General features: G+C 65.6%; 49 protein-coding genes and 4 pseudogenes. 35 read left to right on the top strand and 18 right to left on the bottom strand.

From position 1 onward, the window contains the following. Positions 1 to 243: 243 nt before the first annotated feature. On the bottom strand, positions 244 to 1,551 hold the full coding sequence (locus K9U41_RS05590; protein WP_282639863.1) for a sensor histidine kinase: 1,308 nt from the start codon (positions 1,549 to 1,551) through the stop codon (positions 244 to 246). Further along, positions 1,548 to 2,210: a response regulator transcription factor gene (locus K9U41_RS05585; RefSeq protein ID WP_282639862.1), complete on the bottom strand. Its 663-nt coding sequence runs from the start codon at positions 2,208 to 2,210 to the stop codon at positions 1,548 to 1,550. The genes K9U41_RS05590 and K9U41_RS05585 overlap by 4 nt, the downstream gene beginning before the upstream one ends. A 79-nt stretch (positions 2,211 to 2,289) precedes the next feature. Between K9U41_RS05585 and dsbD the strand changes: the two genes are divergently transcribed. The 10 genes and pseudogenes from dsbD (at position 2,290) to K9U41_RS05535 (ending at position 11,567) form a co-directional block, all read left to right on the top strand. Further along, positions 2,290 to 4,104, top strand: coding sequence for a protein-disulfide reductase DsbD (gene dsbD, locus K9U41_RS05580; protein WP_282639861.1), 1,815 nt, complete (start codon positions 2,290 to 2,292; stop codon positions 4,102 to 4,104). Positions 4,105 to 4,130: 26 nt separating this feature from the next. Continuing rightward, a complete protein-coding gene (locus K9U41_RS05575) occupies positions 4,131 to 4,763 on the top strand; it encodes a DsbA family protein (RefSeq protein WP_282639860.1) in 633 nt (210 codons plus the stop codon). Positions 4,764 to 4,787: 24 nt separating this feature from the next. Beyond that, positions 4,788 to 5,456 (top strand): L,D-transpeptidase, encoded by a 669-nt coding sequence (locus K9U41_RS05570; protein WP_282639866.1) that lies wholly within the window; start codon positions 4,788 to 4,790, stop codon positions 5,454 to 5,456. Between the two features lie 43 nt (positions 5,457 to 5,499). Beyond that, positions 5,500 to 6,392, top strand: a pseudogene (locus tag K9U41_RS05565) (IS630 family transposase); the annotation flags it as partial. 201 nt (positions 6,393 to 6,593) lie between these two features. Next, entirely contained in the window at positions 6,594 to 7,031 is a 438-nt protein-coding gene (gene parS, locus K9U41_RS05560; protein WP_282639859.1) for a type II RES/Xre toxin-antitoxin system antitoxin, read from the top strand. Further along, positions 7,031 to 7,492, top strand: coding sequence for an RES family NAD+ phosphorylase (locus tag K9U41_RS05555; protein WP_282639858.1), 462 nt, complete (start codon positions 7,031 to 7,033; stop codon positions 7,490 to 7,492). The genes parS (K9U41_RS05560) and K9U41_RS05555 overlap by 1 nt, the downstream gene beginning before the upstream one ends. 375 nt (positions 7,493 to 7,867) lie before the next feature. Further along, complete coding sequence (locus K9U41_RS05550) at positions 7,868 to 8,329, top strand: tyrosine-type recombinase/integrase (protein WP_282639857.1); 462 nt, start codon at positions 7,868 to 7,870, stop codon at positions 8,327 to 8,329. Next, positions 8,326 to 9,291, top strand: coding sequence for a tyrosine-type recombinase/integrase (locus tag K9U41_RS05545; protein WP_282639856.1), 966 nt, complete (start codon positions 8,326 to 8,328; stop codon positions 9,289 to 9,291). The genes K9U41_RS05550 and K9U41_RS05545 overlap by 4 nt, the downstream gene beginning before the upstream one ends. Continuing rightward, a complete protein-coding gene (locus tag K9U41_RS05540; protein WP_282639855.1) occupies positions 9,284 to 10,294 on the top strand; it encodes a tyrosine-type recombinase/integrase in 1,011 nt (336 codons plus the stop codon). Before K9U41_RS05545 ends, K9U41_RS05540 begins: the two co-directional genes overlap by 8 nt. A gap of 379 nt (positions 10,295 to 10,673) precedes the next feature. Beyond that, entirely contained in the window at positions 10,674 to 11,567 is an 894-nt protein-coding gene (locus K9U41_RS05535; protein ID WP_282639854.1) for a DUF3991 and TOPRIM domain-containing protein, read from the top strand. A 2-nt stretch (positions 11,568 to 11,569) separates the two neighbouring features. Here K9U41_RS05535 and K9U41_RS05530 read toward each other — a convergent pair whose 3' ends face one another. The 3 genes from K9U41_RS05530 to K9U41_RS05520 form a co-directional block, all read right to left on the bottom strand. Further along, positions 11,570 to 12,010, bottom strand: coding sequence for a type II toxin-antitoxin system VapC family toxin (locus K9U41_RS05530; RefSeq protein ID WP_282639853.1), 441 nt, complete (start codon positions 12,008 to 12,010; stop codon positions 11,570 to 11,572). Then, the gene (locus K9U41_RS05525) at positions 12,010 to 12,249 is read right to left on the bottom strand and encodes a FitA-like ribbon-helix-helix domain-containing protein (protein WP_282639852.1); all 240 of its coding nucleotides are present in this window, start codon (positions 12,247 to 12,249) and stop codon (positions 12,010 to 12,012) included. The genes K9U41_RS05530 and K9U41_RS05525 overlap by 1 nt, the downstream gene beginning before the upstream one ends. Before the next feature lie 172 nt (positions 12,250 to 12,421). After that, positions 12,422 to 12,595 (bottom strand): hypothetical protein, encoded by a 174-nt coding sequence (locus K9U41_RS05520; protein ID WP_349237833.1) that lies wholly within the window; start codon positions 12,593 to 12,595, stop codon positions 12,422 to 12,424. A 521-nt stretch (positions 12,596 to 13,116) separates the two neighbouring features. On the opposite strand from K9U41_RS05520, the gene K9U41_RS05515 reads away from it, so the two are divergent. After that, complete coding sequence (locus K9U41_RS05515; protein WP_282639851.1) at positions 13,117 to 13,413, top strand: hypothetical protein; 297 nt, start codon at positions 13,117 to 13,119, stop codon at positions 13,411 to 13,413. A gap of 20 nt (positions 13,414 to 13,433) precedes the next feature. Here the strand turns inward: K9U41_RS05515 and K9U41_RS05510 are convergent, their stop codons facing one another. Beyond that, positions 13,434 to 14,030, bottom strand: a complete 597-nt coding sequence (locus tag K9U41_RS05510) for a mobile mystery protein B (RefSeq protein ID WP_282639850.1) — start codon at positions 14,028 to 14,030, stop codon at positions 13,434 to 13,436. Further along, positions 14,027 to 14,488: a mobile mystery protein A gene (locus K9U41_RS05505; RefSeq protein ID WP_282639849.1), complete on the bottom strand. Its 462-nt coding sequence runs from the start codon at positions 14,486 to 14,488 to the stop codon at positions 14,027 to 14,029. Before K9U41_RS05505 ends, K9U41_RS05510 begins: the two co-directional genes overlap by 4 nt. Before the next feature lie 359 nt (positions 14,489 to 14,847). Between K9U41_RS05505 and K9U41_RS05500 the strand changes: the two genes are divergently transcribed. The 7 genes from K9U41_RS05500 to K9U41_RS05470 all read left to right on the top strand — a co-directional run bounded on the left by K9U41_RS05500 (position 14,848) and on the right by K9U41_RS05470 (position 23,968). Continuing rightward, positions 14,848 to 15,453, top strand: a complete 606-nt coding sequence (locus K9U41_RS05500) for a DUF1419 domain-containing protein (protein WP_282639848.1) — start codon at positions 14,848 to 14,850, stop codon at positions 15,451 to 15,453. Positions 15,454 to 15,463: 10 nt separating this feature from the next. Next, positions 15,464 to 15,862 carry a DUF3085 domain-containing protein gene (locus K9U41_RS05495; protein WP_282639847.1) on the top strand — a complete coding sequence of 133 codons (399 nt, stop codon included), beginning with the start codon at positions 15,464 to 15,466 and terminating at the stop codon, positions 15,860 to 15,862. Positions 15,863 to 15,970: 108 nt separating this feature from the next. Next, positions 15,971 to 21,085, top strand: coding sequence for a helicase-related protein (locus tag K9U41_RS05490; RefSeq protein ID WP_282639846.1), 5,115 nt, complete (start codon positions 15,971 to 15,973; stop codon positions 21,083 to 21,085). Positions 21,086 to 21,340: 255 nt separating this feature from the next. Continuing rightward, positions 21,341 to 21,655, top strand: coding sequence for a hypothetical protein (locus K9U41_RS05485; RefSeq protein ID WP_282639845.1), 315 nt, complete (start codon positions 21,341 to 21,343; stop codon positions 21,653 to 21,655). 33 nt (positions 21,656 to 21,688) lie between these two features. Further along, positions 21,689 to 22,564, top strand: a complete 876-nt coding sequence (locus K9U41_RS05480) for an IS701 family transposase (protein ID WP_432715732.1) — start codon at positions 21,689 to 21,691, stop codon at positions 22,562 to 22,564. Positions 22,565 to 22,827: 263 nt separating this feature from the next. Further along, a complete protein-coding gene (locus K9U41_RS05475; protein WP_282639844.1) occupies positions 22,828 to 23,232 on the top strand; it encodes a hypothetical protein in 405 nt (134 codons plus the stop codon). A 349-nt stretch (positions 23,233 to 23,581) separates the two neighbouring features. After that, a complete protein-coding gene (locus tag K9U41_RS05470) occupies positions 23,582 to 23,968 on the top strand; it encodes a DUF302 domain-containing protein (protein WP_282639843.1) in 387 nt (128 codons plus the stop codon). Positions 23,969 to 24,275: 307 nt separating this feature from the next. Here the strand turns inward: K9U41_RS05470 and K9U41_RS05465 are convergent. The 3 genes and pseudogenes from K9U41_RS05465 to K9U41_RS05455 form a co-directional block, all read right to left on the bottom strand. Continuing rightward, positions 24,276 to 24,926: pseudogene (locus K9U41_RS05465) on the bottom strand (IS110 family transposase); the annotation flags it as partial. A gap of 75 nt (positions 24,927 to 25,001) precedes the next feature. Continuing rightward, positions 25,002 to 25,508 carry an RES family NAD+ phosphorylase gene (locus tag K9U41_RS05460; protein ID WP_282639864.1) on the bottom strand — a complete coding sequence of 169 codons (507 nt, stop codon included), beginning with the start codon at positions 25,506 to 25,508 and terminating at the stop codon, positions 25,002 to 25,004. A 4-nt stretch (positions 25,509 to 25,512) separates the two neighbouring features. Then, positions 25,513 to 25,863, bottom strand: coding sequence for an antitoxin Xre/MbcA/ParS toxin-binding domain-containing protein (locus K9U41_RS05455; RefSeq protein WP_282639842.1), 351 nt, complete (start codon positions 25,861 to 25,863; stop codon positions 25,513 to 25,515). Positions 25,864 to 26,204: 341 nt separating this feature from the next. On the opposite strand from K9U41_RS05455, the gene K9U41_RS05450 reads away from it, so the two are divergent. The 16 genes and pseudogenes from K9U41_RS05450 to K9U41_RS05375 all read left to right on the top strand — a co-directional run bounded on the left by K9U41_RS05450 (position 26,205) and on the right by K9U41_RS05375 (position 37,142). Then, complete coding sequence (locus K9U41_RS05450; protein WP_282639841.1) at positions 26,205 to 27,878, top strand: ParB/RepB/Spo0J family partition protein; 1,674 nt, start codon at positions 26,205 to 26,207, stop codon at positions 27,876 to 27,878. 93 nt (positions 27,879 to 27,971) lie between these two features. Beyond that, complete coding sequence (locus K9U41_RS05445; protein ID WP_282639840.1) at positions 27,972 to 28,448, top strand: hypothetical protein; 477 nt, start codon at positions 27,972 to 27,974, stop codon at positions 28,446 to 28,448. Next, the gene (locus K9U41_RS05440; protein ID WP_282639839.1) at positions 28,445 to 29,323 is read left to right on the top strand and encodes a DUF7007 domain-containing protein; all 879 of its coding nucleotides are present in this window, start codon (positions 28,445 to 28,447) and stop codon (positions 29,321 to 29,323) included. The genes K9U41_RS05445 and K9U41_RS05440 overlap by 4 nt, the downstream gene beginning before the upstream one ends. 9 nt (positions 29,324 to 29,332) lie before the next feature. Beyond that, the gene (locus K9U41_RS05435; protein WP_282639838.1) at positions 29,333 to 29,524 is read left to right on the top strand and encodes a hypothetical protein; all 192 of its coding nucleotides are present in this window, start codon (positions 29,333 to 29,335) and stop codon (positions 29,522 to 29,524) included. Continuing rightward, a complete protein-coding gene (locus tag K9U41_RS05430; protein WP_282639837.1) occupies positions 29,521 to 29,760 on the top strand; it encodes a hypothetical protein in 240 nt (79 codons plus the stop codon). The genes K9U41_RS05435 and K9U41_RS05430 overlap by 4 nt, the downstream gene beginning before the upstream one ends. Further along, a complete protein-coding gene (locus K9U41_RS05425; protein ID WP_282639836.1) occupies positions 29,757 to 30,044 on the top strand; it encodes a hypothetical protein in 288 nt (95 codons plus the stop codon). The genes K9U41_RS05430 and K9U41_RS05425 overlap by 4 nt, the downstream gene beginning before the upstream one ends. A gap of 53 nt (positions 30,045 to 30,097) precedes the next feature. Continuing rightward, complete coding sequence (locus K9U41_RS05420) at positions 30,098 to 30,400, top strand: DUF7673 family protein (protein WP_282639835.1); 303 nt, start codon at positions 30,098 to 30,100, stop codon at positions 30,398 to 30,400. 572 nt (positions 30,401 to 30,972) lie between these two features. Beyond that, positions 30,973 to 31,560 (top strand): hypothetical protein, encoded by a 588-nt coding sequence (locus K9U41_RS05415; protein ID WP_282639834.1) that lies wholly within the window; start codon positions 30,973 to 30,975, stop codon positions 31,558 to 31,560. 345 nt (positions 31,561 to 31,905) lie between these two features. Then, on the top strand, positions 31,906 to 32,835 hold the full coding sequence (locus tag K9U41_RS05410) for an ArdC family protein (protein ID WP_282639833.1): 930 nt from the start codon (positions 31,906 to 31,908) through the stop codon (positions 32,833 to 32,835). 120 nt (positions 32,836 to 32,955) lie between these two features. Beyond that, complete coding sequence (locus K9U41_RS05405; protein WP_282639832.1) at positions 32,956 to 33,261, top strand: type II toxin-antitoxin system RelB/DinJ family antitoxin; 306 nt, start codon at positions 32,956 to 32,958, stop codon at positions 33,259 to 33,261. Continuing rightward, positions 33,261 to 33,554 carry a type II toxin-antitoxin system RelE/ParE family toxin gene (locus K9U41_RS05400; protein ID WP_282639831.1) on the top strand — a complete coding sequence of 98 codons (294 nt, stop codon included), beginning with the start codon at positions 33,261 to 33,263 and terminating at the stop codon, positions 33,552 to 33,554. The genes K9U41_RS05405 and K9U41_RS05400 overlap by 1 nt, the downstream gene beginning before the upstream one ends. Before the next feature lie 291 nt (positions 33,555 to 33,845). Then, positions 33,846 to 34,184: pseudogene (locus K9U41_RS05395) on the top strand (zincin-like metallopeptidase domain-containing protein); the annotation flags it as partial. Positions 34,185 to 34,189: 5 nt separating this feature from the next. Beyond that, a pseudogene (locus tag K9U41_RS05390) lies at positions 34,190 to 35,057 on the top strand (hypothetical protein). Between the two features lie 708 nt (positions 35,058 to 35,765). After that, the gene (locus K9U41_RS05385; RefSeq protein ID WP_282639830.1) at positions 35,766 to 36,080 is read left to right on the top strand and encodes a DUF736 domain-containing protein; all 315 of its coding nucleotides are present in this window, start codon (positions 35,766 to 35,768) and stop codon (positions 36,078 to 36,080) included. Positions 36,081 to 36,462: 382 nt separating this feature from the next. Continuing rightward, complete coding sequence (locus K9U41_RS05380) at positions 36,463 to 36,732, top strand: type II toxin-antitoxin system prevent-host-death family antitoxin (RefSeq protein WP_282639829.1); 270 nt, start codon at positions 36,463 to 36,465, stop codon at positions 36,730 to 36,732. Continuing rightward, positions 36,729 to 37,142 (top strand): hypothetical protein, encoded by a 414-nt coding sequence (locus tag K9U41_RS05375; protein ID WP_282639828.1) that lies wholly within the window; start codon positions 36,729 to 36,731, stop codon positions 37,140 to 37,142. The genes K9U41_RS05380 and K9U41_RS05375 overlap by 4 nt, the downstream gene beginning before the upstream one ends. On the opposite strand, the gene K9U41_RS05370 is transcribed toward K9U41_RS05375, so the two are convergent. From K9U41_RS05370 to parS (K9U41_RS05355), 4 genes are all read right to left on the bottom strand, one after another. Continuing rightward, positions 37,126 to 37,389, bottom strand: a complete 264-nt coding sequence (locus K9U41_RS05370; protein WP_282639827.1) for a WGR domain-containing protein — start codon at positions 37,387 to 37,389, stop codon at positions 37,126 to 37,128. The genes K9U41_RS05375 and K9U41_RS05370 overlap by 17 nt on opposite strands. Positions 37,390 to 37,477: 88 nt before the next feature. Then, positions 37,478 to 38,671 carry a DUF1173 domain-containing protein gene (locus K9U41_RS05365; RefSeq protein ID WP_282639826.1) on the bottom strand — a complete coding sequence of 398 codons (1,194 nt, stop codon included), beginning with the start codon at positions 38,669 to 38,671 and terminating at the stop codon, positions 37,478 to 37,480. Positions 38,672 to 38,865: 194 nt separating this feature from the next. Then, positions 38,866 to 39,369, bottom strand: coding sequence for an RES family NAD+ phosphorylase (locus tag K9U41_RS05360; protein WP_282639825.1), 504 nt, complete (start codon positions 39,367 to 39,369; stop codon positions 38,866 to 38,868). After that, positions 39,366 to 39,851: a type II RES/Xre toxin-antitoxin system antitoxin gene (parS, locus tag K9U41_RS05355; protein ID WP_282639824.1), complete on the bottom strand. Its 486-nt coding sequence runs from the start codon at positions 39,849 to 39,851 to the stop codon at positions 39,366 to 39,368. Before parS (K9U41_RS05355) ends, K9U41_RS05360 begins: the two co-directional genes overlap by 4 nt. 492 nt (positions 39,852 to 40,343) lie before the next feature. Between parS (K9U41_RS05355) and K9U41_RS05350 the strand changes: the two genes are divergently transcribed. Continuing rightward, positions 40,344 to 40,532 carry a hypothetical protein gene (locus K9U41_RS05350; RefSeq protein WP_282639867.1) on the top strand — a complete coding sequence of 63 codons (189 nt, stop codon included), beginning with the start codon at positions 40,344 to 40,346 and terminating at the stop codon, positions 40,530 to 40,532. 410 nt (positions 40,533 to 40,942) lie between these two features. On the opposite strand, the gene K9U41_RS05345 is transcribed toward K9U41_RS05350, so the two are convergent. The 4 genes from K9U41_RS05345 to traG form a co-directional block, all read right to left on the bottom strand. Beyond that, complete coding sequence (locus tag K9U41_RS05345; protein ID WP_282639823.1) at positions 40,943 to 41,350, bottom strand: DUF2442 domain-containing protein; 408 nt, start codon at positions 41,348 to 41,350, stop codon at positions 40,943 to 40,945. Continuing rightward, positions 41,343 to 41,582 (bottom strand): DUF4160 domain-containing protein, encoded by a 240-nt coding sequence (locus tag K9U41_RS05340; protein ID WP_282639822.1) that lies wholly within the window; start codon positions 41,580 to 41,582, stop codon positions 41,343 to 41,345. The genes K9U41_RS05345 and K9U41_RS05340 overlap by 8 nt, the downstream gene beginning before the upstream one ends. 155 nt (positions 41,583 to 41,737) lie before the next feature. Then, positions 41,738 to 42,037: a type II toxin-antitoxin system RelB/DinJ family antitoxin gene (locus tag K9U41_RS05335; RefSeq protein WP_282639821.1), complete on the bottom strand. Its 300-nt coding sequence runs from the start codon at positions 42,035 to 42,037 to the stop codon at positions 41,738 to 41,740. 140 nt (positions 42,038 to 42,177) lie between these two features. Next, positions 42,178 to 43,477: Ti-type conjugative transfer system protein TraG (gene traG, locus K9U41_RS05330; RefSeq protein ID WP_282639820.1), on the bottom strand; the 1,300-nt coding region annotated here is incomplete at its 5' end.

Raw genomic sequence — 43,477 nt, 5'->3', positions numbered from 1 at the left:
CTCCCCAACCCTCCCCCGCGCCGAAGCCGTATGTTTCCGGCTTCGGCTCGTCGCAACCGAACTCGGCAAAAGCCGAGTTCGGGCGGGAGAGGGAGTTTCGCTGGCTTCAATTCAAACTGACCCACTACCGGCAGAAGGCCTCCGCGCGACGGCACCAGAGGGCCAGATCCAGACCGACGGCGCAACCAGAGCTGCTGATCCCGAAGGCTGGCCCGTCAAACGAGGGCTTTCTCATCGCCCTGTTCAAGGCCATGCCAGATGGGCGCGCAGCCCACTGCGCTCGGTCCTGTTCTCAAGCCGCAGCCGCGCACCGGCCCTTGACGCAGCAAGGCTGACGATGGCCAGGCCCAGCCCGCTCCCCGACGCGCTCCTGTGCCGTCCCCGAAAGAAGCGCTCGGTGACGCGCGCCAGTTCCTCGGGGGGAATGCCGGGGCCCTCGTCCTCCACGCACAGGCCGTCCGGCGTGCGGCGCCAGGCGATGCAGCCCTCGCCCGGCATATATTCAACGGCATTCTCATGCAGATTACGCAAGGCCAGATGCAGGCCCTCGCGGTCGCCCTTCAAGAGCTGCCCGTTGAGCGCCGGATCAAGCTTGACAGAGACCCCCGCTACGGTCGGCGCCTGATGGATGATCTCCCGCAGAAGCGAGCCCGCATCGACCTCGTCGTTCGCAGGGAGCTGGGCTTCGGCGTCGAGTTTAGCCAGCGCAAGCAACTGGCGCACGAGCCGCGCGGTCCGATCCACCGAGACGAGGATCTGCCGGAGGGCGCCGTCCCGTGTCGCCTTGTCATCGGCCGCAAGCGCGATCTGCGCCTGCGTCTTCAGGCCGGCGAGGGGCGTGCGCAGTTCATGCGCGGCGAAGGCGGTCACCTCCCGCTCGTGCCGACGGGCCGCCTCAACCTTGCCGAACAGGCCGTTGAGGGCTTCGAGCAGCGGGCGGATCTCGGCCGGCGCGTCGGTGGGTGAGACCGCCCGCATGTCGTCTGCATCGCGGGCGGCGATGTCTCCGGCGACAGCATTCAGCGGGCTGAGGCCGCCTCCAAGGCTCACCCAGATGAGCAGGCCGAGCAGCGGCACAATCAGCACCACCGGGCCCAGCAGCCCGGCCACCAGATCGCGCACCAGCCGGTCGCGCAGGCCGATGCGATCGCCCACCATCACGCGGACGCCCTTGTCGGCGTCGAGGATGGTGTAGACGCGCCAGGGCTCGCCGTTCACCTCGCGCTCCGAGAAGCCTTCGGCCGGACCCGCGAGCGCCTCCTCGGGCGCGCCGCCGGAGCGGGCCACGAGGTGCCCGTCCAGGGACCATATCTGGCACGAAAGCTGGCGCTCATAGCCGGTTTCCGGCAGCTGTGACGCCTGCGCCACGGCGGCGATGTTGCCGCCCGCGACGAGGGAATGGACCATCCGCGCCGCTTCCTGAAGGCGTGCGTCCAGCACGTGTTCCAGCTCGCTGCGGCTGGACAGGTAGATCCAGCCCACCGCGCACAGCCAGATGGCGCTGGTGGCGGCGAGCAGGATCAGGAACAGGCGGCGGCGCAGCGAATTCATTGCGGCCCCTTGACGCGGTAGCCCAGGCCACGCACCGTCTCGATGGCGTCGCGTCCCACCTTGGCCCGCAGATTGTGGATGTGCACTTCCACCGTGTTGCTCTCCACCTCCTCCTGCCAACCGTAGAGGCGCTCCTCGATCTCGCCCTTGGAGCGGATCACGCCCGGCCGCTCCATGAGGGTCGCGAGCACGGCGAACTCCCGCCGGGACAGGGCGACCGCCAGGCCCTCCAAGGTCGCGGAAAGGGTGGCAGGGTCGAGCACCAGCGTCCCCGCTTTCAGCGTCGGCCCGGCGCGGCCATGGCCACGGCGGGCGATGGCGCGGACGCGCGCCGCCAGTTCGTCCAGGTCGAACGGCTTGCCGAGATAGTCGTCGGCGCCGGCATCGAGCCCGCGGATGCGGTCGGTGGTCTCGTCGAGGGCGGTCAGGAGCAGCACGGGCGTGGCATCGTCGCGGGCCCGCATGCCGGCGAGGATGTCGAGGCCCGACCCATCCGGCAGCATGAGATCGAGCACCACGGCATCGAAGCGGCTTCCGGCGAGCGCGGCGCGCGCGTCGGCGCAGGTGGCCACCTCGTCCACGGTCGCGCCCGCAAGGCCGAGCCCCACCTTCAGCCCGTCCATCAGGACCGGGTCATCCTCGACCACGAGTATGCGCATGCCTTCTCCTTCCGCCGTGCCGGGATCTTCTACCGCCAGCTTAAGGCTGGCTTAAGGTGAGCATCCCAGGGAGCGCCTCATGGTCATGAGAATGCTGCCCCGCGCCACGACGAAGCCGTTTTACGCGGCGCTCTGCGTCATTGCGTTGGTGTTCACCGGGACCGGCCCCGCCGGAGCCGAACAGAAACCGCTGCAGGCGGACGAGGCCTTCCGCCTCTCCGCGACCCGCACCCCGGACGGAACGCTGGCGTTGCGCTGGCAGATCGCGCCCGGCACCTACCTCTACCGCGACAGTCTGAAGGCGAAGCGGGCCGGCGCCTCCGTCGCCCTCGCCACCGGCCCCGGCGAAGAGAAGGACGATCCGAACTTCGGACCGGTGGAGGTCTATCACCGGGCGGCGGAGGCGACCACCGCCGGCCTGCCGGGCGCGGGCGCGCTGGATGTCTCCTACCAGGGCTGCGCCGAGGCCGGCATCTGCTATCCGGTCGTGAACCGTCAGGTGGACCTCGCCTCGCTGCGGATCGAGGCGGCGCCCCCGGCGTCCTTCGCCGATACGGCGCCTGCTGCTTCCGTCCCCGTTGCGCTTGTGGCGTCCGAAGCGGCGCCGCAGGGTGCCGAGGCGCTCTTCAATGGCAATTTCGGCCTGCTGCTCGTGGCCTTTCTCGGCTTCGGTCTGCTGCTCGCTTTCACGCCCTGCGTGTTTCCCATGCTGCCCATCCTCTCCGGCATTCTCGCGGGCGGCGGCACGCGGCCGACACCCGCCCGCGGCTTCGCCCTCTCCGGCGTTTACGGCCTTGCCATGGCAACGGCGTATGGCGTGCTCGGGATTGCCGCCGGCTGGTCGGGCGCCAACCTGCAGGCCGCATTGCAGACGACGTGGGCGCTCGGCCTCATGGCCGTCCTGTTCCTGGCCCTCGCCTTGTCCATGTTCGGCCTGTTCGAAATGGCCATGCCGGCTTGGCTCGCGGCGAGACTTCCGCGCGGCGGGCTCTCACCAAAGGAAGGCGGCTCCCTCGCGGGTGCGGGCGCCCTCGGCTTCGCCTCCGCATTGGTGGTGGGGCCATGCGTGACGCCGCCTTTGGCCGCGGCCATGCTCTATGCGGCGCAGACCGGCGATGCGGTGCGCGGCGGAGCGGCGCTGTTCATGCTCGGCCTCGGCATGGCGGTGCCGCTGGTGCTGGTCGGGACCTTCGGCGCGCAGATCATGCCACGCTCGGGTGCATGGCTCTCGCGCATCAAGCAGGTCTGCGGAGTGCTCTTCCTGGGTGTCGCAGCGGTCCTCGCCGCGCGTCTCCTGCCGGCGCCGGCGGGCCTGGCGCTCTGGGGCGGGCTGGCCCTCGGGCTCGGTGTATTCCTCGGCGGGCTGGACCGGACCATCCCCGGCAGCGCCCCGCCGGCGCGGCTCGGCAAGGCGACCGGCCTCGTGGCCATTATCTACGGCGCAACGCTCATCGTGGGCGCGGCCGGTGGAGGAGACGACCCCTTGCGGCCCCTCGGCGCCCTCGCCGGGGCGCCGCGCGTCGCCTCCGCCGGCGTGCAGGACACGCGCGTGTCGTCGCCCGCCGCCCTCGATGCCGCATTCGCCGCGGCGCAGAAGGAGGGCCGGCCGGTGCTCGTTTCCTTCACCGCCGGCTGGTGCACCGTGTGCAAGTCCAACGAGGCGGTCATGGCCGAACCCGGCCTTCAGAGCCGGCTGGCGCAGATGCCGCGCATCGCCGCCGACGTGACCGCCTATGGCGAAGGCGAGCGCGCGCTCATGTCCCGCTTTTCCGTCGTCGGTCCGCCAACCCTCTTTCTGCTCGACGCGTCGGGCCGCGAGGTCCCCGGCTCCCGGCACATCGGCGCGCTCACCACCGCAGACATCGAAGGCCTCATGGCGAAGGCCGGCCTGTGACCCTCCCCAAATCCTCCGGAGACCCTATGCGACGCAGAGACTTCATCCGCCTCGCGGCTTTGTCCGTCCTCCCGCCGGCCCTGGCCCTGGCGGGAGCGAAACAGGCGCTGGCCCAGGGCATCGACGTGGACGCCATCCTCCGCGATCCGGATGCCCCCACGGGTGGCAATCCGGACGGGGACGTCACCATCGTCGCCTTCCTCGACTACAATTGTCCCTTCTGCAAGAAATCGGCGCCGGACCTTGAGCGGATCGTCAATGAGGACGGCCATATCCGCCTCATCTACAAGGACTGGCCCATCCTGACCGAGGCCTCGGTCTACGGCGCGCAACTCGCCCTGGCGGCCAAGTTCCAGGGCAAGTACGAGACCGTCCACAATGCCCTGATGCGCATTCCCGGGCGCAAGATCCCGCAGGAGCAGATGCTCAAGGTGGTCCAGGGCACGGACGTGGACATGGCCCGGCTCGACCTGGACCTCAAGCTCCATGGCGCGGAGATCTCGGCACTCCTGAAGCGCAACCTGGCGCAGGCGGACTCCCTCGGCCTCCAGGGCACGCCGACCTATCTCGTCGGCCCGCTGCTGGCGTCCACCCTCGATTATTCCAGCTTCAAGCGGGCCGTTGCCGAGGCCCGGCGCCGGCAGGCCGCGGAGAAGTAGGACCTCATGGCCCATCTGCCCGCCATGACGGGACCTCGACCGGCCGCCCGCGCTTTCCTGTGCGCGGTCCTCCTGCCGCTGGCGCTCGGTGCCTGCGTCACCGCATCGAGCGAAGTGTCCTCCGCTGCAAAACCGCGCGTCTCCCCATCGGATGCCGCGCGTTACGGCGCGGTGGAGGAGAAGGGCTTCCGCATCCCCGCCGCCGATCCCGAGGATATCAAGCCCCGCAACGTGCGCCAGCTGGTCAATGACCCTTCCGGGCAGTCGCCCGGCACCCTTGTGGTGGATCCGAAAAACCGCTTCCTCTACCTCGTGCAGGAGAACGGCAAGGCGCTGCGCTACGGCGTGGGTGTGGGACGCGCCGGCATGGAATTCTCCGGCACCGCGGCGGTCGGCTACAAGAAGGAATGGCCGAGCTGGCGGCCCACCGACGCGATGATCGCGCGCGATCCGAAGAAGTACCAGCCCTGGGCCGGCGGCATGGCCGGCGGCGAGAGCAATCCGCTCGGCGCCCGCGCGCTCTATCTGTTCAAGGACGGCAAGGACACGCTCTACCGCATCCACGGCACCAACGAGCCGTGGTCCATCGGCGAGGCCGTGTCCTCCGGCTGCATCCGCATGATGAACCAGGACGTCATCGACCTTTATCGCCGCGTGCCGGACGGGGCGAAGGTGGTTGTCCTGCCCGTCTGACAGTCCCGTGACGGGCCGGACACGCGAACGCCCGGGCCGCAAGGTCCGGGCGTTCGTTCTTCGCTTCAACGCGGAGGGCCCGGACGGGCTGAAGGACATCCGCTCGAAGGGCCATCCGCCGCGGCTGACGCCCGCGCAACTCGCCGCCTTCGCCGAGATCGTCGAGACCGGGCCGGACCGGGCGAAGGACGGGGTGGTGCGCTGGCGGCGGGTCGATCTGAAGCGGGTGGTCGAGACCCGCTTCGGCGTCGTCTACCACGAGCGCACGATCGGCAAGCTCTTGAAGCAGATCGGCTTTTCCCACATCAGCGCGCGGCCGCGTCACCCCGGCCAGAAGCCCGAAGTGATCGTGGCGTTTAAAAAAACTTCCCCACGACCCTGAAGGCGCACCTCGCTCATATTCCCAGGCGCAAGCCGGTCGAGATCTGGTTTCAGGACGAAGCCAGGATCGGTCAGAAGAACGGCATCGTCCGCCAGTGGGCTCGGCGCGGCACGCGGCCCCGCCAGCCGGCCGACCAGCGCTATGAGAGCGCCTACCTGTTCGGCGCCATCTGCCCGGCCCGCGGCGTCGGCGCGGCGCTTGCCATGCCCTTCGCCGATACCGAGGCGATGCAGGCGCATCTCGACGAGATCGGCCGAACCGTCGCCAGAGGCACCCACGCCGTGCTCATCCTCGACCGTGCCGGCTGGCACACCACAGACAAGCTCCGCGTCCCGAGGAACATCACCCTGATCTGGCTGCCGTCCCGATCGCCCGAGCTCAACCCGGTCGAGAACATCTGGCAGTACCTGCGCGGCAACTGGCTCTCCAACACCGTCTTCGAGGGCTACGACGACATCATCGACGACGCCTGCGAGGCCTGGAACAAGCTCACAGCCCTGCCGGACGTCATCACCTCGATCGGAATGCGGGAATGGGCGCACGTCGGTCAATGACAGAGGCCGTTGGTATGACATGGATCGGAAAGTCCAACGTCCCCACATCCGGCAGGCGCTCAGACCAGGCGACCTTCGCGGACATCATTAGCGATGACGGCCGACATCCCGCAATCTTGCCAGAGGAGCCCGCTCTCTTGCTATTCGGCAATGTGCTGCCTATATTCACAGCATATTGCCGTTGACCGCAAGGAGGCTTTCATGTCGATCGTCATCGTCGAGGAGGTCGTCCGCAAGCTGGGCGGCCAGAGCGTGCTCGGCACGGTCGTGCACTCGCAGGCCGATCTGGCCCTCGCCGTCCGCAACAGGCTTCCCCTGTCGGCCCTGCGTGGCCTCAGCCAGGCGGGCATGAGCGAGCAGGAGATCGAGAGGTTCGTAATCCCGCAGCGCACCCGCCGGCACCGCGCCGACAAGCAGCAGCCGCTGACGGTCGATGAATCGGATCGGGCCGTGCGTCTGCTGCGCGTCCAATCCCTCGCTGAGCAGACCTTCGGCGACCTCGACAAGGCCAATCGTTGGCTGCGCCGCCCGCTCACCGAGCTCGGCGGCGAGACGCCGCTCGTCGTGGCGCAGACCGAAGCCGGCGCTCGCGTGATCGAGACCATCCTCGGCAAGATCGCCTGGGGCGCAGCCGCCTGATGCTGCTCTGGCGCCTGTCGGGCAGGCAGCATGCGCGAGCGCTCGACGGCGGCTATGGCCTGCACTTCGACGGCCGCTGGAACACTGTGGGCCATGCCGTCACCTATTGCGTGACATCGCCCGCGCTCTGCGTCCTCGAAAAGCTCGTCCATGTGGAGGATCCCGCGCTCCTGCCCGAGCTGGTCATGGTCACCTATGAGATCCCCGACACTGTCGCGATTGAGGACGTGCCGTTGGAAGGCCTCCCGACCGATTGGCGGCGGCACGAGGCCTGGAGCCAGGAAAAGGGCGATGCCTGGCACGAGGGACGGTCGTCCTTATTGCTTCGCGTCCCCTCGGCGATCGTACCGGTCGCCGGCTCACCTGACCTGAACGTGCTGATCAACCACAGCCATCTGGCTGCGGCCGATGTCCGCATCGTCGGCGAGGCGTCCTTCTCGCTCGATCCTCGTTTGTTCTGAGGCAAGAAGCGAAGGGCTCTCGAGCCTGACGCTATGGTGTCGCCCTGCGGGCCGGGCTGTTGGCTGCGCTGAAGCCAGAAGCCGTCTTCACCCTAAGGGCTTCCGTCCCTGACGCGAAACGAGAAAATGCTGCCGGGGGCAGAACGTCATGCTGGCTGCACTGCGGCGGTGGATCCGGTGCTACTTTCGGTATCGCGAGCTGCTGGGTGACGACGTTGCCCACCTGCTATGCGTTGTACCGCGCCCGGCATGTTGGCGAGATGCCACGCTGCCGATAGGGCTCTCGCCCGACGAGTTGGAGCAGCTCTTCGGAGCGTTCGAGCTCCCTGTCCGTCTCGCCGCTGCGGCTATGCCATCGTCCGCTGCCTGACAGACTTGGGCCTGAGAAGCAGCGAGGTCGTCAAGCTGAGCCTCGACGACATCGACTGGCAGGCCGGAACGGTCACGATCGCCGCCGGTAAAGCACGACGAGCCGACGTTCTGCCGCTGCTGACTACAACCGGCGCGGCCATAGCGGACTACCTCATGCACGAGCGGCCGAAGACCACTTGCCGCGCGGTCTTCGTGCGCCATGTCGCTCCCCTCGGCGAGCCGGTCGGCCGGCGTGTTGTTCAGAAAGCCCTTCACGCCGCCTATCGGCGGCTTGGCTGGGATCGCACCCGCGTCCACGTCCTGCGACACACATTAGCGAGCCGGTTGATCAACGCCGGAACGCCGATGAAGCAGATCGCCGACGTTCTGCGCCACCGCAGCATCGTGACCTCGGCCGCGTACACGCGCGTCGACGTCACACGCCTCTCGGCGGTGGCGCTCCCTTGGCCGGGGGACGTGGCATGAGCGGCCCGCACATCATGCTGGCGTTGGCGGAAGCCTACCTCGCCGAGCGTCGTTCCCTCGGTTTCAAGTTGGACCGATCGGGCAGCCTCACGTTGGCCTTTGCCCGCTTCGCCGACGCGACCGGCCAGACGGGGCCGCTGACCGCCGCCGTCGTGCTGCGGTGGGCACGGGAGAAAGCACAGCACCCGGACCCTTTCACCTGGGCGGGGCGCATCAATGTGCTGCGGCCATTCGCGCGTTTCCTGGCGGACCGCGATCCCGTCACCGCGTTCCCGGAAGGATCCCCCTTCGGCCGCTCGCATCGCCGGATCGCCCCCCACATCTACACCCCAGCGGAGGTCGAAGCACTGATCGCCGCCGCAGGGCGGCTGTCTCGAACAGGCGGCCTGACCCCGGCGACTTTCACGACGCTTTTCGGCTTGTTGGCGACCACGGGACTGCGGATTTCCGAAGCGCTGCGCCTGTGCTGCGGCGACATCGACGACGAGCAGGAACAGATCACTGTCCGCCACTCGAAGTTCCAGCGGACCCGGCTTGTTCCTCTGCATTCAACTACGGCCGAGGCTTTGCGCGCCTATTTTCGCATACGGGCCAGATACGGCCCGACCGATACAGTCGCGCCACTTTTTCTGTCCGAGAAGACCGGCGGTGCGCTTCATTATCACAGCGTGAGGAGCATTTTCGGCGTGATCTCGGCCGAGCTTGGCATCGTCGCTCGCGGTGGCCATCGGGTAATACGTATCCACGATCTGCGTCACACCTTCATCTGCCGCCGCCTGATGCTGTGGCAGGAGAGTGGCGACAACCTCAGCAACGCCATGATGGCGCTCTCGACCTATGTGGGGCACGTCAACGTCGGTGACACCTACTGGTATCTGCAGGCAGTGCCGGAACTGATGGCGATCGCGGGCGATCGCTTCGAGGCGTTCGGCGCGAAGGTCGGGGAGGTTTGTCATGGCTGATCCGAGTCAGCACCCGTCGTTTCCGGCACTGCTACAGCACTTCTTCGTCGATTATCTGCGGCAACAACGTGCTGTTAGCCCGTGCACGGTCGCGGCCTACCGCGACACATTCCGGCTTCTGCTCGCCTTCGCCCAAAAGACAACCGGCAAAATGCCGACGGACCTCAAGCTTGGCGACCTCGACGCGGCGCTGATCCTCGAATTCCTCGATCATCTCGAGCGGGATCGCGGCAACAGCGTGCGAAGCCGCAACGCCCGCCTATCGGCGATCCGTTCGTTCCTGAAGTATGCCGCGCACCAGGATCTGACGGCGCTGGCCACCATCGAGCATAGCTTGGCCATCCCGCAAAAACGTCACGACAAGGCCGTGCTCGGATTCCTAACCAGGCCGGAGATGGAGGCGATCATTGCGGCACCGGACCGGCATAGCTGGACCGGGCGGCGCGACCAGGTGCTATTCGCCGTCCTCTATAATACGGGCGCGCGAGTGTCGGAGGTCATCAACCTGCGGGTTGGTGACGTCGTACTCGATGTGTCGCCGGTGGCGCACCTCAATGGCAAAGGGCGGAAGCGGCGAAGCGTTCCGCTCTGGAAAGCGACGGCTGCCATCGTCCGACCGTGGGTTCGCCAGCTCGCCAGGGCGAGCGAGACCGACTACCTGTTCCCGAACAGCGCGGGCGGCAGGTTGTCGCGCTCCAGCGTGACCCAGCGCCTTGCTCTGGCGGTCGAGGTAGCCACCCGACACCATCCGCAACTCGCCGAGCGCGCGATCTCACCCCACACTGTCAGGCACACGACGGCCATGCACCTCCTTCAGGCCGGCGTCGACATCACCGTGATCGCGCTCTGGCTCGGACACGAGAGCCCGACCACCACGCACGGATATCTGGAAGCCGACCTCACGATGAAGGAAGAGGCGCTCGGCCGACTACAGCCGTTGAATGGCGTTCAAACCCGGTATCGACCGCCTGATCGGCTCATGGCGTTCCTGCAGAGCATTTGATTATGCGTAGTCCCGGCCGGGTGATCCCGGCCGGGAAACTGGCAGTTCAATTCGAGCTCTCCATAATCTCGAACGGGTCATATTCGTGGTTATGCCGATATCCACATAACCACGAATTCGATCCCCACCAGTTCGGCCCGGCTCATTGAGCCGGGTTCGCCCGTCCGGGCGCGTGCCGCTCGCGAGCGGGCGGCCGCAAGGGAAGCTGCGCCGCGGCTGGTCGATGTCACGGCGCTGCGCGCCCTGCAGGATTCACCAGTTGCCAGCCGCGCCCTTGCCTCCTTCGCTCTTCGCGGCACCGGGGGATGGTCCAGCGAGGCGCGGGATAAGGATAATTCAAGCGGGAAAGGTCCGACCCGGGGCGTGTCGGAAGAGAAAGATGGAAAAGAGGGACATCGAGGAGCTGAGGGAGCGTGTGCCCTGTGCGGCCGTGCTCGAAAAGGCCGGGTTCGCGATCGATCTGAAGGAGAGTACGCGCAAGGCGGTCAAGTATCGGCGTGGTGACGACATCATCATCGTGATCCATGACGGCAAGGGCTGGTTCGATGCCCTGTCCGACGCCAAGGGAGATGTGTTTTCGCTAGTCGAACATCTCGACGATATCGGCTTTACCGAGGTTCTTCGGCAGGTCTCCTACCTGGTCGGCTTCGTGCCGAGCGAGGCCGTCTGGACGAGGCAGGTCCGCGATCGCGATCCCGACATCGGCGTTTCCGAGCGCTGGCGCGCACGGCGCAAGCCATGGCGCGGCTCCATGACCTGGCGCTATCTGCGCGACGAGCGCGCTCTTCCGGAGACGGTCATCCGCGCCGCGATCCAGCAGGATCGGCTCCGCGAAGGTCCTCGCGGCAGCATGTGGGCTGCCCATGTCGATGGGGGTGGCCTTGTCACCGGCTGGGAAGAGCGCGGCCCCGAATGGCGCGGTTTCGCCAGCGGCGGCGGAAAGGTCCTGTTCCGCCTCGGACCGATCGGCGCCCTCCGGCTCTGCGTCACCGAGGCGGCGATCGACGCGATGAGCCTCGCCGCGATCGAAGAGCTACGCTCCGATAGCCTCTATCTCAGCACGGGCGGCGGATGGGCGCCGGCGACGGTGGCCGCCATCCGGGGGCTCGCGTCGCACCCGGGCGCCCTGCTTGTCGCGGCGACCGACAACAATGAGCAGGGCGAGGTCTTTGCCGGCCGCATGGAGGCGATCGCGGCTGCCGCGACCTGTGCCTATGAGCGGCTTCGCCCACGGGCGGGCGACTGGAACGAGGAGTTATGCACGCGAGGCTGAGCCTAATGTGGATCGTTCCGCATGTCCGCGAGCGAAACACATAAGCCCACGATCTCACTCGATGCGCGCTCGGCAACGATGCGCAGCAGTCGCGCATCCGCCGTCACAAACCTTGATCCGGTCCCACGCGCGGCCGTGAGATAAGCGCAATCGTACGCCGGATGCGAAAGCTCGATCGCAAGGCTCGTTGCCTGTTCGAGCAAGCCCGTCATGGGCAGGAAGTCGATGCCGGAGCGTTCGAGCAGCCTGGCTGCCAGGACGGCCTCGTCGCGGCTGAGCTCGCTGCGGGCAACTTTCTTCCAAAGAATATTGGCGCATTCGGGAATCAAGAGCTCAGGCGCCGCGAACCGGAAACGCGATCGCAGATTGACGGCGGTCTCGGTCCCTTCCTCTTCCACGACCCATTTGATCGCGATGCTGGCGTCGACGACGAGCGTCTCCATCAACGCTCGTCTCGGCCTTTGCGCAGCAAGACTTCGGAGGGCGTCTGCTTGCGCGATGCGGTCAGCTTCCGCAGCTCGCTCGCGAGATCGTCAAAATCAGGCCCGCCCTCGCTCGCCAGCACCTGGCGCAGGATCTCGCGATGTTCGGCCTCCGCCGAGCGGCCGTGCCTCGCCGCTCGCATTTTCAGTTTCGCGATCAGATCGTCGTCCAGATTGCGGACATGCAGGTTTCCGGCCATCTCTTTGGCTCCATTGGGCTCATTGAGAGCAAAGATAGCAATTCTGGGAAGGACGAACAAGGAAGAAGGGATGAAAGAGGAGGGAAGCACGCATCCGCGCGGAAGGTTGGGGATACCGCCAGGCCGCTCTTGCCCGCCGCGAGGGCGGACTTAGCAAACCATCATTTGCTGGTCATAGGTTGGCCTGCCGTTCCGCCTTCCAGAACCAGAATGCGAGCAAGGGTGCGATCACGACCTCGAAGAGCAATGACGGGGCGATTTCGGGGCTGAACAGCAGGCTCGGTTCATATCCGCTCATTCGCGCCAGACCGCCCATGAAGATCATCGTGACGAGAGCGATCAGCACAGTGCGTAAGCGCTGGAACGCCAGGCGATCCCGACGACCCGCCGGCGGCGGCCTCCCCGACCATCGAGCCAGGGGAGATCGAACAATGAGCCCTCATTCCTGGCGCGCGCTCAAGGCGTCCGCATCCCGGCAGCTTACACAGGCCTGCCCGCTTCTCGCGGACCGGCCGACGGCAGGGGCTGTCAGAGCGCTGTTCACGATTGTCGCCCTCGCCGACGTCAGGCTCACGGCGAGGGCGATCGACGGAAGCCTCAGGGCCGATCTGCGGACGCGTCCGGCGCCACGAAACGATCCGCAGGCGGATGCGCTTCTCGACGAGATCGCCGGCGTCATAAGCGATCATGCCTGCCAGCCGCGGTCGCGCTCGGGCGCCGACTTTGCGGTTCGGCTCGGTGGGTACCACGGCTTCGCTGACCTGATGGCCGATCTGCTGTCAGCCGGTGCGTCGCAGGAGGAGCCTTCGGCCGTCGCCGCATTGGCCGGTAGTGCGATCCGGGGCCTCTCGGAACGGATAATGACACTTGCTCTCGAGCATCTCCATGCGATTTTCGCGCGGGATCTCGACCGGCCATGTCCGGGAGGCGACCGCTCGGCGCCTCGACGCTACGCCCTTCCGGCAATGGCCATGCCTCGGAGGGCGTTATGGCGAGTATGGCTGGCTCGTCTACGCCCATGACGAAAACAGCGGAATGGGTGCCGACGCCATCCCGGAGGTGCTGTTCGCGGTCATGAGCTGGTCGCAAAAGCAGGGCTGCGATCACGTACTTTTCGATCGTGATGGCAATATCGTCGACGAGTTGCCCCACTTCGACTGGTGATGCGGCGACGCCCGCGAAAGTCATCCGCGAGCAAAGGCGAGAAGCGGACCAATATCGTGATTGTCGGCGGATCGCAGCGCGGTCACATAGCGAGCGCGCAATGCGCCGACATCGGCGAGGCTGCCGCCGCCCCAGCTGAACGGTTGTCTTCCGAGCTTCTCGACGAGGAGGTCGGCTGCCAGGCGCGCATGGCGGCCGTTGCCGTTCGGGAACGGATGGATGGCGACGAGACGATGGTGGAACCTGATCGCGATCTCGTCGGGCGGAAACGTGGCATGCTCCACCCAATAGCGTACATCGCCCAGGAGGTTCGTGAGCTCCACCGCGATACGATAGGCTTGAATGCCGATGTTGCGCTCGGTGCTTCGGAAGGTTCCTGCCCACTCCCAGACCTCGCCGAACATGCGCTTGTGCAGCGTCCGCACGAAGTCGTCGGTGAGCATCCTGTCGATGGGCAATCGCCGCCTTCCGCGAGCCCAGGCCGCGCCCGCGACGATATTCTCCTGTTCGGCCTCGTTCAGATCCTTGCGATGTGTGATCCAGCTCTGGAGCAGGCCGTCGCGCTCGCCGGGCTCAAGGGGCGTCGCATCTTCCGGCTCCTGAAACAGGTCGGTCATGCTTCGCTCCAGAGGTCGCGCTCCGAAAGCCTGTCGCGGATATAGGCCTGCACGCGTGCTTCGAAGTCGCTGCCGCTGGTCTCCTGCGCTTCCAGCCGCATCGTATGGGCGACGCGCTGCAGGTCCCGCATGGCGATCTGTCGCGCGCGAGCGTCGACAGTCTCGTCCAGCGAGCTGTTCGGCACGAGCGCATAGACGAGCGTGCAGTCGAGCGCCTCGGCCGCCCGGCGCAGCGTGCTGAGCTGGATCGACCCCGCCGCCTCCGACTTCTCGATCGCCTCCACGGTCTGCGGCCGGATTCCCATGCGATGGCCGAGCTGCGCGCCGGTCATGCCGAGCGCGTCTCGAAGGGCCCGGATCCAGCCCTTCGGCGGTGGCCGGAAACGGTCGACCGGCTGCAGGACACGCAACCTTTCGTCAAGACGGACGCGGGCGCGCCTGCGTGCATCGCTTTTCATCCGCAGCCCTTTCAAATCTATCAGATTATAGTCTGATAACGTCCGGACAAATATCAATCTGTGACCTCTTTCGCAATGAAAATAGATAAGCCTATGCTCTGATAAACTCACATAATCTCACAGCCTATGAGCTGAATATGGCGCAGTCGTATAGGGAAGGAAATCAGGAAGAGGAGAGGAGAAGACTGGCTGCCGCATGCCCGCCGTCCGCGTCAAGGGTGGCGCTTCGCCCGCTGCGCGGCCCTTGACCCGTCCGGACCGAGAGGCGGCCGCAGGGAGAGGTCCTGAAGGGCTGAAGATGATGGTGATCCAGGAGGATGCACCGCGCTCCAGCCCGACGAGGCTGAAGGAGCCCCGACATGACCCTCTCCACCCCTATCCGCAAGGTGTTTCAAGGCGTCCCCGACCGGCGCCAGATGTTCCAGATGTTCGACCGTCATGCGCAGCGGCCCAATCGCTGGGAGGATCAGGCGAGCGCGCTCTATGCCGGCGAATGGTTTGAGATCGACCGGATCGACCACGACTATATGTTTGAGATCCTGCCGCCGCTGTGGATGCGCGGCGACATGTTCGCGATGCGCGAATTCCTGACCGGCAGCGTCACCAGCGTCTTCTTCGCGCTGATGATCGACGGGAACCTCCGCCACTTCCACGGCTATTGCGATCTCGCCGACAAGGGTTCTTCCGAGCGGATGCATGCCGCGATCATCGACCGGGAATCGCGGCCAGTGAAGGCGATGACGCGAACCGAGCGTCTCGAGCACATCTGGAGCTCGACGCATGACGATTATCGCGGCTATGCCGGCGATCGCTGGCCGGAGGCCGATCGCGGCAAGCGCACCGTGCTGTTCTATGGCGGACGGCAAGGCACCAGCCTGATCTTGCTCGACAGTCTGACCGAGGTACAGATCTCCGCCAAGCTGCCGGTGCATTTGCGCTACCTGCCCGACGCGATCGCGGCGTGAGGTGGCGTTCATGTTCACCTTCCCTCTGCCGGAGGTCCGCGCCGTCATTGCGCGCGGACGATCCGACGCCGCGGCCAATGGCGGCCATCGCAATCCCCATTACGGTCTCTCCCTTGGCAAGGACGAACAGCCCGGCCTGTGGCTCGTCGGCGATGAAGGGGTCTACCTCCTCTCGAATGGCAAGCTCGCCGAGGGGCAGCGCGCCCTCGTCTGCTACGCCGAGGAGTGCGATCCGAAGACCAATCCCGACTACTGGCACTACAAGCGCCAGCACTTCGGCGGGGATGACGGGATCGAATTCCTCGACGCCGTCGAGCTCGAGCGGCTGATGGCCGCCGTCCCCGCCGCCACGCACCTGACGATCGTGACGACCGACACCAGCCTGTCGCTCGGCCTGATCCGCCGCTGAACCGGCGGGCGGGCCTCGCCCACCTTTCCCGACAACCGAACGCGTCTCAGCTTCGCCGGCTTCCGGCGGGGCCGATGGCGCGCGCCCTCATCACAGGAGACCGCCACAATGGCGCAAGACGATCCCTTCACCCTAGACCTGTTCGGGAACACCGCGCTGTCGTCCGGCCTCGGCCTCGACGTCACCGCATTCGCGGCAAGCTTTACCGAGGGACCGAACGACGACGATCCTCCGCCCACGACGCCGGCGCCGGCCGCGCCGATGGCTGCGGCTGAACGGCGATCCGTCGCGCGCCCTGCCGAGAGGGGTGAGAACTTTTATCTCGCCGGCACCCGCCAGCTTGCCCGTTCGTGGAAGGATCGCGCCCGCGACAATCTCGTCGCCATACGCCTCTCGGCCGAAATCGAACAGGCGCAGCGCTCGGCCACACCGGAGGAGCAGTCGGCGCTGATCAAGTTCACCGGCTTCGGCGCGTCCGATCTCGCCAATGGTGTGTTTCGCCGACCGGGCGAGGACCGGTTCCGGAAGGGCTGGGAAGCGCTCGGCGCCGGGCTGGAGGAAGCCGTGAGCAGCGCGGACTACGCCTCGCTCGCACGCTGTACCCAGTATGCGCACTTCACGCCCGAATATGTCGTCCGCGCCATCTGGGCCGGCCTGCTGCGTCTCGGTTGGCGCGGCGGGCGGGTGCTGGAACCGGGCATCGGCCCGGGGCTATTTCCCGCGCTGATGCCGGAGGGTTTGCGGGCGACGTCCCGTGTCACGGGCGTCGAGTTCGATCCGGTCACAGCCCGGATCGTCCGTCTCCTTCAGCCGCGCGCGCGCATCGTCACAGGGGATTTCGCCCGTGTCGAGCTGCGCGCACATTTCGATCTGGCCATCGGCAATCCGCCCTTTTCCGATCGCACCGTCCGCTCGGATCGGGCTTTCCGGCCGCTCGGCCTGCGGCTGCACGACTACTTCATCGCCAAGGCGATCAGCCGGCTGAAGCCGGGAGCGCTTGCCGCCTTCGTCACCTCGCACGACACGATGGACAAGGCGGACAGCTCGGCCCGCGCGCATATCGCGACCATGGCCGATCTCGTCGGCGCGGTGCGCCTGCCCGAGGGCAGTTTCCGGGCAGACGCCGGCACCGATGTCGTCGTCGATATTCTGTTCTTCCGCCGGCGACGGGACGGCCAGCCGGGGGGCGACCTGTCCTGGCTTGACCTCGAGGAGGTCCGGCCCGCGACGGATGACGAGGCGGCGATCCGGATCAACCGCTGGTTCGCGCGCCATCCCGGCATGGTGCTGGGAGCGCATGGCCTGACCTCGGGCCCCTTCGGCGAGACCTATACATGCAGCGCACGCGACGGCGAGGATCTCGATGCCGCGCTTGCGGCCACGCTCACCTTCCTTCCGGAAGACATCTATGACGGTGACCCGGAGCCGATCTCGGCAGATATTGAGGAGCCGAGCCCGACCGCCGACCTGCCCGGCGCGTCCCGAGCGCGGGAGGGCAGCTACTTCGTCGACAGCCGGCATGGCCTCATGCAGGTCGTCGACGGCGCGCCGGTCGCGATCCATGTGCGCAAGGGGCGCAGCGGCAACGGGATTCCGGAAAAGCACGTCCGCATCCTCCGCAGGCTGATCCCGATCCGCGACGCGGTCCGCGAGGTGCTGAAGGCGCAGGAGTTCGACAAGCCGTGGAAGCCGGCACAGGTGAAGCTGCGCATCGCCTGGTCGAACTTCGTGCGCGACTTCGGCCCGATCAACACCACCGTCGTCTCGACCAGCGAGGATGAGGAGACCGGCGACGTGCGCGAGACGCACCGCCGCCCGAACATCCAGCCTTTCCTCGACGATCCCGATTGCTGGCTGGTCGCTTCGATCGAGGACTACGACCTTGAGAGCAATACGGCCAAGCCCGGCCCCATCTTCACCGAGCGGGTCATCGCGCCGCCACCGGCGCCGATCATCACGTCGTCGGCCGATGCGCTCGCGGTCGTTCTCAATGAGCGCGGTCATGTCGATCCCGACCACATCGCCGAGCTGCTGCACCGTGATGTCGACGACGTCATCACTGAACTCGGCAACGCCATCTTCCGCGATCCCGCCGACGGCTCCTGGCAGACCGCCGACGCCTATCTCTCAGGTGCCGTCCGCTCGAAGCTCGTCGCCGCGCAGGCCGCGGTCGCGCTCGATCCGGCGTACCAGCGCAATGTCAGCGCATTGCAGACCGTTCAGCCGGCCGACCTTCGGCCCTCCGACATCACCGCGCGTCTCGGCGCGCCGTGGATCCCGGCCGCCGATATCGTCGCCTTCGTCAGGGAAACGATGGGCGTCGAGATCAAGATCCACCACATGCCGGAGCTGGCATCCTGGACCGTCGAGGCGCGGCAGCTCGGATATATGGCGGCCGGCACGTCGGAGTGGGGCACGGACCGGCGTCACGCCGGCCAGCTCCTATCGGATGCGCTGAACTCCTCGGTGCCGCAGATCTTCGACACCGTGAAGGACGGCGACAGCGAGCGCCGCGTGCTCAATGTCGTCGACACAGAAGCAGCCAAAGAGAAGCTCACCAAGATCAAGACCGCGTTCCAGAACTGGATCTGGAGCGATCCCGATCGGACCGACCGCCTGGCGCGGGTCTATAATGACCGCTTCAACAACATCGCGCCGCGATCCTTCAACGGCGATCATCTCCAGCTTCCGGGCGCCTCTGGCGCCTTTTCGCTTTATGGCCACCAGAAGCGGGTCATCTGGCGCATCATTGCCTCCGGCAGCACCTATGTCGCCCACGCCGTTGGTGCCGGCAAGACGATGTCGATCGCCGCTGCGATCATGGAGCAACGCCGGCTCGGTCTGATCGCCAAGGCCATGCTCGTCGTTCCCGGCCATTGCCTGGCGCAGGCCGCGAGGGAGTTTCTCGCCCTCTATCCGAACGCCCGCATCCTCGTCGCTGACGAGACCAATTTCACCAAGGACAAGCGGCACCGCTTCCTGTCGCGCGCGGCGACGGCGACCTGGGACGCGATCATCATCACCCACAGTGCTTTCCGTTTCATCGGCGTGCCGTCGGCGTTCGAGGAGCAGATGATCCAGGACGAGCTGGAGCTTTACGAGGAGCTGCTGACCAAGGTCGAGAGCGACGACCGCGTCTCCCGCAAGCGCCTCGAGCGATTGAAGGAAGGGCTAAAGGAACGGCTGGAGGCGCTCTCGACGCGCAAGGATGACCTTCTCACCATCTCCGAGATCGGCGTCGACCAGATCATCGTCGATGAGGCCCAGGAGTTCCGCAAGCTCAGCTTCGCGACGAACATGAGCACGCTGAAGGGCATCGATCCGAACGGCTCGCAGCGGGCCTGGGACCTGTTCGTCAAAGCCCGCTTCATCGAGACGAAGAACCCCGGCCGGCCGTTGGTGCTCGCCTCCGGCACGCCGATCACCAACACGCTCGGCGAGATGTTCACCGTGCAGAGGCTGCTCGGCCACGCGGCGCTGCGTGAGCGCGGGCTGCACGAGTTCGACGCCTGGGCGTCGACCTTCGGCGATGCCTCGACCGAACTCGAGCTTCAGCCGTCGGGCAAATACAAGCCGGTCACGCGCTTTGCCCAGTTCGTCAATGTCGCCGAGCTGATCGCCATGTTCCGCTCCTTCGCCGACGTGGTGATGCCGGCGGACCTACGCGACTATGTGAAAGTGCCGGAGATCTCCGGCGGCAAGCGCCAGATTATCACCGCGCCGCCGAGCGCGGCGTTCAAGGCCTATCAGCGCCAGCTCGAGGTCCGCATCACCGCCATCGAGCAACGCGACCGTCCGCCCGAGCCCGGTGACGACATCCTGCTCTCCGTCATCACTGACGGGCGCCATGCCGCGATCGATCTGCGGCTGATCGATCCCGACAATGACAATGAGGCCGGCAACAAGCTCAATCGGCTCGTTGTGAACGCCTTCCGCATCTGGCAGGAAACGACGGCAAACATCTATGTCCGCGGCGATGGGAAGCCTTACGAGCTGACTGGCGCCGCACAGATGATCTTTTCCGATCTGGGCACGCTCAGTGTCGAGAAGACCCGCGGCTTCTCGGCCTATCGCTGGATCCGCGACGAACTTGTCCGCATGGGCGTGCCCGCTTCCGAGATCGCCTTCATCCAGGATTTCAAACGATCCGATGCGAAGCAGCGATTGTTTGGCGATGTCCGGGCCGGCAAGGTCCGCTTCCTTCTCGGCAGCTCCGACACCATGGGAACAGGCGTCAACGCGCAGTTGAGGCTGAAGGCGTTGCACCACCTCGATGTGCCGTGGCTGCCGTCGCAGATCGAGCAGCGCGAGGGGAGGATCGCCCGGCAGGGCAACCAGCACGATGTCATCGACATTTTCGCCTATGCGACGCTTGGCTCGCTCGACGCCACCATGTGGCAGAACAACGAGCGCAAGGCCCGCTTCATCGCCGCTGCGCTCTCCGGCGACACCTCGATCCGCAGGCTGGAAGACATGGGCGAGGGCCAGGCCTCGCAGTTCGCCATGGCGAAGGCCATCGCCAGTGGTGACCAGCGTCTGATGCAGAAGGCCGGACTGGAGGCTGAGATCGCGCGGCTCGACCGTCTTCGCGCCGCCCATGTCGATGACCAGCATGCGATCCGCCGTCAGATCCGCGATGTCGAACGCGAGACCGAGGTCTCGACGCGCCGCATCGGTGAAGTCGGGCAGGACATCGAGCGCCTGAAGCCCACGACCGATGACAGCTTTGTCATGACCGTGACGGGCAACACCTATGACGAGCGCAAGCTCGCCGGCCGGGCGCTGCTGAAGGAGATCCTCACCCTTGTGCAACTCCAGCATGACGGCGACGTCGTCATCGCCGCGATCGGCGATTTCGACCTCGAATTTTCCGGAGAGCGCTTCGGTAAGGACGGCTTCCGCTACACCACGATGTTGCTGCGCACGGGCGCCGAACATGAGATCGAGCTTCCAGTCACCGTCACGCCGATCGGCGCCGTCGCCCGGCTCGAGCATGCCCTCTCCGGTTTCAAGAGCGAGCGGGAGAATTATCGCTTGCGGCTGGAAACCGCCCGCAAGCGCCTCGCCTCGTATCAGGCGCGTGTTGGCGAAGCTTTCGCCTTCGAAGCGGATCTCGACATGAAGCGCGAGCAATTGGCCGAGGTCGTGGCGCAGCTTGCGTCCAACGCTGCCGAAGCCGGTGCTGAGGGGGAGAACGCCGGAAGCAGCCGGATTGCGGCGTAGTGGCGTCGCCTCGCGATCGCGCCATGTCGCACTGTGGAGTAGAGGGAGGGTGTCGACCGTTGGGCGTGATATCTATGTGCGATGGTCCGATGAGGACTCGTCGTCGGGAGCGGTGCCGGTCCTAAAGCCGGCGCCCATGCCGCCCATTCCCATGCCGCCGCCCATTCCGCCGCCACCGCCGGTGCCTTTCCCCGAGCCCTCTCGGCTGCTCTCGCCTTCGCCTCGTCCTCCCGAGCTCGAGGGCCGCGTCGGGCCTTGCTGCGGGACGGCAAGATCCGCCGGGATCGGCCCGATGTCGAGCGCCTCGCGGATGAAATTGCGCAGCGACATCACAAGCTCATCCGTGTGGACGGAGCGTCCGGTAGTCAGCTCGCGCACGGCGCGTTCCGCGAGGCGAACCTGCTCTTCGGTTCCGAGCAGGATGATGTCCGAAAGCGCTGCCTCCACCGCGTCGCGGATACGGCGCCTGCGGTCCGAGCCCGCATTGCGTTCGGCCCTCGGATCCTCATGCTCATCGTCCGGCTCGCCGCCCGCCTCAGCGCCTCCATCTTGTCGATGCAGATCGCGTAGATGCGTCGGATCGACACGTGAGGTTGCCGGTGAATGAGCCTCCCAGCGTCTTGTAGGCCGCGATCAGCGTGCGCAGCCAAAGCGGCCGGCGTTGCGCCCAACATTGTGCTGGCCGACGCGGCTATGGTGCGGATGGCGCGTTCCGCGCCGGCCTTTCGGCGCTCGGTCTTGAATATGCCGTGGGCGTGCAGCCTAAGCTCAGCGTCTGGCGCGCCGGAGAGGGTCCATTGCCGGCCCGTGCCGCGCCGCAGCACAGGCCGGCCGCTGTCGCTCATGCGTCGCAGCGCCGATCACAAGCCGGTCTCGGTGAAGGCGCTGGCGCAGGAACTGCCGCAAGAGGCGTGGCGGACGGTCTGCTGGCGTGAAGGAACCAACGCCGACCTCAACTCCCGCTTCGCCGCCGTGCGATCGCGCCCCGCGTCCAGAGATTACAATCTGACCGAGCCCCGCGCCGAGGAACGGCTGCTGATCGAATGGCCCGAGGGCGATGCCGAGCCGCTCAAATACTGGCTGTCAACTCTTGCCGCCGACACCCTGCTCGAGCATCTCGTCAACGCGGCGAAGCTGCGCTGGCGCATCGAGCGCGACTATCAGGAACTCAAGCAGGAACTCGAGCTTGGCCATTATGAGGGACGTGGCTGGCGAGGCTTTCATCATCATGCGAGCCTCTGCATCGCCGCCTACGGATTCCTCATCTCGCAGCGGGAGACGATTCCCCCCTCAGCGCCGGACAAAACCCAAAGCCGCCCGAAATCTGCCGTTCCTGAAGGTTACCGACTCCGCGGCCCCGCCGATCCGACCAGAGCGCCACGTCGCAAATTCTATCGCGACCATCCGAAGACGCTTGACTGTCGCGCTCTGTCGCAGCCTTCAGCGATGTCCATGCTGCACCAGGACCATGCCCTCTAATCCTCCCATTTTTGTGACGCAGTAAAACTAGTGGCGGACAGGCAATCGGGCGTCACTTCATCGTGAAATCATTCGGAACGTAAAGGGAACGTCATTGTGTTGTGACGTTGCTGGATTAGATCCATAATAGCCCTGTTGCGAGGGACGCGAGCGAATTCATTGAGTTCCACGCTTCTTGCTCATCACGCTCCGATTGCGCTTTGATCGGGAGCCAATGGGGTCCATGGCTTGACGCCACCGCAGTCAACAAAGGAAGATCGATCATGAAACGCTGCCGTCTTCTTGCAGCCGCCGCATTCATGGTGCTCGCCATTCCTGCGGCGTCCGTCGCTCAACAGGCCACCCCGGAACAAATGCAGCAGCGTTTCGAGCAGATGCAAGTGATGATGGGCCAGGCGCAGCAGGCGAAGATGCCCGCTGAGCGGCAGAAGCTCATGGCTGAGCATATGAAAATGATGCAAGAGCAAATGGTCGCCATGGGCGGCATGATGAGTCAGGGCGGCATGATGGGACAGAACCAAGGAGGCGCCACCACAGATCCCAATATCGCCTCGCAGATGCAGTTGATGCAGCAGCGCATGAATATGATGCAGCAGATGATGCAGCAGATGATTCTAGAGCAGCAGCTCATGATGAGCGCCGCGCCAAGCGGCCGCATTCAGATATGATACTTTGTTTCCGTCGGACGTCGCGAACGGAGCAAACACGGCGACTTGGAACCCCTTCCGGATCCGGCGGCGCGGCTGAGGTGAGGCGCGGGCTGCCGATGTCCCGCACGCAGTTCTCCATCGGGCGAGCCATTTTAATCGCTCGGAAAAACGCGATGGAGTGAGCGAGCGGGCGACTATGCCTTCGGATACGTCAGGAGATGATGATGAATGGAATAGTAGATGGCAGCAGTTCGATGATGTGGGGCATGGGATGGGGCGGGCTGCTGGTCGCTATGCTTGTCGTTCTCGGCATCGCCGCGCTCACCAAATACCTCTTTTTCAACAATAGACGATAAGGGGCAATGTCATGTCCTACTATCTCAGTAAAATACTTTCCATCACTTTCGATGAGGCCGTGACCCGCACGATGGATGCCCTGAAGAAGGAGGGTTTCGGGGTCATCACCGAGATCGACGTCAAGGAGACGTTGAAGAAGAAGATCGGGATCGATTTCCCCAGCTACAGGATTTTAGGGGCATGCAATCCGACACTGGCATATGAGGCCCTCAAGCTGGAAGACAAGGTCGGCACGATGCTGCCCTGCAACGTCGTGGTCCGTGATGCCGGCGGCGAGCAAACGGAAGTAGCCGCTATCGATCCAGTCGCATCCATGCAGGCGATCGATAATCCGGAACTGAAACGGGCTGCCCAGCAAGTTCGCGTGCAGCTCGAGAAAGTAATAGAACAGCTGTGACCGGCCAATGCTCTCAGAACCATCTCTGATTGGGGTCGTTGATGTCAAGCTGCTCCTTTCAGCATTTCCGGACCATATCGCCCCGCGGGTCACGCGCTTCTCTCCGCAGTCAGCGTATAGCCGCCGCATGTTGGGGTCAGGAGGGCCAAGCGTCTCAATCTGTTTCACGACCTTGCTGGTTTTCGCCGGCAGGTTCAGGACTCTCAACGATATCGCCTTGCCCATCGTCCCCACGGGAACGATCCGGGTCTGCCCTTTCAGGCAGGTCTGTGCTGGCGGTCCACCTTTCCTTTACGGTTGCCGATCGTCAGGCGGCAGCGGAGCCGGCCTTGGCGGAGGCTTCCTTTCCAAAGCGGAAGTCTTCGCCATCGTTCCACATGCGGTGCAGGACGACGGCGAGCTTGCGGGCCACAGCGACCCTGGCCCGTGCCATCCTACGCCGCTTGGCGATGCCCTGGCCCCAGGCCTTCAGGCTCGACCATTTCTTCGAGCGCGTCAGCAGCGAATGGGCGGCTTCATAAAGGGCGGTTCGGGCGAGTTCGTCGCCGCAGCGGCTGATCCGGCTCTGGATGTCGGTCTCGCCCGACTGATAGCGCGACGGCGTCAAGCCGAGATGGGCGCTGACAGCCCTCGATTTGCCGAAGCGCTCCGGTCTGTCGATCGTGGCGCGGAAGGCCAGCGCGGTGATCGGTTCGACGCCCGGAATGCTCGTGAGGTGTCGGCAGACCGGCTCGCCCTTGATGATGTCGAGGATCCGCTTGGTTAGCCGGGCGAACTCTCCCAGCATTGTCGCAAGCACCGCCAGCAACGGCTCAGCGATCGCCATCACCAGAGGATCGCCTGCCGCCATCTCGCGCACCTTGGCGGCGAACGCGGCGCGGCTTGGTGTCCCGAGCTTGATGCCGCCCTCGCGCAGAATCGCCCGCACCACGTTCTCGATCGCCCGCATCTCGTTGAGGAAGCGCACGCAGCTTGCCGAGATCGAGGCCGATCTCGCGAACGACGTCGAGAGTTCCCGCGATCGGGTCGCTGCTTAGGAGCGCTCTCGCGACAAGCGGTTCTCATCGTCGATCAGAACGAGACGAGGTGGGGCCCCGGCGCCCCACCTCCAGAGTACGAGGTCCAAATCTTCGACCGCCGCGCCGGCTGCGAAGCTCCTGACGAGCAAGCCGTTATAGCCGCCGGCAATGAGCTGCCGGGCAAAGGCCTGCGTCCGCGCTTCCCCGCTCGCCTTCATCTGGTCGCGCCATGTGCTGTCGGCGAGTGCCGCGGGGTCCATTCCCTTTGCCGCGAGCGCTTCATCATCCCGGCAATCGAATATGCCATCGATCTTCGCGTCGTAGCAGACGAGAGTGGTCGGCTGGAGGTTGCCGACCTGATTGGCTTCGCGCAGCGCGGTCATCACCGACAATGACCCATAGAGTGCGGGCAGGCCCTTCGGGTTGAACCGTCCACCGTAGAGTTCGGCACCCCGCCCGGACAGTGGCTCGCGCGCATAGACCGGATTCAGCGCTCGATAGAGCTTTCCCCGATATTGCACGTCGTCAGGCATGCACGCCGGCGTCGACAGCGTCGACATAGTCGAGCACGTCATCCACGCGACCGTTGCGCACGAGCTGCATGGCCGTCTGGCCGGAGAAGCCGGGCAGGGGCTCCGACCGGTACCAGGCATAGGCCATCAAGGTGGAACCGAAGCGAGGCTCGACCTTGTTGATCACCTCGACCATCTCGCGCAGCCGGCGTTGGGTCTTGTCCGACCTGACGCGGTCCTTGCGCTGGACGGCATCCTTGCCGAGCCCGGCCGTGCGGGCGACTTCCTCGCTAGTGGTCCGGAACGCAACCGCGATCTTCCGGGGCGCGAGGAAGCCGTTATCCGCATATTGCGCCAACCCCATGCGAGCCTCCTGTTGTCCGAATGACGCTAGTTCTGACGTGATATAACGTCACTATGGCCGGCATTCAAGGGGCGATATGGGGAGGAAAGGAGGGGCATTCAGGAAAAATCCGGTTCGCCGATCGGCCGAGCCGGCGACGCTGAAGCTCAACCGCGGTTTGCGCAGTCCCGGCCGCGTCGTCCTGTGCAGGGCTTATAGCCCCGCTTGGCCGGCCGGGCAGGGATGCTCAGCCGCAGTTGCACCGGCCCGTCCGCTCCGCGGGCCGGGGGAGGTCTTCAAAAAGAAGACGAAGGAAGGACCCGCGAAGGGCGGCGTCCAACATCCCCACAAGGAGCTTCCCCATGCATCTCATGAAAGTCGATCCGCGCGCGCTGAAGGAAAACCCCGACCGCATGCGCCTGACGAAGTCCACGCCACAGGCCGACGCCCTATTGCTCGCCACCATAAAGGCGGTCGGCATCGTCCAGCCGCCTGTCATCGCCCCCGAGACCAGCGGAGGCAACGGCTACATCATCACTGCCGGCCACCGTCGCGTGCGCCAGGCGATCGCCGCCGGCCTCGAAGAGATCGACGTCCTCGTCGACGACGCCGCCAACGACAATGGCGCGATGCGGTCCATGGTGGAGAACATCGCCCGCGAGGCGCTGAACCCCGTCGACCAGTGGCGCGCCATCGAGCGCCTCGTCGCGCTCGGCTGGACCGAGGAGACGATCGGCGTCGCGCTTGCCTTGCCGGTTCGCCAGATCAAGAAGCTGCGCCTCCTCGCCAATGTCCTGCCGGCCATGCTCGACCACATGGCGAAGGGCGACATGCCGAACGAGAAGCAGTTGCGCACCATTGCGGCAGCCTCGCCCGACGAGCAGCGCGAGGTCTGGAAGAAGCACAAGCCGTCCAAGGCCGACCCGCAGGTCGCCTGGTACAGCGTGGCGAACGGCCTGGAAAAGACCCGGATGTACGCGAAGGATGCGAGCTTCGACGACGATCTCGCCAAGGCCTACGGCATCGCCTGGGTCGAGGACCTGTTCGCCTCGGCCGACGAGGACAGCCGCTACACGACGGACGTCGAGGCCTTCCTCGGCGCCCAGCAGGAATGGATGGCGAACCACCTGCCCAAGCGCGGTGTCATCGTCGAGGCCGACACCTGGGGCCGCGCGAAGTTGCCCCCCAAAGCCGAGCAGGTCTACGGCCGGCCCGGCAAGTCGGACCACGCTGCCATGTATCTTGATCGCGAGGGCAAGGTGCAGACCGTGCACTATCGTCTCCCCGAGCTGAAAAAGGCCAAGGGCGAGGCGGCCGGCGGCGCGGCTGGCGAAGATGGCGTTGCCCTGTCCAGGCCGCGACCGGACGTGACCCGCAAGGGCATCGAAATGGTTGGAGATTACCGGACCGATGCGCTGCATGAAGCGCTCGCCCGCGCCCCGATCGAGGACGACACGCTGCTGGCGCTGCTCGTCCTGGCGTTCGCTGGCCGAAACATCTCCATCGCGTCCGGCGCGTCGGGCGACGTCTATGGCTACGCTCGCATGGATCGCCATGCCGCACGGCTGGTCGGCAGTGAGGGCAAGCTCGCATTCGACCGCGAGACGCTGCAGCAGGCGGCCCGTGGCGTCCTCATCGACGTGCTGTCCTGCCGGGAGAACCGCACCGACTCCGGCATCGTCGCACGGCTCGCCGGCAACGCCATCGGCGCCGACGGCTTCCTTCCGAACATGGGCACGGACGAATTCCTCTCGTGCCTGTCCCGCGCCGCGCTCGAAGGCTCGTGCAAGGACACCCCGGTCCTGCCGCGCCAGAAGGTGAAGGACACCCGCGCCGCTCTCGTCGAGCACTTCAAGGAGGAGCGGTTCGTTCATCCGTTGGCGCTGTTCGCGCCCGACGCGATGAAGCTCGCGAGCTGGCTGGTGAAGCACGAGGCGAGCGAGGACGACGATCTCGACGAGGGGTCGGCCGAGCCGGACGCCGCGGAGCCGGCCGACGCGCTCGACGGCGAGGCCTACGGCGTCGCGGCCGAATAGCCGGCGCACATTTTCGCACTGCGAATCCCATCCCGCCGCCGGCTCTGCCGGCGGCGCTTTCGTTTCCACTCCTGCGCAATCACGGAGGACATGATGTCCGCGCACACGATCTACGACAACGCGCCGATCGGCTCCCTCGTCGCCTGGTCCGATGGAACGCCGCGGCCGCCCGAGCGCTTCACCAGGAAGCTGTCCGCCTGGCAGACCCACAACAGCAAGGGCCGCCTGATCCAGAAGCAGGGGGAACGCGGGATCGGCAGCGTCGGCCTGTCCGCCAGCTTCACCCTGCACGAGGCGGACTATGGCGCTGGCGGCGTCATCGCGATTCGCGTCCACCGGACGTTCTCGCTCGACTCGAAGCTGCACTTCACGATCCTCGAGCGCCCGGCCATCGGCTCGGTGCGAATCTTCGACCGCGCCGGCCGCGGCGCTGTGCTCGTCCATCTCGCTGCGCATCGGCAGGCTGCCGAAGAATGGCTCTCGCGTCATGGTTATCCGCGCGCCGTGTTCGAGGAGGTCACCGCCGACGAGGTCGGCGCCGACGTCGTCGAGGGGAGGATCGTCGCATGACCATGCTGGCATCTCCGAACGAAGCTGCCGACCCCGCCAGCGGATTTCCGGAGGTGGCGTTCGGCCACAGCGCGGACGGCTTTGCCGTCGCCCGGGTCGCGGACACCGCGTTCGCCATGCTGCCCTCGCGCGACGGGCGTTTCTATCTCGCGAGTGGCTGGCGCATCGGCCGTCCCATGGAGCAATGGACGCGCGCCGATTTCCACAGTCATTCCGGCGAGCTCGCCAATGAGGTGGCCTTCCGCGCCAAGGTCATGGAAAACGCCGAGCATCAGCGCGAGAAGCGCGCGCTCCGCCGCTGCGAGATCCGCGCGACCGCCAGCACGCCCTGGGGACGGTCGCAGGGCGCGACCCTCTATGCCGAGGATGTCGTCTTCCATTCCACGGCCGGCCATGGAGGCATTCACCTCTCGGCAACGCGCAACCGCATGGTCCATCCCATGCTTCGCGCCGAGGGCGGCTGGTACGAGGAAGATGAAGCCTGGGCGATCGTCGCCATCACCTTCCCGCACCTGTTCACCGCCTTCGAGCGGCGCTGCGCCGAGCAGACGGTCAAGGACAGCTGGCCGGAGGCATGGGAGACGATCTTCGGGATCATCCTCGCCCCAGGAGAGTCCCGCGAGAAGGATCGCCGGTCCTTCGAACAACAGCACGCCGGCGACTGGATCGTGGTGTCGGCGATCACCTCGAACCGCGAGAAAGGCATGGTCGAAGTCGTCGCCACGATGGGCGGCCGACGTGGCCCCGGCACCGAGGAGCGCCGCTTCCTCATCCCGTCATCACAGTACCGAAGTGGCCCGTTCGGCTTCGTCATCGATAAGAATCGCCATCGGATTTATTCCGGCCCGTCGAGCTTCCTCGGCTGGACGCGATAGGAGGCAGCGATGCCCTGGAAAATCATCGCTTCCGCCTTCGGCTGGAAGGCCGCCCATGATGACGAGGCAAGTCTCCTCGTCGTCTGGCACCCCAAACGGCGCCGGCACTATTCCGGCACTGACGCCTGGAAGCAGGCTGTCCTGCTGTCGATCCGCTCGCCGTCGGCACACCCGCTGCTCCGCAGGGAGGGCCGGCCATGACGACTTATATGGTGGCCGTTCATCTGCTGGTCGAGGCAGGGCCGGAGCCGCGCGCCGAAATCTGCGCGGCACTCCATGGCATCCTGAGCGATGCCATGCAGCAGGATGCCGGCGAGGATCTCGCATCCTCGATCGCTTCGGTCGCGTTGCCCGCCTCCTATGCGCCAGACACCACCCCGCTTCCGGCGTGGCCGGCGGCGTATTCGCGGCGCCGCGCCCGGGAGAGTTCGTCATGAATACCTCGGGCAGACCGGCGCCGCTCGCACGAACACGAGCCGCCTGCTCCGAGGCCCGTCGCCAGCTTGCTCGCATCGAACGCCAGATCAAGCACCGCGCCGAACGGAAAACCAACACCGCAAAGGCAAAAGCCCGACCGTCGAGCCGTCGTCGGGCCGGATGGACGCCGGCGGATGGGCGGCTCTTCCGCGAGCATGTCGATCAACTGGCCTTTGAGCGCCGCGGCGAGATCGAGGCGCTCTCGTGGAAGCTCGCCAGCGGAAGGTCGCGGGGGCGGCGTTGAGGTGCAAGTGGATCGCGCTTGCGCTAACCTTGGCTCGTCATAGGAGTACCATCATGGACGAGACGACGCGCGCCGGGTTCGAGCGGCTCTTCACCATCGCCCGCAGCGACACCGGGCAGTCGCGCCGTGTCGCCGGCTTCGTCCTCGCCTGGTGGAATGCAATCGACCTCGGCGGGTTCGACATCGCCGACCTCTTCGCCGTCGATAATGCCATCGCCCATGACATGGCGACCGTCTTCGCCTATGTCGCCGGCCGACCTGTGGCGGAGTATCCCGAAGCCTATCGGACCGAAATCGAGGACGTCATCCGGCAGTGGCGGCCAGACGTGTGGGCGAGGGCAACCGACGCCGCCTAGGCCAAGCTGCTGGCTATCTCCCGCCGACAATTCCTCGGCAGCAAGCGGATCCTCGCGTTTTCTCGCATTCGCCATTTGTCGTCCGCCTCGACGATAGCGGCGTGGCTCTCTCCAAATCGCTGCTGTGAACCGCCGTGACATTCGGGATGTGAGGCGCTGCGCGCGGGCCCGCCGGTCGATCTCTCCGCCTGCGCCTTGTCGTGGCCGACGGGGAAAGCAGGTCCGCGGCGGCAGGTCATGTCGGCCTTCCCATGTCACTTTCGAAGCCTGGGCACAGGTCCCTTGCCGGTCATCCCCTCGGGTTTTGCTGCGGTCGTAAACCGGCGGCCGGCCGCTTCAAGGCCGCGTTCCGCGCCGCGTGGCGGCCGGACCCCGTCAGGCTCGGCAAAGCGGGCCCGCGTCCCGCGCGAGGGCTGAAAGCCCCGCTTATCCGCAGGCCCGCTTCGCTCGCCTCGCCGTCTCCGGACCCTGAAACGTCCACCTATCGCCGATTTCTCTCGACCGCACCCGAAGGAAAGACCGGCAAGGGCCGATCCTAGCCCGAGGGAGAAACCGCAGGAAAGGAAGTTCACATGACCAAGACCGCTCGCGCTCCCCGCCAGTCCGCCCGCGTTGTCCAACTCCGCAAGGGCACCACGCTCGAGATGGTTCGGCTGGCTTGCCCCGACGCCCACCAGACCTTCCTCATCTGCGAAAGCTTCGGGCTTCCGGTCCCCGACAGCGACGGAATCCGGGAGCTCCACCTGCGACTGATCATGGAGACGGCCGAGAGCCTTGGCGAAGGGCTTAGCGAACGGGCGATGCAGATCCATCTCCAGCGTATCGTCGGTGCCTATGTCGGATCGGCCCACGGAGCCGGCCAGTTCTATTCCCGCGCCGTTACCGAAGCCCGCGACGCCACCGCCAAGCTCGCCAATGACGCCCGCGACGAGGATCTCGACGGCCCGGTCGGCTTCTCGAGCGCTGCACAGCGCAAGCGCGAATTCGCGGCCGACATGGGGCTCCAGGCCCACGTGCTCCGCATGGCGGCGGAGGGCGCCGTCGCGGCCTATGAGCAGGTCGTCGGCGAGCGCTGGAAGCCCTTCGAGCGGCCGCTCGAGAATGCCGGCCAGAGCGTCGACCGCAAGGCGGCCGAGCTCCAGATGGCGGCTCTCGGTTGAGCCGCCCGGGCGGAGCCTTGGCTCCGCCCTTCTCATCGCTCGCACGAGACCAAGCCGGCCTCTCCAGGCGCCGGCCTTTTCGCATGTCGAAACCAAACCTCAGTCGATCGCGGAAGGAAAAGGAATGGGAGGAGAGCGCGCCGTGCGCGTCCCGTCCCGGAAGAAGGTCCTGCCGGGGCCGGCGGTCAGCGCAACGGCTTCGCCGTCCTCCACTTCGTTGCGGCCCGTCGCGCCTCGCCCCGCGGTCGGGCGCCTCCGGGTGCGCGGTCTCGCCTGTTCCCCCGGCTGCCGGACCCCGTGACGGGGCCGCGATCGGCGCGGCCTCCAGTACGGAGGTTCAGGAACATGAGCAGGAAAGAGATTGGCGAGCGCGGTGACATCTACGCGCGGATCACTGAGCGGATCGTCGCTGACCTCGAAAAAGGCGTGCGACCGTGGATCCAGCCATGGAGCGCGGCGAATGCGACCGGCCGCATCACCCGCCCGTTGTGTCATACCGGAGAGCCATATTCCGGCATGAACGTGCTGCTGCTGTGGTCGGAGGCCATGGCGCGGGGCTTCGCCTCGCCGACCTGGATGACCTTCAAGCAGGCGAACGAACTCGGTGGCCATGTTCGCAAGGGCGAATCCGGCTCGATCGTCATCTACGCCAGTCGTTTCACGAAGACCGAAACGGACGCGCACGGCGGGGAGGTGGAGCGGGACATCCCGTTCCTGAAGAGCTACAGCGTCTTCAACGTCGACCAGATCGAGGGTCTGCCGGCAAATTTCTATCTCCCGCCGCCGCCCGTTCTCGATCCGATGGCGCGGATCGAGCATGCCGATTGGTTCTTTGCGCATACCGGCGCCGTGATCCGCCACGGTGGCTCGGCGGCATTCTATTCGCCGTCGACCGACCACATCCAGATGCCGCTGTTCGAGACGTTTCGCGATGCGGCTTCGTACGTGGCGGTCCTCAGCCATGAATCGGTGCACTGGACGGCTGACCCGCGCCGCGTCGGCCGCGATCTCAGCCGCTACGCGAAGGATCGCAGCGAGAGGGCGCGCGAAGAGCTGGTGGCCGAAATCGGCTCGGCGTTTCTCTGTGCCGATCTCGGCATCGTTCCGGAGCTGGAGCCCAGGCCCGACCACGCCACCTATCTCGGAAGCTGGCTGACGGTCCTTGCCAACGACAAGCGGGCGATCTTCTCGGCCGCCGCCCATGCGCAGCGTGCCGTCACCTTTCTGCATGGCCTGCAGCTACAGGCCGAGACGGTGCAGGAGGCAGCGGCATAGTGCTCACTGGCTGGCGAGGAGTTCGGCGAGTGCTCCTCGGGGAGCGTATGATATTCGACGTCGCGCTGGTCATCGTCATGCAAATGCATTACACTACAGGTGTCAGACAGGGAGATCGACATGACTGCCAATGCACTGGTCCAGACCCGCATCGATGCCGATGTCAGGGACCGGGCGTCTGCAGTGCTCGAGAGCATGGGCCTGACCGTCTCAGACGCAGTTCGCATCCTGCTGACCCGAACGGCCAATGAAGGTACCCTTCCGCTTGAGCTGGTCACCAACAGCGAAGCGCATGATGCATGGTTCCGGGCCAAGGTCCTGCAGGCGATCGAGGATACCCGGCCCGATGTTCCGGATGAAGAAGCGGAGGCGCATTTCGCGGCCCGACGCGCCACGGCCCGGCGTAAGGCCGGGTCCGCAGGCTGATGAGGCTCGTCTGGTCCGCCGTTGCCCTCACCGATCGCGACGGCATCTTCACCCATATCGAAGCTGATAGTCCGAAGGCCGCCATCGCCGTCGACGAGCGGATTTCGGCCGCGGCCCATCGCCTCTTGGAGTTTCCTGAAAGCGGGAGGCCCGGCCGTGTCCCGGGAACGCGGGAGCTCGTTATTCCCGGCACGCCCTATATCGCTGCCTATACCGTGACGACGACATTCGTGCGCATTCTGTGCGTCCTTCATGGTGCACAGATCTGGCCGGGCGACTTCCCCGAGAGCTGAGCAGTCGCGGGTTACACGGCGCTTTCGCGGCGCGAAATGGACGCAGCCGCAATGTTGTACCAGGCCATCTTTCTCTCATCGCCATCCATCATACCGGCAGTCAGGCCGCGTCAAGGACGCGCGGTGCCCCCAATTTTGCCACCGCCGCGCGACAACGAAATCGGCTCCCCACGCGCTGACCCCGCCGGTCGCTTCACGATCCTGACCCGTCCCTCCAACGCTCGGTGATCCGCCTTCGTCAACGAGACGAAGGAGCTTCACATGACGATGGTTCTCGACATTCACACCGAAATCGCTGAACTGCGCGCCGAGCTTGCGCATTGCATCCTCACCCGCAAGGAACGCGCCGACCCTCGCCGCGTCGACCGAGATCTCAGCCGCTACGCAAAGGATCATTCCGAGAGGGCGCGCGAGGAACTCGTGGCGGAGATTGGTTCGACGCTCCTCTGCGCCGATCTCGGTATCGTCCCGGAGCTCGAGCCCAGGCTCGACCACGCCGCCTATCTCGGAAGCTGGCTGACGGTCCTTGCCAACGGCAAGCGGGCGATCTTCTCGGCCGCCGCCCATGCGCAGCGTGCCGTCACCTATCTGCACGGACTGCAGCCGCAAGCCGAGACAGTGCAGGAGGCGGCCTCATGTTCCGCGCACCAACCGTCGAAGGGGATGGCTATGCGCCATCCCCCATCCGGCTCCGTGTGCTCAGCCTCGGCGCCGGTGTACAATCCACGACCTTGACGCTTATGGCGGCGCACGGCATCGTCGGGCCGATGCCGGATCTTGCCATATTCGCCGATACCGGCTGGGAGCCGGCATCGGTCTACGAGCATCTGCGCTGGCTGATGTCGCCGAACGTCCTGCCCTTCCCGGTTCACATCGTCTCCGCCGGAAACATCCGCGAAAAATCTCCTCGATGCATCGCGGGGCGAGCGTTGGGCCTCGATCCCAGCATTCACCCGCGTGATCCGGCGCGGCGGCCGGGTGAAGATCGGGATGATCCGCCATCAATGCACCGGCGACTACAAGATCGCGCCGATCCGCAGGAAGGTCCGTGAACTGCTCGGCCTGACCCAAAAAAGGTCGCCCCCGTTTGCCGTCGCCGAGCAATGGATCGGCATTTCGACCGATGAGGCCGTGCGCATCAAGCCGAGCTTTGAGCCGTGGCAGGTCAACCGCGGACCTCTGATCGAGCGGCGCATGGGCCGGCAGGATTGCCTCGCTTGGCTCAGGCGGCACGACTATCCGATGCTGCCGAAGAGCTCGTGCATCGGCTGCCCGTTGCACCGCAACGCCGCGTGGAGGCGTATCCGCGACCATGATCCCGACGCCTGGGACGACGCCGTCGCGATCGACCGTGCCATCCGCAGCGGACTGCGCGGGATTCGCGGGGAGGTCTATCTCCATCGCTCCGCAGTTCCGCTTGATGAGGCCGATCTGTCGATTGAAGCCGATCATGGCCAGCTCGATCTTTGGCCCAATGAGTGCGAAGGCATGTGTGGTGTCTGACGCTGGCGCGGCCGTCCGGGGTGAGAGGCTGAAGGCCCGCCTTGTGGCCCGCCCTCGACGGGGCTCGCGGCCGACGGCGCCGGATCGCTGGTCCTGCTGCCCCCACCTTCGAGCTGTGACGATGGTCGCTCCGTGGGGTCGGGCGTTGTGCTTGACAAGGATGCCGCGCAAGCTCCTGGAGCGGACTTCCCCGGCGCTTTCCTGCCGCATTGGTTGCAAGCGGACGGGTGGATGTCGGGTTGCTGTCTTGGCGAGGTCGATCGCCCTGGCGTGACGGGCCTTGTCGTAGGCGAGGTCGTGAGCGGGCCCGCGCCGTCGCCTGAGCTGAACGGCCAAGGCAAACGCCTGTCTTCATTCCGATTGTCTTCGCGACGGGCACACCCACCTGCGTCCTCGATGTAGCTGGTCTGACCGAAGGCCGATCTCGCTACGCTCGTCTCGCTCTTATCCCCGCAACGGCCGTCGCGACTTTCTTCCCCTGGCGGGCCCACCCCGTTGAGCACGCGCAGCGGGGACCCCGGATCACCGCCATTCCTCGCGCGGCAAGAAAGCCGCTCCCGGCCGCCCTCCATTTCATTCCGGCCAACGAGCCACCCCTTTGCGCGAGCGCAATGGGGACCCCGGGGGTGCGGGTCGATCGCCTCCGGTCTGTCGTCCGCCATCGAGGTCGCGGTGGGCGCGGCCCGAGAAAACCAAAGGAATGAGACGATGGCTTCCATCGGCACCTTCACCTCGACCGACAACGGCTTCACCGGCGTCATCAAGACCCTCAACCTCAACGTCAAGGCCAAGATCGTTCGCGCCGAGCGCACCTCCGACAAGGGCCCCGACTTCCGCATCCTCGACAGCCGCAACGTGGAATTCGGCGCCGCCTGGCAGAAGACCGCGAAGGAGACGGAGCGCGACTACCTCTCCGTCAAGCTCGACGACCCTTCGTTCCCCGCTCCGATCTACGCCACCTTGATCGAGGTGGAAGGCGAGGAAGGCCTCCAGCTGATCTGGTCCCGCCCGAACCGGGACTGAGCCTCCGACCAGAGGGCTCCGCCGCAAGGCGGGGCCTTCAGCCCTTTCGGTGACGAGCGGCCACAGCCAGGAGGAAACACATGACCACCACCACAATCTCACAGGTGCAAAGGTCCACCACAGTGGCGACATCGCGGTTTGGCCCGACGGAACGTCGAGGAACTGCGCGCCGAGCTGCGGAACGCCGCGAGATCGAGGCCCATCTGGAGACGGTTCTCGCGGAGCGCGAGCTCATCTGGGCCGAGCTGGAGGGCCTGCTTTCACCGTGTCGCGCCGTCCGAAGCGCTGCCGGCCCGGCGGCGGCGCTTCGGACGGCGCTTCGTTGCGCAAATGCGGTCAATGCTGTATATATCACCAAAGGCAGCAATTACAGGAGATCGCCATGCCGCGTTCAGGTGGGTCCTATTCCACGAGCGAGCTTTCCCGCAAGTCCGGCGATATCATCGCTGAGGCGCTGCGCCGGCCGGTAACGATCACCCAGCGCAACAAGCCGCGCCTCGTGCTCCTCAACATTGAGGACTATCAGCGCCTGATGCGCCAGTCGGACGCACGCTCGGCGGGGACCATCGAGACGATGCCCGACAGCCTTCTCGCAGAGTTCGAGAACGCCGTCGACGCCTATGCGCGGGAGGACGAGGCCGGAAAGCCATGAGCTTCGACGACATCCAGACCGCGACCGTCATCCGCTATCCGTATCTCTGGGCGCGGCAGGCGCGTGCCGGCGAAACCGAGGGCCGCAAGGATCGGCCCGTCGCCGTCGGCGCGCGTATCGTCCGGCCGGACGATGATCTCGTGCTCTTCTTTCCGATTACCACCAAGGAACCGGAAGCATCGCGATTCTTTGCCGAGATCCCGGCCATCGAAAAGCGCCGTGCCGGGCTGGACACCGATCTGCGCCTCTGGATCATCCTCGATGAATTCAACACCGACCTTGTCGGCCGGTCCTTCTATCTCGAACCGAAGCGGCCCATCGGCCGCTTCAGCAAGGCCTTCTTCCTGCCGCTGCTGCGCGAGTTCATCGCCCGCCGGAAAGCCTTCACCGAGGTCAGCCGTTTCCGCTGACGCCGGCGTCGCCATAGCCGCGGCGTCGTTTCGTCCGGGCAAGGCGCGAGAACGCGCCCACAGCCTCCTCAGGCTGATCGAAGGTCTCCATCATCGACTGGCCGTTCGTGCCGATCCGGCCCCAGTTGCGGATGACCGTCGCCCCGCCGAACAGCGTGGGCTGGAGCGAGAGCGTGTAGTACCGCCGCATGTTCTGCGCGGGATCGATGCGGCGGAGGTGCAGCGGGCCCGGTGCCGTTCTTTCCATGGGGCGAGTCTCGCGTCCCAGGAAAGGCGCGTCCAACGACTTCCATGAATCGATCCTGCGGGATCGATTCATGCCCGTGATGAACGCCTCAGGGCATGAGCGGCATGCCGCCGTCAGCCGTGCGCCAGACCCAGGGCGTCATCTCAGGCCGAGCGTCGATCATCTCCGCCAGCATGCGATCATAGTCTTCGACGGCGCCCGCAGGGACGATGTACATTGCGACAGGAGACGGGCGCCTCTCAGGGAGCGTCACGCAAACGACCGGCTGATCCCGGCTGAGATTGAACCGCAATCCCTTCACGCTCTTGCGCCGCATGCCTGCTAGGCGAGAGAGCAACTGCAGTTCGTGGGCGCTCTCGAAGGGAATCCAGTTCTCCGTCACCACCATCAGGGCGATCTCGTTGATGGCCGGAACGCCGGCGTTTGAAATCCCGAATGTCGCGATGGCGACGACGTGCGTCTCCTCGTTCGCATCCCAGAGTTCCAGCTCGGCGTCATACCGCTTGTTCAGCCGGCGCCAGGCCGCCTCCTCCAGCATCAGAGGGAAATCCGGCAGGTGCTTGATGACAACCTTCCGGCCGCTGCGAGCCTCAGGGAATTCCTTCACCTCGCCGACCAGCAGCATCAACTTCTGCGGGCCGTTGCCCGGCGCCTGGGCGCCGGATAGAGCCCTGGATCGCCGCACCGCGATCGCAGCCTTGTCGTCGGCGTGGAACACCTCCGGCACGAACAGAATGTCGCTGAGCGGACCGCCGCGCACGGTCATTTCCCTAGCGGCATTCATCACGCTCGCCCGCACCTTGCCCCAGCCGCGCTTGCCGGCCCAAAGCGATGTCCATTCGGTCAGCTCGGCGGCATCCCAGAGATAGTGCAGAACGGCGCGCAGCGAGAGCTTCTTGGTCTCGTTCCGCACCGTGTCGGAAGTCTCCGATGGGGATGCCGGCGCGGACCGGCTGCCACGCTTCGTCAGCGAGAAATCGAGCTTGAGAATGGCGGTCCCGGTCGCATCGTCAATCTGGATCGCATTGCCGATGAGGGGACCGAGCCCCGAAAGCTCGTAGGGCGGTTCGTAGGACGGGCAGGAGGGGTCGTGATCGCGGCCAGTCAGCGGCATGCGCTTGACCAGGAACTGTCCGTCGTTCCGCGCGATATACATCGTGGTGGGCGGCTCGCGGCACAGGCAGAGCGGCCGCTGCTTGCGCTCAAAGGCCTGCTCGAGCGCGGATTGAAGCTCCGGCGCGCCTTCATCGCAGGTCCGCTCACCAATCCTGAACTGCCGCATGGGTGGATGCACCTTCATTTAACCGCAAAGGACAAGGCAGTAAAAATGCTGATCGGACAGCCACAAACCTCCCAACGTCGGAAGGACGTGGTCGTGGAGATCTCATTCTGCCACGGCCACACTCGCGCCACCTCGGCCTAGGCTCGCCGGTCCGTTCGACCGGGAGAAGAGAGCACACTGCGCGGCCTCGGCGCCTACGCGGGCGGATGCAGGCGTGTGTCCAATGCAAAAGGTTCCTGACGCTTCACGGCATAGGCGCCTGCAGCGCTGCTCGCCATGAAGATCAGGTTCCAGCTGTGCGTGGAGACGGCGCTCGGAATGACCACGAAGCGATGGCGGTGCAGGAGATCGTCGCCGAACGCCTGCTGGCCTGCGCTCGGGATGCCGGGCCTCAGCCAGTTCAGGTTGGGAACGTCGGCGGGCTCGACGACATGCACGTCGGTGAGGTCCGTCACCATTGTCGCCGTCATTACATGAGGGATCGTGTCGAGCGCTCTGAACCCCTTGTGGACCGCCACCTCCAGGATCGCGGTGGAGGGATCGATAGAGCAGTACACGGCGCGAACGCCCTTGCTGTTCCATCGACCGCCAACCCGGTAGGAGCCCTCACCGCTGTCCCAGCTGGAAGCAAAACTCACCTGGTCGAGCCGCCATGCCACAAGCTCACCGCCGCCAAGCGCTCCCGGCAGCGGCGTCATGCATAGACGCCGTATTCAAGCCGCACGAGATAGTCCTCGACGAGCTCGATGCCGGCGGGCGTGGAGAGCAGGTCGATGGGACGGCGCTGGTCGAGCCCGATCGCTGGACGCTCCAGCCACTGCTCGGCCTCCTCCTGTGAGCCGAAGACGTCGGTCGCCTTGGCAAGGATCTCCGCAAATTTCCATGCCCTGCCGCTCTGCTCCTGGCTCAGCGGTTTGGAGGGCGCATCCTTCCGGCGCTGATAGGTTCGCACGCTCATGCCGACCGCCTTCTCGAGCGAATCCGCCTTGTGCAGAACGCGCAGATGCCCCACGAGGTGATCCAGCGCAGAGGCGGGCAGGCCGCGCAGCAGCAACTCATGGGCGTCAAGGGCACTGTTGACGTGCCCCGACAACACCCGGGAGCCGCCGAGCAACTCGGCGATCTTCTGCAGATCGCGCGGGGCCACCTCGGGAACGGTCTGTTTCGCCGCGATCGCCATTGCAAGCTCCGTGTGTCAACTGTCGCTTCTATATATGACAGGTGACGCATCTGGTTCAAGCGTCGGAGCGATCGGCAGGGCATGAATCTGCATCCTGCAAAGGAGTATTCGGGCGCATCCGGCGTGCCGGACCGGGCTCTACTCCGCCGGATCCCGGCTCCACGAAGCCTGCGCGCAGTCTTCGCGCCTCGCGGCGTGACGATCCCTTGCGCATGCAGCCTCGCTGTCTGGGGCGAACCCGCGAGACCGGCATCGACGCCCGGTCACTGCATCGACCCCGCCTGAGGGGGGATGAGGGCAGGCTTCGCCTGCTGCTGCCGCGTGCCTGGATAACCCACCCTGTCTGCTCAGAATGTCCAAGCCTGCCATGGCGGGTGGGCACGCCCCAAAACCGCGCGGCCCCTCCAATTTTCCCGCTGCGCAGGAAAATCGGTTCCTCCGCGCGCCAGCAAGCTGGCCGCTGTCGCGGGTTTTGACCCGTGCCCACCCGCCATGACCGCCGTCGTCATCTTTCACAAGAACGTCGAGGAGATGACGATGACCCTGGAACAGCACATCGAGGAACTGCGCGCCGAGCTGCGGAACGCCGTCAATGCCGGTGAGCGCCGCGAGATCGCGGCCGAGCTTGAGACGGCCCGCGCCGAACTCGCCCGCAAGATCGCCGAGGAGGAGCTGCCGTGAAGCAGCTCTTTTCGCCGCGGCTCGGTGACGGTCCCGGCGTGTCATGGAACGACGGCAGCATGCCTGGTTAAGGCCGCCGCGGCCGACAGTCCATCGTCTTTGGACGAAGGGCGGCTTCCATGGTGGCGAGCAAACCTCGCAATCTGGCGCCACGAAATGGCCTTTTGCGGCGCAATGGCAGACGGTTGGTGAGCAACAGGGTGCCTTGAAGGCGCAGTCAATCCCTCGATAAAGCGGGCCTCGCCCGCCATCCTGAACGTGGCTACGAAATATTCCGCGCGCTGAGCGGATGCCAAACGACGGCACGCTGCGATCGGGCGACCGGCGACGACAGCGATGACCAAAGATCCACTCCCGACAACAAAGACGCCAGCCCCCCAACCAGGCGCGGCGTAGGGCGACGCGCCAAGCTACTGGCCGCTCGCTTTTCGCGGACGACCGCCTTTAGCGCCATTGGCGCGGGCAGCGGCCGCCTTGGCTGCGGACGTCGCCTGGCCGGCTCGGCGAGCCATATAAGCTTTGGTGCCGAAGATGCCGGCCATCAGGCCAGGCAGGGACAGGTCGACGTCGAGCGCCTCCCAATGCAGGCCATAGCCGTGACCAAGGATCTCGACAGCGGCAAGCTGGTCATCGGTTGCCTCTTCCAGCCCCTGCGCCAGACGCGGCGGAAAGGCGAAAGTGCAGCCGTTGGTGAGGTCGACGATGACCCGGCCAGTCTGCCGGTTAAAGCGCGCGGTAGCTGCTCGCGGCTCGCTTTCATGGGCCCGGCGGCCGCGTTCCAGGGCGGCCTCGATGGCGGCATCGGTAAGGTCAGCCATGAATCTCTCTCCATCGGGTCAGGAACGCAGTCTGCTGCTCGGTCACCAATTGCATCGCGCGGCGCACCTCGCCCCGCTTCATGCCCTCGGCCCAGACCAGTTCCGGTGCTCCTTCCGAGCCGATCAAATTGATCTTTGCCTGTCCGTCGCCGAATACATGGACATGGGCCGGCTCATGGTCATCAACGAAGATGACGACGCGCAGGCCATATGCGCGGTAGATCGTGACCATAGAGTTAAGTAACCTAACATGATGGGTTTTGCAAGAATGATCGGCTGAAGGCATCGGGGGAGTCCTTCCGAAATCAGGACACGGACGGTTCGATGCCCCTGCTTGCCGGAGTCTATGATCGCCTGCAGATCGGTGCGCGTGCGTTCTCGCGCCGCTCAAGCCTTCGCACGGCGCTTCCTGTCGATCAGCGACTGTGCCTCTTCCATCACCTGCTGGTGCGGCACCGCCGACCGGGTATCGACCAGGGCCGCGCGTACCTTGGCCCGAAACCATGCGTCATGGGAGTCCGGGTCCGCAGTCAGGCCCGCCGGCAACACGCCCTCTTTTACGACGCGCGTGAGGAGAATCCGGACGGCATCGGAAACCGTCAGACCGAAGCTGGCCAGCGTCTCGGTCGCGTCGGCCTTCAGCTTGTCGTCTATGCGGATGTGCAGCATTGAGGTGTGAGCGGCCATGTTCCGACCTCCTGACTTGGCGGCATTGTGTCTCTCTTTTGAGAGACATTCGAGGAGGGGCGACGATGGGGGCGGCTCGCCATTGCCCCGTGTCACTGGCGCGAAGCGCGTTGTCTGCGGAAACTGCTCGCGAAGGCGGCTCACACCTTGACGAAGCGATTGGCCTTGGCTTGCTCGTTCATGTCCCTGCGCCGGAAATAAATCGCCCGCCCGCAGCGGATCGGGCTGTGGCCCTGGACGATGATGATCTGCTCGTCCTTGCGCATCGACTGGGTGATCTCGTGGGGCATGATGAGCGGCCGGCGCTGGAAGCTGAGGCTCTCCGAGCGCCGATCGCCAGTGCTCGACATGCTCCATCCCACGTTCCGCGACCGGCCCTGGACCTCGACCGTCATCTCGCCGCACTGGGCCGAGACGTTGCGCGCGGTTTCGAGCGCCTTGATCGCGGCGTATGAGGCGAACGCACATCCGTCGATCCACGACGTCGCGCCGGCCTTGCCGAAATGCTGCTCCAGCTGACCGACCGATTGGTACATCATCATCAGCGTGATGCCGTACTTGCGGCCGCGATCGCGGGCCTCTTCCAGGACCCGCATGTAGCCGAGCAGGTCCACCTCGTCGAGCATGAAGAGGGCCCGGCGCGCGAACGCGCCATCCGCTTCCACCATGGCATTGATGAGCGAGCCGATGATCACCCGGCCGATCCCGGGATAGGACCTCAGGATCGAAGCGGGGATGTTCAGGAACAGGTCCTTCTTGCCGGAGACGATGTCACGCGACTTGAAGGCATTGCCGCAGACGAGGGCGGCGTAATTGTCGAGCGAGAGCCACTGCGTGTCCTTCGATGCGGTGGAATAGACGCCGCTGAACGTCTGCTCGGTCATATTCGTGAAAACGCCGAGCGTCTCACGGATGAAGGTCGATTCCGAGTGCTCCTGAATGTCCCGGAGCATGGCGAGCACCGAGGGCTCGGGCTCGGAAACGATCTGACGCAGGCTACGCAGATTGCGCCGTCCCGCATATTCGGGCGAGAGCATCACATGCGCGAGCAGGCCGGTCAGAAGGTTGTGCGCCTGGTTCTGGAAATAGGCGCCGGTCGAGGATTCAAAGCGCACGCTCTCGGAAAGCAGCATGTGCGCGATGCCGACGATGTCCTCCTCCTTTTTCTTCGATCCCTCGATGCCGTCGAGGACGTTGAAGCCGGCGATCGGGTTGGTGGGATCGAGCACCATGACCTCGCGGCCGAGAGCGCGCGTGCGATGCTCCTTGACCATCGGCGCGACCTCGGTCGAGGGATCGAGGCAGATCAGCGGCCCGGAATAGCGCAGCGCCGTCGGGACGACGTTGCTGGTCGTCTTGAAGCCCCCCGACCCGGCGAAAAACAACATGTGGGTCGAATCGAAATCCTGCTTGTAGGTCAAGAGCTGTGCCCGCCCGCCC

This window comes from Xanthobacter autotrophicus (genome assembly GCF_029991245.1).
Lineage (GTDB): Bacteria > Pseudomonadota > Alphaproteobacteria > Rhizobiales > Xanthobacteraceae > Xanthobacter > Xanthobacter autotrophicus_C.
This window is presented reverse-complemented; position numbering and strand designations above follow the sequence as displayed.

What these genes read in the sequence shown, in the direction of transcription:
- K9U41_RS05590 (WP_282639863.1), bottom strand. Translation starts at nt 1,551, where the DNA reads ATGAATTCGCTGCGCCGCCGCCTGTTCCTGATCCTGCTCGCCGCCACC.
- K9U41_RS05585 (WP_282639862.1), bottom strand. Translation starts at nt 2,210, where the DNA reads ATGCGCATACTCGTGGTCGAGGATGACCCGGTCCTGATGGACGGGCTG.
- dsbD (WP_282639861.1), top strand. Translation starts at nt 2,290, where the DNA reads ATGGTCATGAGAATGCTGCCCCGCGCCACGACGAAGCCGTTTTACGCG.
- K9U41_RS05575 (WP_282639860.1), top strand. Translation starts at nt 4,131, where the DNA reads ATGCGACGCAGAGACTTCATCCGCCTCGCGGCTTTGTCCGTCCTCCCG.
- K9U41_RS05570 (WP_282639866.1), top strand. Translation starts at nt 4,788, where the DNA reads ATGACGGGACCTCGACCGGCCGCCCGCGCTTTCCTGTGCGCGGTCCTC.
- parS (WP_282639859.1), top strand. Translation starts at nt 6,594, where the DNA reads ATGTCGATCGTCATCGTCGAGGAGGTCGTCCGCAAGCTGGGCGGCCAG.
- K9U41_RS05555 (WP_282639858.1), top strand. Translation starts at nt 7,031, where the DNA reads ATGCTGCTCTGGCGCCTGTCGGGCAGGCAGCATGCGCGAGCGCTCGAC.
- K9U41_RS05545 (WP_282639856.1), top strand. Translation starts at nt 8,326, where the DNA reads ATGAGCGGCCCGCACATCATGCTGGCGTTGGCGGAAGCCTACCTCGCC.
- K9U41_RS05540 (WP_282639855.1), top strand. Translation starts at nt 9,284, where the DNA reads ATGGCTGATCCGAGTCAGCACCCGTCGTTTCCGGCACTGCTACAGCAC.
- K9U41_RS05535 (WP_282639854.1), top strand. Translation starts at nt 10,674, where the DNA reads ATGGAAAAGAGGGACATCGAGGAGCTGAGGGAGCGTGTGCCCTGTGCG.
- K9U41_RS05530 (WP_282639853.1), bottom strand. Translation starts at nt 12,010, where the DNA reads ATGGAGACGCTCGTCGTCGACGCCAGCATCGCGATCAAATGGGTCGTG.
- K9U41_RS05525 (WP_282639852.1), bottom strand. Translation starts at nt 12,249, where the DNA reads ATGGCCGGAAACCTGCATGTCCGCAATCTGGACGACGATCTGATCGCG.
- K9U41_RS05510 (WP_282639850.1), bottom strand. Translation starts at nt 14,030, where the DNA reads ATGACCGACCTGTTTCAGGAGCCGGAAGATGCGACGCCCCTTGAGCCC.
- K9U41_RS05505 (WP_282639849.1), bottom strand. Translation starts at nt 14,488, where the DNA reads ATGAAAAGCGATGCACGCAGGCGCGCCCGCGTCCGTCTTGACGAAAGG.
- K9U41_RS05500 (WP_282639848.1), top strand. Translation starts at nt 14,848, where the DNA reads ATGACCCTCTCCACCCCTATCCGCAAGGTGTTTCAAGGCGTCCCCGAC.
- K9U41_RS05495 (WP_282639847.1), top strand. Translation starts at nt 15,464, where the DNA reads ATGTTCACCTTCCCTCTGCCGGAGGTCCGCGCCGTCATTGCGCGCGGA.
- K9U41_RS05490 (WP_282639846.1), top strand. Translation starts at nt 15,971, where the DNA reads ATGGCGCAAGACGATCCCTTCACCCTAGACCTGTTCGGGAACACCGCG.
- K9U41_RS05480 (WP_432715732.1), top strand. Translation starts at nt 21,689, where the DNA reads ATGAGCCTCCCAGCGTCTTGTAGGCCGCGATCAGCGTGCGCAGCCAAA.
- K9U41_RS05475 (WP_282639844.1), top strand. Translation starts at nt 22,828, where the DNA reads ATGAAACGCTGCCGTCTTCTTGCAGCCGCCGCATTCATGGTGCTCGCC.
- K9U41_RS05470 (WP_282639843.1), top strand. Translation starts at nt 23,582, where the DNA reads ATGTCCTACTATCTCAGTAAAATACTTTCCATCACTTTCGATGAGGCC.
- K9U41_RS05455 (WP_282639842.1), bottom strand. Translation starts at nt 25,863, where the DNA reads ATGGGGTTGGCGCAATATGCGGATAACGGCTTCCTCGCGCCCCGGAAG.
- K9U41_RS05450 (WP_282639841.1), top strand. Translation starts at nt 26,205, where the DNA reads ATGCATCTCATGAAAGTCGATCCGCGCGCGCTGAAGGAAAACCCCGAC.
- K9U41_RS05445 (WP_282639840.1), top strand. Translation starts at nt 27,972, where the DNA reads ATGTCCGCGCACACGATCTACGACAACGCGCCGATCGGCTCCCTCGTC.
- K9U41_RS05440 (WP_282639839.1), top strand. Translation starts at nt 28,445, where the DNA reads ATGACCATGCTGGCATCTCCGAACGAAGCTGCCGACCCCGCCAGCGGA.
- K9U41_RS05435 (WP_282639838.1), top strand. Translation starts at nt 29,333, where the DNA reads ATGCCCTGGAAAATCATCGCTTCCGCCTTCGGCTGGAAGGCCGCCCAT.
- K9U41_RS05430 (WP_282639837.1), top strand. Translation starts at nt 29,521, where the DNA reads ATGACGACTTATATGGTGGCCGTTCATCTGCTGGTCGAGGCAGGGCCG.
- K9U41_RS05425 (WP_282639836.1), top strand. Translation starts at nt 29,757, where the DNA reads ATGAATACCTCGGGCAGACCGGCGCCGCTCGCACGAACACGAGCCGCC.
- K9U41_RS05420 (WP_282639835.1), top strand. Translation starts at nt 30,098, where the DNA reads ATGGACGAGACGACGCGCGCCGGGTTCGAGCGGCTCTTCACCATCGCC.
- K9U41_RS05415 (WP_282639834.1), top strand. Translation starts at nt 30,973, where the DNA reads ATGACCAAGACCGCTCGCGCTCCCCGCCAGTCCGCCCGCGTTGTCCAA.
- K9U41_RS05410 (WP_282639833.1), top strand. Translation starts at nt 31,906, where the DNA reads ATGAGCAGGAAAGAGATTGGCGAGCGCGGTGACATCTACGCGCGGATC.
- K9U41_RS05405 (WP_282639832.1), top strand. Translation starts at nt 32,956, where the DNA reads ATGACTGCCAATGCACTGGTCCAGACCCGCATCGATGCCGATGTCAGG.
- K9U41_RS05400 (WP_282639831.1), top strand. Translation starts at nt 33,261, where the DNA reads ATGAGGCTCGTCTGGTCCGCCGTTGCCCTCACCGATCGCGACGGCATC.
- K9U41_RS05385 (WP_282639830.1), top strand. Translation starts at nt 35,766, where the DNA reads ATGGCTTCCATCGGCACCTTCACCTCGACCGACAACGGCTTCACCGGC.
- K9U41_RS05380 (WP_282639829.1), top strand. Translation starts at nt 36,463, where the DNA reads ATGCCGCGTTCAGGTGGGTCCTATTCCACGAGCGAGCTTTCCCGCAAG.
- K9U41_RS05375 (WP_282639828.1), top strand. Translation starts at nt 36,729, where the DNA reads ATGAGCTTCGACGACATCCAGACCGCGACCGTCATCCGCTATCCGTAT.
- K9U41_RS05370 (WP_282639827.1), bottom strand. Translation starts at nt 37,389, where the DNA reads ATGGAAAGAACGGCACCGGGCCCGCTGCACCTCCGCCGCATCGATCCC.
- K9U41_RS05365 (WP_282639826.1), bottom strand. Translation starts at nt 38,671, where the DNA reads ATGCGGCAGTTCAGGATTGGTGAGCGGACCTGCGATGAAGGCGCGCCG.
- K9U41_RS05360 (WP_282639825.1), bottom strand. Translation starts at nt 39,369, where the DNA reads ATGACGCCGCTGCCGGGAGCGCTTGGCGGCGGTGAGCTTGTGGCATGG.
- parS (WP_282639824.1), bottom strand. Translation starts at nt 39,851, where the DNA reads ATGGCGATCGCGGCGAAACAGACCGTTCCCGAGGTGGCCCCGCGCGAT.
- K9U41_RS05350 (WP_282639867.1), top strand. Translation starts at nt 40,344, where the DNA reads ATGACCGCCGTCGTCATCTTTCACAAGAACGTCGAGGAGATGACGATG.
- K9U41_RS05345 (WP_282639823.1), bottom strand. Translation starts at nt 41,350, where the DNA reads ATGGCTGACCTTACCGATGCCGCCATCGAGGCCGCCCTGGAACGCGGC.
- K9U41_RS05340 (WP_282639822.1), bottom strand. Translation starts at nt 41,582, where the DNA reads ATGGTCACGATCTACCGCGCATATGGCCTGCGCGTCGTCATCTTCGTT.
- K9U41_RS05335 (WP_282639821.1), bottom strand. Translation starts at nt 42,037, where the DNA reads ATGGCCGCTCACACCTCAATGCTGCACATCCGCATAGACGACAAGCTG.